Annotated in this window: 48 protein-coding genes (2 of these 48 cut by a window edge); 27 read left to right on the forward strand and 21 right to left on the reverse strand. The window is 46.0% G+C overall.

Going from position 1 to position 57,671, the window contains the following annotated elements:
* A protein-coding gene (locus ATB78_RS01840) for an alpha-amylase family glycosyl hydrolase (protein WP_061007660.1) crosses the window boundary here: on the forward strand, positions 1–2,298 show its 3' portion. Its footprint begins 360 nt before the window's first position; only the last 2,298 of its 2,658 coding nucleotides appear in the window; its start codon lies off the left edge, out of view; its stop codon occupies positions 2,296–2,298.
* Between the two features lie 122 nt (positions 2,299–2,420).
* Here the strand turns inward: ATB78_RS01840 and ATB78_RS01845 are convergent, their stop codons facing one another.
* Complete coding sequence (locus tag ATB78_RS01845) at positions 2,421–3,587, reverse strand: D-alanyl-D-alanine carboxypeptidase family protein (RefSeq protein ID WP_009706471.1); 1,167 nt, start codon at positions 3,585–3,587, stop codon at positions 2,421–2,423.
* Between the two features lie 263 nt (positions 3,588–3,850).
* Between ATB78_RS01845 and ATB78_RS01850 the strand changes: the two genes are divergently transcribed.
* Positions 3,851–5,146 carry an alpha/beta fold hydrolase gene (locus tag ATB78_RS01850; protein WP_049534943.1) on the forward strand — a complete coding sequence of 432 codons (1,296 nt, stop codon included), beginning with the start codon at positions 3,851–3,853 and terminating at the stop codon, positions 5,144–5,146.
* Positions 5,147–5,246: 100 nt separating this feature from the next.
* Here the strand turns inward: ATB78_RS01850 and ATB78_RS01855 are convergent, their stop codons facing one another.
* Positions 5,247–5,735, reverse strand: a complete 489-nt coding sequence (locus ATB78_RS01855; protein ID WP_005441955.1) for a GNAT family N-acetyltransferase — start codon at positions 5,733–5,735, stop codon at positions 5,247–5,249.
* Positions 5,736–6,085: 350 nt separating this feature from the next.
* On the opposite strand from ATB78_RS01855, the gene ATB78_RS01860 reads away from it, so the two are divergent.
* A complete protein-coding gene (locus ATB78_RS01860; RefSeq protein WP_061007661.1) occupies positions 6,086–7,066 on the forward strand; it encodes a rhodanese-related sulfurtransferase in 981 nt (326 codons plus the stop codon).
* Between the two features lie 78 nt (positions 7,067–7,144).
* On the opposite strand, the gene ATB78_RS01865 is transcribed toward ATB78_RS01860, so the two are convergent.
* The 3 genes from ATB78_RS01865 to ATB78_RS01875 all read right to left on the reverse strand — a co-directional run bounded on the left by ATB78_RS01865 (position 7,145) and on the right by ATB78_RS01875 (position 10,095).
* On the reverse strand, positions 7,145–8,314 hold the full coding sequence (locus ATB78_RS01865) for a DUF1501 domain-containing protein (protein WP_061007662.1): 1,170 nt from the start codon (positions 8,312–8,314) through the stop codon (positions 7,145–7,147).
* Between the two features lie 8 nt (positions 8,315–8,322).
* The gene (locus ATB78_RS01870) at positions 8,323–9,711 is read right to left on the reverse strand and encodes a DUF1800 domain-containing protein (RefSeq protein WP_061007663.1); all 1,389 of its coding nucleotides are present in this window, start codon (positions 9,709–9,711) and stop codon (positions 8,323–8,325) included.
* 78 nt (positions 9,712–9,789) lie between these two features.
* Positions 9,790–10,095 (reverse strand): DUF6482 family protein, encoded by a 306-nt coding sequence (locus tag ATB78_RS01875; RefSeq protein WP_009706480.1) that lies wholly within the window; start codon positions 10,093–10,095, stop codon positions 9,790–9,792.
* A gap of 111 nt (positions 10,096–10,206) precedes the next feature.
* On the opposite strand from ATB78_RS01875, the gene ATB78_RS01880 reads away from it, so the two are divergent.
* The 3 genes from ATB78_RS01880 to ATB78_RS01890 all read left to right on the forward strand — a co-directional run bounded on the left by ATB78_RS01880 (position 10,207) and on the right by ATB78_RS01890 (position 13,000).
* A complete protein-coding gene (locus tag ATB78_RS01880; protein ID WP_061007664.1) occupies positions 10,207–11,688 on the forward strand; it encodes a deoxyribodipyrimidine photo-lyase in 1,482 nt (493 codons plus the stop codon).
* Positions 11,689–11,768: 80 nt separating this feature from the next.
* Complete coding sequence (locus tag ATB78_RS01885) at positions 11,769–12,269, forward strand: fasciclin domain-containing protein (protein ID WP_061007665.1); 501 nt, start codon at positions 11,769–11,771, stop codon at positions 12,267–12,269.
* 41 nt (positions 12,270–12,310) lie between these two features.
* On the forward strand, positions 12,311–13,000 hold the full coding sequence (locus ATB78_RS01890; RefSeq protein WP_038881353.1) for a flavin reductase: 690 nt from the start codon (positions 12,311–12,313) through the stop codon (positions 12,998–13,000).
* 17 nt (positions 13,001–13,017) lie between these two features.
* Here the strand turns inward: ATB78_RS01890 and ATB78_RS01895 are convergent, their stop codons facing one another.
* Together ATB78_RS01895 and ATB78_RS01900 are read right to left on the reverse strand one after the other, a co-directional pair.
* Positions 13,018–13,890, reverse strand: coding sequence for a patatin family protein (locus ATB78_RS01895; RefSeq protein WP_061007666.1), 873 nt, complete (start codon positions 13,888–13,890; stop codon positions 13,018–13,020).
* 182 nt (positions 13,891–14,072) lie between these two features.
* Positions 14,073–14,714, reverse strand: coding sequence for a MarC family protein (locus ATB78_RS01900; protein ID WP_005437917.1), 642 nt, complete (start codon positions 14,712–14,714; stop codon positions 14,073–14,075).
* 212 nt (positions 14,715–14,926) lie between these two features.
* Here ATB78_RS01900 and nfsA point away from each other — a divergent pair, with 212 nt between their 5' ends.
* The 4 genes from nfsA to ATB78_RS01920 all read left to right on the forward strand — a co-directional run bounded on the left by nfsA (position 14,927) and on the right by ATB78_RS01920 (position 20,034).
* The gene (gene nfsA / locus ATB78_RS01905; protein ID WP_061007667.1) at positions 14,927–15,649 is read left to right on the forward strand and encodes an oxygen-insensitive NADPH nitroreductase; all 723 of its coding nucleotides are present in this window, start codon (positions 14,927–14,929) and stop codon (positions 15,647–15,649) included.
* 569 nt (positions 15,650–16,218) lie between these two features.
* Positions 16,219–17,340, forward strand: a complete 1,122-nt coding sequence (locus tag ATB78_RS01910; protein WP_061007668.1) for a polysaccharide export protein — start codon at positions 16,219–16,221, stop codon at positions 17,338–17,340.
* A gap of 72 nt (positions 17,341–17,412) precedes the next feature.
* Positions 17,413–17,853 carry a phosphotyrosine protein phosphatase gene (locus ATB78_RS01915; protein ID WP_061007669.1) on the forward strand — a complete coding sequence of 147 codons (441 nt, stop codon included), beginning with the start codon at positions 17,413–17,415 and terminating at the stop codon, positions 17,851–17,853.
* Between the two features lie 30 nt (positions 17,854–17,883).
* Positions 17,884–20,034, forward strand: coding sequence for a polysaccharide biosynthesis tyrosine autokinase (locus ATB78_RS01920; RefSeq protein WP_061007670.1), 2,151 nt, complete (start codon positions 17,884–17,886; stop codon positions 20,032–20,034).
* 115 nt (positions 20,035–20,149) lie between these two features.
* Here the strand turns inward: ATB78_RS01920 and ATB78_RS01925 are convergent, their stop codons facing one another.
* Together ATB78_RS01925 and ATB78_RS01930 are read right to left on the reverse strand one after the other, a co-directional pair.
* Entirely contained in the window at positions 20,150–20,521 is a 372-nt protein-coding gene (locus ATB78_RS01925; RefSeq protein WP_061007671.1) for a hypothetical protein, read from the reverse strand.
* Positions 20,522–20,525: 4 nt separating this feature from the next.
* The gene (locus ATB78_RS01930) at positions 20,526–20,834 is read right to left on the reverse strand and encodes a monooxygenase (protein ID WP_061007672.1); all 309 of its coding nucleotides are present in this window, start codon (positions 20,832–20,834) and stop codon (positions 20,526–20,528) included.
* 110 nt (positions 20,835–20,944) lie between these two features.
* On the opposite strand from ATB78_RS01930, the gene ATB78_RS01935 reads away from it, so the two are divergent.
* The 3 genes from ATB78_RS01935 to ATB78_RS01945 all read left to right on the forward strand — a co-directional run bounded on the left by ATB78_RS01935 (position 20,945) and on the right by ATB78_RS01945 (position 24,711).
* Positions 20,945–21,835 carry a LysR family transcriptional regulator gene (locus tag ATB78_RS01935; RefSeq protein WP_061007673.1) on the forward strand — a complete coding sequence of 297 codons (891 nt, stop codon included), beginning with the start codon at positions 20,945–20,947 and terminating at the stop codon, positions 21,833–21,835.
* Between the two features lie 138 nt (positions 21,836–21,973).
* Positions 21,974–23,173 (forward strand): MFS transporter, encoded by a 1,200-nt coding sequence (locus tag ATB78_RS01940; protein WP_061007674.1) that lies wholly within the window; start codon positions 21,974–21,976, stop codon positions 23,171–23,173.
* A gap of 266 nt (positions 23,174–23,439) precedes the next feature.
* Positions 23,440–24,711: a DUF1835 domain-containing protein gene (locus tag ATB78_RS01945; RefSeq protein ID WP_061007675.1), complete on the forward strand. Its 1,272-nt coding sequence runs from the start codon at positions 23,440–23,442 to the stop codon at positions 24,709–24,711.
* Between the two features lie 36 nt (positions 24,712–24,747).
* Here the strand turns inward: ATB78_RS01945 and ATB78_RS01950 are convergent, their stop codons facing one another.
* Positions 24,748–25,344 (reverse strand): TetR/AcrR family transcriptional regulator, encoded by a 597-nt coding sequence (locus ATB78_RS01950; RefSeq protein WP_045383693.1) that lies wholly within the window; start codon positions 25,342–25,344, stop codon positions 24,748–24,750.
* Between the two features lie 281 nt (positions 25,345–25,625).
* Between ATB78_RS01950 and ATB78_RS01955 the strand changes: the two genes are divergently transcribed.
* The 4 genes from ATB78_RS01955 (at position 25,626) to ATB78_RS01970 (ending at position 30,268) form a co-directional block, all read left to right on the forward strand.
* On the forward strand, positions 25,626–26,432 hold the full coding sequence (locus ATB78_RS01955; protein WP_061007676.1) for a hypothetical protein: 807 nt from the start codon (positions 25,626–25,628) through the stop codon (positions 26,430–26,432).
* Positions 26,433–26,444: 12 nt separating this feature from the next.
* Positions 26,445–27,569: a BamA/TamA family outer membrane protein gene (locus tag ATB78_RS01960; RefSeq protein WP_061007677.1), complete on the forward strand. Its 1,125-nt coding sequence runs from the start codon at positions 26,445–26,447 to the stop codon at positions 27,567–27,569.
* 9 nt (positions 27,570–27,578) lie between these two features.
* The gene (locus ATB78_RS01965; RefSeq protein ID WP_061007678.1) at positions 27,579–28,643 is read left to right on the forward strand and encodes a DUF4056 domain-containing protein; all 1,065 of its coding nucleotides are present in this window, start codon (positions 27,579–27,581) and stop codon (positions 28,641–28,643) included.
* Between the two features lie 320 nt (positions 28,644–28,963).
* A complete protein-coding gene (locus ATB78_RS01970) occupies positions 28,964–30,268 on the forward strand; it encodes a dicarboxylate/amino acid:cation symporter (protein WP_061007679.1) in 1,305 nt (434 codons plus the stop codon).
* Positions 30,269–30,363: 95 nt separating this feature from the next.
* Here ATB78_RS01970 and ATB78_RS01975 read toward each other — a convergent pair whose 3' ends face one another.
* From ATB78_RS01975 to ATB78_RS01990, 4 genes are all read right to left on the reverse strand, one after another.
* Positions 30,364–30,738: a YkvA family protein gene (locus ATB78_RS01975; protein ID WP_009698021.1), complete on the reverse strand. Its 375-nt coding sequence runs from the start codon at positions 30,736–30,738 to the stop codon at positions 30,364–30,366.
* A 190-nt stretch (positions 30,739–30,928) separates the two neighbouring features.
* A complete protein-coding gene (locus tag ATB78_RS01980; RefSeq protein WP_050908961.1) occupies positions 30,929–32,053 on the reverse strand; it encodes a M20 family metallopeptidase in 1,125 nt (374 codons plus the stop codon).
* A 9-nt stretch (positions 32,054–32,062) separates the two neighbouring features.
* Complete coding sequence (locus ATB78_RS01985) at positions 32,063–32,530, reverse strand: YjiG family protein (protein ID WP_005374849.1); 468 nt, start codon at positions 32,528–32,530, stop codon at positions 32,063–32,065.
* On the reverse strand, positions 32,530–33,270 hold the full coding sequence (locus ATB78_RS01990; protein ID WP_005437881.1) for a nucleoside recognition domain-containing protein: 741 nt from the start codon (positions 33,268–33,270) through the stop codon (positions 32,530–32,532). The genes ATB78_RS01985 and ATB78_RS01990 overlap by 1 nt, the downstream gene beginning before the upstream one ends.
* Positions 33,271–33,692: 422 nt before the next feature.
* On the opposite strand from ATB78_RS01990, the gene ATB78_RS01995 reads away from it, so the two are divergent.
* The gene (locus tag ATB78_RS01995) at positions 33,693–34,016 is read left to right on the forward strand and encodes a hypothetical protein (RefSeq protein WP_061007680.1); all 324 of its coding nucleotides are present in this window, start codon (positions 33,693–33,695) and stop codon (positions 34,014–34,016) included.
* A 91-nt stretch (positions 34,017–34,107) separates the two neighbouring features.
* The gene (locus ATB78_RS02000) at positions 34,108–34,824 is read left to right on the forward strand and encodes a DsbA family protein (protein WP_020195400.1); all 717 of its coding nucleotides are present in this window, start codon (positions 34,108–34,110) and stop codon (positions 34,822–34,824) included.
* Positions 34,825–34,931: 107 nt separating this feature from the next.
* Here the strand turns inward: ATB78_RS02000 and ATB78_RS02005 are convergent, their stop codons facing one another.
* The 5 genes from ATB78_RS02005 to ATB78_RS02025 form a co-directional block, all read right to left on the reverse strand.
* Entirely contained in the window at positions 34,932–36,992 is a 2,061-nt protein-coding gene (locus ATB78_RS02005) for an alpha-amylase (protein ID WP_061007681.1), read from the reverse strand.
* A 180-nt stretch (positions 36,993–37,172) separates the two neighbouring features.
* A complete protein-coding gene (gene mtgA / locus ATB78_RS02010) occupies positions 37,173–37,847 on the reverse strand; it encodes a monofunctional biosynthetic peptidoglycan transglycosylase (protein ID WP_061007682.1) in 675 nt (224 codons plus the stop codon).
* A gap of 166 nt (positions 37,848–38,013) precedes the next feature.
* Positions 38,014–40,242 (reverse strand): 1,4-alpha-glucan branching protein GlgB, encoded by a 2,229-nt coding sequence (gene glgB / locus ATB78_RS02015; protein ID WP_061007683.1) that lies wholly within the window; start codon positions 40,240–40,242, stop codon positions 38,014–38,016.
* Positions 40,243–40,468: 226 nt separating this feature from the next.
* On the reverse strand, positions 40,469–42,649 hold the full coding sequence (gene malQ, locus ATB78_RS02020; protein WP_039988031.1) for a 4-alpha-glucanotransferase: 2,181 nt from the start codon (positions 42,647–42,649) through the stop codon (positions 40,469–40,471).
* 117 nt (positions 42,650–42,766) lie between these two features.
* Positions 42,767–45,220, reverse strand: coding sequence for a glycogen/starch/alpha-glucan phosphorylase (locus ATB78_RS02025; protein WP_061007684.1), 2,454 nt, complete (start codon positions 45,218–45,220; stop codon positions 42,767–42,769).
* A 568-nt stretch (positions 45,221–45,788) separates the two neighbouring features.
* Here ATB78_RS02025 and malT point away from each other — a divergent pair.
* From malT to ATB78_RS02060, 8 genes are all read left to right on the forward strand, one after another.
* Positions 45,789–48,497, forward strand: a complete 2,709-nt coding sequence (malT, locus tag ATB78_RS02030; protein ID WP_009706506.1) for an HTH-type transcriptional regulator MalT — start codon at positions 45,789–45,791, stop codon at positions 48,495–48,497.
* A gap of 650 nt (positions 48,498–49,147) precedes the next feature.
* Positions 49,148–50,065 (forward strand): DUF368 domain-containing protein, encoded by a 918-nt coding sequence (locus ATB78_RS02035; protein ID WP_005437870.1) that lies wholly within the window; start codon positions 49,148–49,150, stop codon positions 50,063–50,065.
* A 184-nt stretch (positions 50,066–50,249) separates the two neighbouring features.
* Positions 50,250–50,675, forward strand: coding sequence for a hypothetical protein (locus ATB78_RS02040; RefSeq protein ID WP_005437869.1), 426 nt, complete (start codon positions 50,250–50,252; stop codon positions 50,673–50,675).
* A 9-nt stretch (positions 50,676–50,684) separates the two neighbouring features.
* Positions 50,685–51,296 carry an SCO family protein gene (locus tag ATB78_RS02045; protein WP_009706507.1) on the forward strand — a complete coding sequence of 204 codons (612 nt, stop codon included), beginning with the start codon at positions 50,685–50,687 and terminating at the stop codon, positions 51,294–51,296.
* On the forward strand, positions 51,286–51,753 hold the full coding sequence (locus tag ATB78_RS02050; RefSeq protein WP_061007685.1) for a copper chaperone PCu(A)C: 468 nt from the start codon (positions 51,286–51,288) through the stop codon (positions 51,751–51,753). The genes ATB78_RS02045 and ATB78_RS02050 overlap by 11 nt, the downstream gene beginning before the upstream one ends.
* A gap of 178 nt (positions 51,754–51,931) precedes the next feature.
* Positions 51,932–52,234, forward strand: a complete 303-nt coding sequence (locus ATB78_RS02055) for a PTS glucose/sucrose transporter subunit IIB (RefSeq protein WP_009706509.1) — start codon at positions 51,932–51,934, stop codon at positions 52,232–52,234.
* Positions 52,235–52,397: 163 nt separating this feature from the next.
* Positions 52,398–52,754: a hypothetical protein gene (locus tag ATB78_RS30040; protein WP_240537355.1), complete on the forward strand. Its 357-nt coding sequence runs from the start codon at positions 52,398–52,400 to the stop codon at positions 52,752–52,754.
* A 42-nt stretch (positions 52,755–52,796) separates the two neighbouring features.
* Positions 52,797–53,576 (forward strand): tyrosine-type recombinase/integrase, encoded by a 780-nt coding sequence (locus ATB78_RS02060; RefSeq protein ID WP_240537356.1) that lies wholly within the window; start codon positions 52,797–52,799, stop codon positions 53,574–53,576.
* 134 nt (positions 53,577–53,710) lie between these two features.
* On the opposite strand, the gene ATB78_RS02065 is transcribed toward ATB78_RS02060, so the two are convergent.
* Together ATB78_RS02065 and ATB78_RS02070 are read right to left on the reverse strand one after the other, a co-directional pair.
* The gene (locus ATB78_RS02065; RefSeq protein ID WP_061007686.1) at positions 53,711–54,487 is read right to left on the reverse strand and encodes a SprT family zinc-dependent metalloprotease; all 777 of its coding nucleotides are present in this window, start codon (positions 54,485–54,487) and stop codon (positions 53,711–53,713) included.
* Positions 54,488–54,489: 2 nt separating this feature from the next.
* Positions 54,490–57,671 carry the 3' portion of an HsdR family type I site-specific deoxyribonuclease gene (locus ATB78_RS02070; protein ID WP_061007687.1) on the reverse strand. 124 nt of this gene lie beyond the right edge of the window, so 3,182 of the gene's 3,306 nt are visible here — the last part of the coding sequence; its start codon lies off the right edge, out of view; its stop codon occupies positions 54,490–54,492.

The following is a 57,671-nucleotide window of genomic DNA, read 5'->3' on the forward strand; positions in this document are numbered from 1 at the left end:
TACGGCGGCTACCACGGCTACTGGGCGCGTGACTTCCAAAAAGTGGATGAGCACTTTGGTGACATGGAAAGCTACCAAGCGTTAGCGCGAGAAGTGCACGCTCGTAACATGTTCTTGATTCAAGACATCGTGACCAACCACGTAGGTAACTTCTTCACTTACGATGACCCATACAATTACGATCCTAGCCTACCTTGCCAAGGTTTCCGTTTGATCGAAAATGCGCTGCCAGCAGGGCAAGAACTGCCTTACCCACTCAACATGAATGAGTGTAAAGAAGATGGCACAGGCATTTACCACTGGACGCCAAGCATCACCGACCACAACGACCCAGTACAAGAAAAAACCTGGCAACTGTCGGATCTGGATGACCTGAATACATCCGATCCTGAAGTACGCGCTTATCTAAAAGAGAGCTACCGTAAATGGATTCGCGAAGTGGGCGTTGACGGTTTCCGTATCGATACTGTGAAGTTTGTTGAGCACGATTTCTGGAACGACTTCCTGCACGCCGATGATGGTGTGATGACTCAAGCGGTTGATACTGGTCGCGATAACTTCCTGACCTTTGGTGAAGTCTTCGAAACATCTACGCCTTACAACACAGAAGGCGAAGAGAAGATGCTGACTTACATCGGCGAAAGCGGCTCGCCGGAGCAGTTAACCTCGGTGTTGAACTTCCCATTGCAAGCCACCATGACTCGCGTATTTGCAGCAGGACAACCGACCGATTACCTACGCTTCCGTCTTGAGAAAATGATGGAGATGTTCCCGAATCCATACATCATGCCAAACTTCATTGATAACCACGATATGCCACGTTTTCTATCACAAGGCAGCGTCAACGATATGAAGCAAGCGCTGATTACCATGATGGCGGTACCGGGCATCCCTGTGATTTACCAAGGTACAGAACAGGCGATGTCAGCGGCGCGCGATGCGATGTTTGCTGGCGGCTACCGTGAAGACGGCGACTACGTAGACTCATTCGATCAAAACAGCGAGATGTACTTGTTCATCCAAGAGCTTGCTAAGTTGCGTACCGAGAACAAAGTCATGACACGCGGCGAAATGAAAGTGATTGGCAGCGATAAAGCCGGCGCTGGTGTGTTCGCCTTTACCCGAACGTTGGATAACGACGAAGTCTTGGTGGTAATGAATACATCAAACTCCCCGATGTTAATGAACCAACTCGATGTAGAGCAAGCGGGCGGAACCGTCTTCCAGCAACAAATCATATCGAACTGGGCAGACGCTCCGGAGCAGTTAATCGCAGATGAAAACGGTCACGTAACCCTTGAGCTACCAGCCAAATCTGCTGTGATTTACTCGAAAACTAACGACACCCAATCGGTAGATACACCAGACCTCAACATCCAACTGGCACAGGATTGGGAAGGACAAACCATTACTGATGACATCGTGATTGCTGGTACTGCTAACGCAAACGAGAAATTAAACCTTGTCGTGGCCGTTAATCTACAAACCGCTCAAGCCATTACCGTAAGTGCTGACGGTCAATTTAGCGTGACTTTATCTACCCGTCACTTTGCGATTGGCGAACAGCAACACCGCTTCGCGATTTACTCCACTGTGAAAAAAGCAGGCATTGAAGATGTGAACTTTGTGTCGGACTTAAGCTGGTCGAACACGCCAAACGACACGATTGATGACGCAGGTGATGCACAAGATGGTATGGGCGGTCCTAACGGTAACTACTCGCTACCAACGGATCCAACGTTCGACAAAGACAACAGCCAACTCGCAATCAACAAAGCAGAGGTATTTACCGTCGGCAGCAACGTGCGCTTGACCTTCACCATGGACAAGATCACCGATACTTGGCTGCCGCCAAACGGTTTTGACCACGTTGGTTTCACCATCTTCATTGATTTACCGGAAGAAGCAGCAACCAACCTAACGGAACTGCCTAAGGTCAACGCTTCTATGCCAAGCGGAACATGGAGTCGCAATGCTGTGGTCTTCGGCTGGCAAAGCTCGATTTACAACACCCAAGGCGCAAACGCGACAACATGGGGCGAAGCCGTAACACCAGCACCAATGGTCACGGTAGACAAAGCCAACAACACCATTTCGATGGACTTTGCGAGTGACGCACTAGGTCGACCTGATTCACTGGATGGCATTCGATTCTATGTGACAACTTGGGACTTGGATGGATTGTCTGCCACTTACCGTCCACTTGAACAAGACAAAGGTCCTTGGAACTTCTCTGGCGGCGCTTCGGATGAGAGCAAGATTTGGGATGACTTACCAATCATCACCTTGTCTGAATAATCACTGAAACCGCAATAAATGCGAAAGTCGTCTCAGCTATAAAAAGCAAAAAGCAGCTCACCTTCGAGCTGCTTTTCTTTTTCTGAAACTCTTAACTCACTATCGCAAATATTGTCCTTGCGCTAGTTAAACAACGACTTCACCCACAGCACTAAACTGTCCCATAACTTCCCAATCCACGAGCCCTCTTCCACCGCTTGGTTACTTACCAACGGATAGCTCGCCACGGTTTTATCGTCACTCTTCCACACGACTTTACCAACCACATCCCCTTTTGCGATGGGTGCAATCAGCGGCTCATTCACGACCACACTCTTGTCTAAACCAGCGGTTAAAGAGCGAGGCAGCGTCAGGTACGCATCCTGGGCAAAACCCAAATCAATCTCACTGACATCGCCTTTCCACACTTTTGCACTCGCCTGAACTTCACCCTGTTTTGCCACTTGTTTGGTGTCATAAAAGCGGAAGCCATAGCTGAGTAGATTCTTAGACTGACTAATGCGTGACTGTTTGCTTGGTGTCCCCATCACTACCGAGATAAGTCGCATCTTTCCTTGCTTAGCAGAACTGACCAAACTGTACCCTGCATTGCTGGTGTAGCCCGTTTTACCGCCATCGACATCCATCGATTTGTCCCACAACAGTTTATTACGGTTGTATTGGGTGATCTTGTTCCACTTAAATACCTTCTCACTATAAAGCGCATAGACTTCGGGCACATCATTGATGATGGATTGCATCAGCGTCGCCATATCATTAGGAGAAGTTTGAATACCCTCGCTATCCAGACCATGCGAGTTAACGAAGTAGGTATCGTTCAAGCTGAGCTTATCCGCCCAACCATTCATCAAGGCGACAAACGCCCCTTCACTACCAGCAACATGTTCAGCAAGCGCCACACAAGCATCATTACCAGATTGAACGATCACACCACGCATTAGGTTGGCAACGGTGATTTCATCTTTGGGTTGGATAAACATTTTTGAGGAGTCTGGGAATTTGGCTGACCACGCGTTCTCACTCACCGTCACTTTATCATCCCATTGAAGCCGCCCGGATTTGATTTCTTGCCCAACGACGTAAGCGGTCATCAGCTTAGTTAAACTGGCAGGGGCTAATCCGGCACGTGCGTTTTGCTCCGCAATGATGGCACCGGACTGAAAGTCCATTAACACATAGCCTTTTGCCTGTAACTGAGGCGGATTCGGCGTTACAACTGCCAATGCAGGGGCACTGATGGTCTGTAGTAATAAACAAGCGAGCGTGATTCGGGTTAGTGACGTGTTCATCAAGCATCCTCCATGGTCAATGACCGCCAAATGTCTCGTTTCATAAAAACGGCAAGACACGGCAAGACAGTGATGTCTAAACTGCACTTATCAGATCATAGTTCACTCAGTGCATACCAACACGGAAAGATCGAAGAGTTTCTGTTTTGAGTGCCATTCCTTGCCTTTCAGGCTTCAAAAATCGAGTTCTTACAACAAATCTATTGTTTCTAATAAGGAATTCGATATCGTAAAGCGACTATAAACAAGGACAGACCATAACAATGAACGCTCAATCATTTATCGACGCAGGACTGCATTACACACCCCACTCATTTACCGTGCCGCTGGACTACCAAGATCTAAGCAAAGGCACGATCAACGTCTTCGCTCGCTCCGTTTGTTTAGTCGGCGATGAAGACTCAGACAAACCGTGGTTAGTGTATTTTCAAGGCGGTCCGGGCTTCCCTTCTCCTCGTCCAAACGGAAACAACGGTTGGATCAAGCGCGCTCTGAGTGAGTATCGTGTACTGCTGCTCGACCAACGCGGCACTGGTAACAGCAGCGTGATTAATCACCAGACGCTTGCGCACCTCACACCGGAGCAACAAGCAGACTACTTAAGCCACTTCCGCGCAGACAACATTGTTCGCGACGCGGAATTTATCCGTGAACAGTTTGGCGTTGAGAAGTGGGCGACTTTAGGTCAGAGCTTTGGTGGTTTCTGCTCACTAACTTACCTATCGCTGTTCCCGAGCAGCTTGCTGCAAAGCTACATTACGGGTGGTGTGCCTTCGGTTTCTCGCCATGCGGATGATGTGTATCACGCAACCTTTAAGCGCACCATGGAGAAAAACCAAGCCTTCTTCCAGCAATTCCCACAAGCGCAGCAGTTATGCCAGAACATTGCTAATCACTTGTTGGAGCACGAAGAGTTTCTGCCAAATGGTCAGCGCTTTACTGTCGAACAGTTCCAACAAATTGGGATTAACTTTGGTGTCAGTGACACCTTCTTGCCAACTTACTACTGGCTAGAAAGTGCCTTGATTGAAGTGAACGGTAAGCCTCAGCTTCGTTATGAATTCCTCAACGACATGCTGGCGCAGCAAAACTTCCAGACCAATCCAATTTACGCGATTCTGCACGAATCAATTTACTGCCAAGGGTTTGCTTCTCAATGGAGCGCTCACAGAGTGCGCCAAGAGCATGATGCGTTCAATTACGAACAAGGTAAGCCGTTTTACTTCACTGGCGAAATGGTCTTCCCTTGGATGTTCGACCAATACGTGAATCTAAAGCCACTCAAAGAAGCGGCGGAATTATTGGCAGAGAAAGCCGATTGGACGCCGTTATACGATGCCCAGCAACTGGCAAACAATAAGGTGCCTGTGAGCTGCGCCGTCTATGCTGACGATATGTTTGTGGAAATGGACATTAGCCGTGAAACGCTAGCTACAATGCCAAACTCAAAAGCGTGGATCACCAACGAATATGAGCACAACGGTCTCCGCGCAGATGGTGAGCGTATTCTCGACAAGTTAATTGCGATGGGTAAACAAACCGCAGCAACGTTAAAATGAGCAGCTAACGCTCAGAATTCGCTAAAAACCTAGATAGAAAAACGCCTCTTTATCACGAAATAGAGAGGCATTTTTGATTCGATTCACGTTTAAGTTAGCGCTAGTCTTTGACTCGTTTAGTCATCATTTTGGTGATCACGCGGTAACCCATCTTATGGTAGAAATCTTCGCCTTCGTGATTAAATGACGCCACGGTTAAACCGAGCTCTTCAATGTCTTGGCTGCATAAATCGCTCTCGATTTTATCCATCAAAGACAAACCAATACCTAAGTTTCGATGACTTTCAGACACCACCAACTCATTGATATATCCAACGCGTCTTTCCGGAGAGAGAATCGAGTTGACCTCTCGCACAGTGCCAGAGATAAAGCCAACCACCTGTCGGTTAGAACAAGCAATAAAAGCCGTGATGCTGCCATCAAAATATTTATCGAAGATGTTGCGATCTTCCCTTAACTGCGCCATTTCTTCCGGAGAACGGTAGAAATCTGGCTCAGCATTATAATGAGAGGTGTCGAGTTCGACCAAGAGCGTTTTCAACAGTGGGACGTCTTCTTCTCTTAGTCTTCTGATATGAAACTGTTGCATGTTGAATTCCTTTGCCAACCGACCTGTATCAAACACAGATCTTTGCTTCAACTGATTATCGGATAAGAAGTTTTAGGAATGTGAAGCGAATCAACAGTACAAATTTCGACCATTTATGTCGAGTACGTTTTCAACAGTTTTACGAGTTTTTACTGATAATTTGAACATCCACAAAATTTTTAGGGTATTCAGAACCACTAGACCTCAATAACACGGCGTTTAATGCATTGAGATAATATCCGCATAGTTTGTCCGTATTTCCGACTAAATTACTCAGGTATACTCCGAGCCGCTAAAATTGTTAGGTATCGAGCCGTCGAACCATCGACCCTTTAAAGTAAGGAATAATCATGAGTCAGTATGTTGTCTGCGCCCTGTATAAGTTTGTGGAACTGAAAAACTACCAAGAGTTACGCGAGCCATTGCTTGCCCTAATGGAAGCCCACGGTGTACATGGAACGTTGCTACTGGCGAGTGAAGGTATTAACGGTACGGTTGCAGCGAAACGCGAAGGTATTGATACACTGCTTGCATGGCTAAATGCCGAGCCTCGCCTTACGGGTATTGTTTACAAAGAGTCGTACTCAGACACTCAGCCGTTTAACCGCACCAAAGTAAAGCTAAAGAAAGAGATCGTGACACTGGGCGTTGAAGGTATCGATCCTCGTCATGTGGTTGGAACTTACGTGAAGCCGCAAGATTGGAACGATCTGATTACTGATCCAGAAGTATTTGTGGTTGATACTCGTAATGACTATGAAATCGAGATCGGAACATTTAAAGGTGCAGTTAACCCAAATACGGACACGTTCCGCGAATTTCCTGACTATGTAAAACAAAACATGGATCCAGAGAAACACAAAAAAGTCGCAATGTTCTGTACGGGTGGTATTCGCTGTGAAAAGTCGACTGCTTACATGAAAGAGCAGGGTTTTGATGAGGTGTACCACCTAGAAGGCGGTATTCTGAAATACCTTGAAGAAGTACCAGAAGAAGAAAGCTTGTGGGAAGGTGACTGCTACGTATTCGACGGTCGCGTTGCGGTGAACCACCAGCTAGAAAAAGCGGACTACGACTTGTGTAACGCTTGCCGACTGCCAATCACAGAAGAAGACAAACAATCAGAGCAGTTTGAGCAAGGCGTAAGCTGCCCGAAATGTTTTGGTAAGCACAGTGACGAACAGGTAGCGCGCTTCCGCGAGCGTGAGAAGCAAGTGTCGTTAGCAGCGGTTCGTGGCGAACAACACGTCGGTGGTGAAAGCGCCAAACAACGCGAGCAGCGACGCGCAGAAAAACTGGCGAAGAAAGACGCACAGCGCAAACAAGCGTAAGATTCAAACACATTAAATACAAACGCCCCGTTTCTGGCTTGGAGACGGGGCGTTTTTGTTATCGTTGGAAGGTAAAAACTAAGATGATCGGATAAGGCCTGCGTAAGCTTTATCTGAGCCGCTGTCAGGAAATACACTTTCTAGCGCACTCGATTCGATGCTCATGTGTTGCTGTAGAACGGCTTTGATCACCGCCCTCATATCATTAGCAGGGGCTAAGTCTCTCCCTTCATAAAGCTCAGCTTGAGCAAGCCCCGGAAATTCTCCCAACACCTTGCCTCCTTCGATGGCTCCACCAGCAATAAACATGACGTTTGCTGTTCCATGATCGGTGCCTTTGGTTCCGTTTTCCGCTGCGGTGCGTCCAAATTCACTTGCCGCCATCACGACGGTTTTCGACCAGTTATCCCCTAACGCTTTCTTTAGGTTGGCAAGACCGTTATCCAATTTACGTAATTGATTGGCAAGCCTTCCTGTTTCTGCCCCCTGCCCTGCATGAGTATCCCATCCACCCAGTTCCAATACCGCGATATTTGGACCTCCTTCAGCAGAGAGAAAAGTTCCCGCTTGAGAAGCCAATACAGGAAACTGCTTACCGGGACGATTTCTATTCGACATCATTTCGATCTTCAGCGCTTCTTCAAAATTACTCGCAAGCTTCTCATCACTTTGAAACAAGGCCTCTAGCAGCTCCACTTGGCTGTCTCTCGCTTGCAAATTGTTTGGATACCAACTGCTGACTGCCTTCTCTCCTTGAACAATCAAAGGTAACCCTGAATCAATTGCCAAACCTTTCGACTTCGCATCCAGTTGCAGTAATCGGTTTAACCACCCATCACGATGTAACGGATTGTCTGTACCGTTTTCTAACACCTTTTGCCCATCAAAATGAGAGCGCTCACGATACGCGGTGGCACAAGCGTGAACCATTGCCATCTGCTTATTTTGATACCACTCGAAGCTGGTTTTCATCGCCGGATGCAAACCATAAAACTCATCGAGTTTATTCAGTTTTTCTGTTGCTAAACCAATCGTCGGACGGAGAGCTAAATACTGCTTATCAGCATAAGGAACCACAACGTTTAATCCATCCATCGCACCACGCAGCGTAATCCAAACAAAGATATTTGGAGAGCTAGATTGAGCAAAGACTGCATTAGGCAACAAGCTTGTTGCGCCCACGGCTAAAGCGGATTTCAAGAATTGTCGACGAGTCGATGTTAAGTTCGTTTGTTTATCTATTGTCATCACTCACCTCATCGATACTGAAATTGCGGGCTAAGCCAAAGTAGAGAAAGCTTCATCTCTGCCGATAGGGCTTTGTTCATCACCAATTTTGTGTGTTCGTCCAACGCATCGCCGTAGAGCTGTTGGCTAACTTGCTCAACAAAAGCTTGTGGTTTCACACCTTGGGACTTGGCACTTTTCACCGCCAGCCGAGCGATTCGATTCGCTAACTGCCACCGCTGAGTTAACGCAGAAGGACTGTTGTAATCTGCGTCTTTATCTGGCCAACCAGCAGGAGAACCCGCCATAAAAGGAGGCTGACCTAAGCTTCTTTGCGCACCGAGTAATTTATTCCCCGACTTGCTCATTTGCATGTCATTCGATTCAGGAAAACGGACACCAGCACTGCGCAAAACCGCGAATAACCACTCTTGAGAAGTGCGAAAACGCACCGCCTCTGCCGATTGGCTCAAAGCGCTTTGAATCAACAATCGATAAACCGGGAGCAAATCCCCTTTACCTTTTAGGTAAGCTTGGCTGAGCGGTTCAACCAGGGCTTCACCGGAAGGGCCTAAGAAATGCTGCACTAACTTACGTGCAATATGTTTTGCGGTATCAGGATGAAGCGCAAGATCTCTCAAACACGCTCGGCCTTGTTCAATACCTTGTTGAGAATAGCGCTTGCCAAGCAGAGTTATCGAGCCTGGTTCATGGGTTCTTGAATTAAATTGGAAACCAACTTTTGGTGCTTTGAATCCAACACTCCAGCCAGTAATGGCTTTTGACAGTTCAATCACGTCTTGTTGTGTATATTGGCTATCAACACCAAGCGTGTGCAGCTCCATGATTTCTCGCGCGAGATTTTCATTGAGCCCTTTACCCTGTTTCAGCCCTTGTTTGGAGTTCGGTCCTACCGACAAGTTGTTATCCAGAAACATCAGCATGGTTGGGTGCTGACTCACCGCTAAGAGCATCTCAACAAAGTTGCCATTCCAGTGCTCTCTAATCACTTCATTTTCGACGCTTGCCACTATCGGACGCACCTTTCGGGTGTCTGCCGATATAGCAAAATGGTTGCTCCAAAATTGAATCAAGCGTTCCTGAAATCCATACGGAGTGTGCAACGTCTGTTGGTTGCGAGCCTCGACTTGTCGCAAATATTGCTCACGAAAGAACGCACCGATTTGCTTTTGCACTTCACGTTTTTTGGTAGGGGATTGTTTGAGCTCTCGTTTGGTGTCATTGAGCTTTCTCAGTTCCAACAACACTTCGTTTGTACTCGGCAACTTGGTCACTGCCTCATGCCAATAAGTCTTACTGCTTAGTTGCTTTTCTAAACTTGGCGAACTGTGTTGATAAAGGGGCCCAAAGCCGAACCGCTGCTCAGAGATAATGTCTTGAGTTGGGTAATACTGCATAGCCGTTTCCGTGTGATGCTTTATGTCAGTCTAGCAAGCATCACATGGCGTCGAGTTCAATTTTTGGTTATTTCTCAGTCAGTAAAGCTGGTTATCACGCAGAGGCACCTCTAATTCATTAGTACCATCTTTGGATGACTGTCCAACCATTTCGTCATAGGCACTTTGTTGGCGAAGCACCTGCTGTTTCGCTTTCAAGTGACGACATTGCTTTTGCAACTCCAGTATCGAATGCGCTCTCAAAAACTTGCCTTTATCATCGGTAACAAAGTGTTCCTCTCCATCGACTAAGACGGAGACTTGATACAAAGCGAGATCGAGAGAGTGGATAACGAGCTTGTCGATGTAGAAGAATTTTTCCAATTTACTGAGTGGCATAGACATAAAGCACCTCCTTGCTCCGTGCCTTTACGTCAACATCAATAAAATCGATCACTGAGTGAGAAATACGCCCCGCAAACACGTAAAAATCGAAAAAAACAAGCGAGGGGCACAATGCAAACAATCAACTTAGTGTGGCTAAAACGCGATTTACGCCTGACCGATCATACGCCTTTACAACGCGCTTTATCTTCAGAACATCCAACTGTGCTGCTTTATATTGTTGAACCCATGTTACTGGATGACCCACATTACTCTGCTCGTCACTGGCGTTTTATTTGGCAATCACTCCAAGATATGAACGAAACACTCTCGGCTCGTGGCCATCAAGTGTCCGTAATGTCAGGTAGCGCAATAGATTTCCTCAGCGCGATTCAGAATCAGTTCAACATCAACGCTATTTTCTCCCATCAAGAAATCGGATTGGATTGTACGTTTGAACGAGATAAACAAGTATCAGAATGGCTTCAATCACAAGGGGTTCCGTGGCGCGAATTTGAACATGGCGCCGTCATTCGAGGAGCGAAAGACCGACTCGGCTGGGATAAGCATTGGGATACGGTTATGCGAGCCGAGATTGAAGATATCGACCTTGAAAGTGCTTCTCTTATTACCCTCGATGTTGACGCACTTGGTTGCTCGTTTGCGCCCCCTCCTTCTTGGTTAGAAAAAATAAAAGGCATGCAAACGGGCGGAAGTTCGCTCGCTTGGCAAACCATGGAAGACTTTTTTCAACGTCGGGGACGCGATTATTACCGAAGTATTTCTAGCCCGACAGCATCTCGAACCGCATGTACTCGCCTCTCTCCCTATCTCGCATGGGGCAATATATCGCTTCGAGAAGTTTACCAATACCTGCTGAAACATTGGCAAGTGGCAGGGTTTCGTCGCAGCTTAATTGCGCTATCTTCGAGACTGCATTGGCATTGTCACTTTATGCAGAAGTTTGAATCCGAATGCGAAATGGAGTTTCGTTGTGTTAATAAGGCTTATGAACCTTTATTACATCAAGCAAACGTCAGAGATGCGGCACTCTTGGACGCTTGGAAGTCAGGCACAACCGGGATACCGCTCATCGATGCTTGCATGCGTTGTCTTCATCACACCGGATACATCAACTTTCGCATGCGCGCGATGTTGGTGAGTTTTTTAACGCATCATATGAACATGGATTGGCGCGATGGCGTGACCCACTTAGCTCAGTTGTTCCTCGACTTTGAACCGGGAATCCATTACCCACAATTTCAGATGCAAGCAGGCGTGACTGGCACCAATACGATTCGCATCTACAATCCGACGAAACAAGCACAAGAGCACGATGCTGGCGGTGAGTTCATTCATAAATGGATTCCAGAACTTGCAATGGTTCCCACGCCCTTGTTGTTTGAGCCATGGAAAATGACCGCAATGGAAACCGTCATGTACCAACTGGATCCCGATTCCCGATATCTCGCGCCCGTCGTAAATGTAGAGGCAAGCGCAAAAGCAGCAAGAGAGCGATTGTGGGCATGGCGCAAACGCACAGAAGTGAAAGTAGAAGGAGCGAGAATTTTGGCACAACACGTTCGGCCCTCGATCAAAAAGAAAGCCAGTTGATCGCCTAGAGAGAAGCGTGCGTACAAACTGGGACTTTTATCAGGGAGAGAGCGGTCCCCAAACAACTAAAGGAATGCACTATGCTGAAACGTATTTTGGTTACGACCACGGTTTTGTTTGCCACCTTTTCATTTTTACTGCCAGCAAAAGCTCACGAACACGGAATGATGAAAGAAGACATCGTTGACGTGGCTGTTGCAAATGGCTCTTTCAATACTCTGGTAGCAGCAGTCAAATCCGCAGGCTTAGTGGATACACTGAAAGGTGAAGGCCCATTTACGGTGTTTGCACCGACTGACGAAGCATTTGCTAAGCTTCCAGATGGCACGGTGGACATGTTGCTGATGCCAGATAACAAAGACAAGTTGATCGCGATTCTTACTTACCATGTGGTTCCGGGGAAAGTGATGGCCGCAGACGTAGTGAAAATGGATAAAGCGACGACAGTCCAAGGGCAAGACGTGATGATTAAAACCATGGGCGATAAAGTGATGATCAATAACGCTACCGTAATTGCCACCGACGTCAAAGCAAAGAATGGCGTGATTCATGTCATTGATGAAGTCATCATGCCGAAATAAAACTAACAAGGAGGGCGGGCTCACCCACCCCTTTCAAGGATATGGAAAACATCAAACTTTCGAAGCACGACATTCAAGCGATGGAGCAACGCCAACGCACCCGATTGATAAACTCTCTAGCGGGATACAAAAGCGCTAACCTCATCGGCACAAGGGACAGGCAGGGACAAGAGAACCTTGCTGTGGTGAGCTCGGTGGTTCATTTGGGCTCGCATCCACCTCTCTTTGGCTTTATCGTTCGTCCACGCAAAAGTCGCCGTCACACGCTAGAAAACATCCTCGATACCAAGCATTTCACCATCAACGCTATCGGCGTCGACTTTGTGCAAAAAGCCCATCAAACCTCCGCGCGCTACCCAAAGCATATCTCAGAGTTTGAAGCCGTAGGCCTGACACCTTATTACGATGATGCGTTTCCTGCGCCTTTTGTCCTTGAAAGTAACCTCAAGATGGGCCTAGCTTTGAGAGAGCACATCAAGATTGAGAGCAATCAAACAGAGATGCTGATCGGTGAAGTGTTAATGGTGCACGCACCGGAAAGAGCGATCATGCCAGACGGTTATCTCGATTTGGAACTGCTCGACTTGGTGACCATTTCGGGGCTCGACAGCTACCACGTAACACAACGACTGCATCGACTAAGTTATGCCAAACCTGACTCTCGTTTGTTCCCCTTAACAAGAGAAGGAGAACCTTCATCTTGGGGAGCGCTTGAAGTCGATTTGGACTAACTCCTCATACTCAAGAACTAAATACAAAAATGGCAGTTTTCTATGTCTAAGCCGTGTTCACCAGCTCGGTTGGTAAGGTGTGCGCGCCCAGCTTCCAACCCCATTTCATAGCCCTCGAGTAAGACAGATTGACGCATAGACAATCGCTGAACGTTGAATTCATCTGGCGGAGCAACCACTCGAACACGCGTTCCTTTGGGAGGATTGCGAATAAACTCAAGCGACTCATTGTAGTTCTCTGAGCGATGAAGCATAGCCTCTGCCATTTGTGGATGTTCAGCAAACAACTTCTTCATTAACCAAGGAGTTTTCACTGGCTTTTTCTCATAAGCCAAAGGATGTGAAAGAACAACCGTGATATCACGAGCACCACGTCGATAGGCTTCTCGTACAGGAATGGAATCTGCTACACCACCATCGGTATAACAACCACCGGAGAAACACGGAGTATGTTTGTAAGCGATAGGCAAAGCGGTTGTTGCTTCCATCGCATTATGGAAGTTATGACGATTCACTCGGTAGTAATCCGCTTTACCTGTATTGATGTTTGTCGTTGCCGCTAAGAAAGGGATGCCTTCAAACAGTTTCGCTTCATCGACTGGGTACAAACGATTTGACTCTTCAAATAACCATTTCACGTCGATCAAATCTCCACCTTTCAAAAAGCGGGTAGGATCGAAAAAGCGTTTGCTGGTTGCTAATTTAGTGATGACGTTGATGCTACGGTGCGGGTAATCAGTTAGATAACCGATCAAATTTGAAGCCCCGGCTGATACGCCAATCGCAAAATCAAATGGTTTGTAGTCTTGCTCTAAGAATGCATCTAATACGCCACTGGCAAAGACGCCACGCATTGCGCCACCTTCGACTACGATTGCTTTTGTTGCCATGTTTCCCCCCAATAAAGACGTTAAAAAGATTACTGAAATTCGTGCTACAGCAACAATCGGTTATTCTTATTATTGAGATAGGCGAAGTCTATGTGTTTCTTGCACTTTAAGTGGAAACTTAGGATCAAAAAATCCACATCAACCAAAGCGTTGATGTGGATTTGCAGTCGTTCAATCAGAGATTACGCAAAGACGGTTTTATACGCTTCGGCAGCACCTTCAATAAACATCTGTGTGCCAATCACCGCAAGAATCAATCCCATCATTTTGGTGATCACATTCAGTGCGCTTGGCCCAACCGCTTTCACTAACTTGTCACCAAACAAAAACAGGACATAAGTCATCACGCAAAGGACTGCGAATGAAGCAATGGTAATGATGGTTTCGGTGATTCCCCCCGTTGTTGCAAAGTTCATCGCCGTCGCAAGTGTTCCTGGCCCCGCCAAGATCGGCATGGCTAATGGTGAAACGGCAATGCTCAACGCGGCTTGTTCTTGCTCCGGTGAATAAGCCTTTTCCTTGGTCTTCTTGTGTGTCGATTCCCCTTGCAACATGTGGAAACCAATAAGGAACACTAAGATACCGCCAGTAATGCGCAGTGCGTAAAGGGTAATACCAAATAGGTCGAAGATGACTTTGCCAGCAATGGCGAATACAGCAACGATAACAAAGGCGATAAACACAGAACGAAACGCAATTGAGCGCACGGTTTGCTTGTCTTCATCCGCGGTCAGGCTTAAGAAGATAGGGATATTAGCGATTGGGTTCATGATGGCAAAAAAGCCCATGAATACAGTGACGGTATGAAGTATCAGTTCTTTCATGTTTTCTACATTTGGTAAGTTATTGATTATTAAAAATCATTATATACCCAACTTTATAAATAACGTCACTTTATGTTCACTGTACTTTCCAAGCGCCTCACCTTTTGCTCATCGCCACAGTTTGAAGCGCATGCTAGTTTACGCTCAATATAAATAGCGTTATGGTGAAGATTCAGCCAATACTAAGAACAAACTAAGGAAGTTGATTGATCATGAACAGTACGATTGAAACCATTCTCGGTCATCGCTCTATTCGTAAGTTCACCTCTGAGCCTATTTCAAGTGAACAACTACAAACGATTCTCCAATCTGGACTAGCCGCCTCTTCTTCTAGCATGCTGCAAGTGGTCTCTATCATTCGAGTGGCAGATGCAGAAAAGCGCAAACTGCTAGCACAATACGCTGGCAATCAGGCTTACGTTGAAAGTGCTGCAGAATTTTTGGTGTTTTGCATTGATTACCAGCGTCACACAACCATCAACCCAGACGTTCAAGCCGACTTTACTGAGCTGACTCTAATTGGTGCTGTGGATTCCGGCATCATGGCACAAAACTGCTTGTTAGCTGCCGAGTCTATGGGGTTAGGTGGCGTATACATTGGTGGTTTAAGAAACAGTGCTGCGCAAGTCGATGAGCTACTCGGTTTACCTAAAAACGCCGCTATCCTGTTTGGTATGTGTTTGGGTCACCCTGATCAAGATCCAGAAGTAAAACCACGCTTACCCGTTAACGTTATTGTCCACGAAAACCAATACCAAGCGCTGAATGTAGACGATGTACAAGCTTACGATCAAACCATGCAAGAGTACTACGCGAGCCGCACAAGCAATCAAAAACAGAGCGCATGGTCACAAGAAACAGCCGGAAAGCTATCTGGTGAGTCTCGCCCGCACATCCTGCCTTATCTTAATAGTAAGGGATTAGCTAAGCGATAATGAGAAAGTTCGTTTAATCAGCCAAAGATCAAAAAAGGCCTCGAATGAGGCCTTTTTCACAAGAAACCATTCATGTCATTTTCCACACATGGCATTAGCATCAAAGTCTGACCATTTTCGGTTTTATTTTTGTCAAAGCCATAACAAACCCATATTGACTGAGAAGGAAAAACAAGATCCAAATCACAATATAAGACAAAATAAATAAATTTTATCTTTAGATATACCGCATTTATAACTAATTGAATTTTACGAAAAATACGCTTTATGTGAGCCGATACCAAAAATTAGAGCCAATTAATAAAGTTCCTCATCATATAAACCCCACCCAGACCTCATAAACATAAAAAATAGCTATATATCACTAGCATTTTATCAATTTATCGTCTATTGCCCCGACAAACGAAATTCTTTAGAGTGCGCTCGCCGGATGCAACCCGTTTCCTATTGAGTATTTTATAAATTAAAATAAATAATAAAGCTTAATGAGTAATAGCGTGTTGTTATTCCCTAGAAAACATTGTTGCCTCAGCAACATGCTCTTTTACGTCAGATGAATGAAAAAACGAATGAACGTCAACCATACAACGCTAGGCAGTTTACTCCTTTCCTCTGTGCTTCTTGCTGGATGTACAGTACCGGGCAGTCACTTATCCACGAGTGGTAAGCACATCATTGAAGATGGCAGCACCAATACAGCTGCAGATTTCAATGTATTTCCACTGACTCTTGATAAAGTCTCACAGTTAAAAAGCTCGGATATCGAAACTAAAGCGAACCCAACGCTTGACCATCAACTCGCGGCTTACGAGTATGAAGTTGGTCCTGGCGACATTCTGAATATCACTATTTGGGACCACCCTGAACTTACTATTCCTGCTGGTTCTTATCGTAGCTCTGCAGAGGCCGGTAACTGGGTACATGCAGATGGCACCATTTTCTATCCCTACATCGGAATCGTTGAAGTCGCAGGAAAAAACGTTCGCCAAATTCGAACAGATATCTCTAAAAAATTGGCTAAATACATCGAGAGTCCTCAAGTCGATGTCAGTGTTGCCGCATTTCGTTCAAAAAAATCTTACGTCACTGGCGAAGTAAACAAGCCGGGGCAACAACCGATCACCAATATCCCACTCACGATTCTTGATGCAGTTAACCGCGCTGGCGGTCTAGCAGAAGATGCGGATTGGCGTAACGTAACACTGACACGCCAAGGCAAAGTCGAAAACATTTCTCTCTATGCACTAATGCAAGAGGGTGACCTTACTGAAAACCGATTGCTTCAACCTGGTGACATTGTGCATGTACCAAGAAATGATACTCAAAAAGTGTTCGTTATGGGTGAAGTCAACGATCCGAAGCTACTAAAAATGGATCGCGCAGGCATGAGTTTGACCGAAGCTTTGAGCAATGTTGGTGGTATCAACCAACTTTCTGCGGATGCAACCGGCGTTTTTGTCATCAGAAAATCTCAAGACCATCAAGCAATGGGCGACATTTACCAACTTGATGTCTCCGACGCAGCAGCGTTAGTGATTGGTACTGAATTCGACCTAGAGCCTTATGACATTGTTTATGTCACTGCGGCACCAGTCAGTCGTTGGAACCGTGTTACTGCACAACTAGTACCGACGATTTCAGGCTTCAACGAGCTTACAGAAGGTGTCCTTCGTGTAAGAAATTGGCCGTAGTTCAAGTATTCTTGACAGGGCTTATCCCGAACAGATAAGCCTTGTCGAAAAATTATTGATAGGGAATTAATCATGTTTTCAAACATTCTTGTTGTGTGTGTAGGTAACATTTGCCGTTCTCCGACTGGAGAACGGGTACTTCAACAACTTCTTCCTAGTAAAACCATTTCTTCAGCAGGTATTGCCGTTGAGAAAAGCCGCCTGACTGGGAAACCGGCGGATGAGACAGCAAAGCTGATTGCCTCAGAAAAAGGCTTTTCTCTCGAGAACCACCAAGCACAGCAACTGACTGCGCAACTGTGTTCAAAACAAGATCTTATCTTGGTAATGGAGCAAGGGCACATCGATGCATTGACTGAGATCGTTCCAGAAGCAAGAGGCAAAACTATGTTGTTTGGGCATTGGATGAACTCTGTCGACATTCCAGATCCATACAGACAAAGTAGAGAAGCGTTTGATCATGCATATTCTCTGATTGAGCAATCCGCTCAGGCTTGGGCAAAAAAACTATAACTTCAGATTATTTGGCGAAATAGAAAAACAATGGCTAACCAAACTATAAGTTCATCTGCACCAACCGATGACGAAATCGATCTCGGTAAACTGTTTGGCACATTAATAGATGCGAAATGGTTTATCATTGGCATTACGCTTGTCTTTGCTACCATGGGTATTGCCGTAGCATTGCTATCGACTCCAATTTATAAAGCGGATGCGTTGATTCAAATTGAACAGAAAAGCTCTGGTGGCATTTCTGCAATGGTCGGGGACATGGGTGACCTATTTGCAGCAGAATCTTCAGCAACCACAGAGATTGAAATCATTAAGTCTCGTATGATCTTGGGCGATACCGTTGACAAGTTTAATTTAACAACGATTGCCGCTCCGGAATATCTTCCTTTTGTCGGCAAAGGACTCGCTCGAATCAATGACACTCAGAATTACATTTCAGTATCAAGTTTCGTCATCCCTCGAACCGCACAAGGTTTCAAACATCACCTTGTGGTAACTGATGCCGAGAAAGGTACTTTTGATCTGATGATTGAAGATCAAGTGGTGCTTTCTGGCGTTGTTGGTCAGACGATTGAAATGAATGGCTACCAAATCAAAGTTCGTGAGTTGGTTGCGCAAAACGAAGACAGTTTTTCAATCAGTAAAATTAGCAAGCTTGACGCGATCAACAGGCTCGCTTCACAACTATCAATTTCTGAACGAGGAACAAGTACGGGGATTGTTTCACTTGGCATTGAGGGCGAATACCCTGAGCGTAATCAACAAATCTTGAATGACGTCGTACAAAACTATTTCCTACAGAATGTGAGAAGAAACTCAGCAGAAGCTGAGCAAAGTTTAAACTTCCTCAAAGACCACTTACCTGAAGTCAAAGACAAACTAAATGGCTCAGAAGATGTACTGAATCGCTTTAGGCAAGAAAACGAATCAATAGACTTAAACCTTGAAGCACAATCAACACTCAAAGTGATGGTCGCTCTTGAAGCGCAGTTGAACGAACTGACATTCAAAGAAAGTGAAATCAGCCAGAAGTTTACGCAGGATCACCCTGCATACAAATCGCTACTGGATAAACGTCAGACGTTACTGCAAGAAAAAGAGCGTTTGAACCGACAAGTTCAGAAGCTGCCAAAAACACAGCGTGAAGTCTTACGTATGACGCGTGATGTCGAAGTGAACCAACAAATTTACATCCAGCTTCTAAACAAAGTTCAAGAACTGAACATTATTAAAGCTGGTACCGTTGGTAATGTACGTATTATCGACAGTGCACAGTCTTACGCTATTCCAGTGAAGCCTAAAAAGCCTCTTATTGTTGTTCTAGCAACACTATTAGGCGGAATGGTGGCTGTTGCTTTCGTTCTGGTTAAAACTGCTTTCCACCGCGGTGTCACCTCCCCAGATGAGATTGAGCAAACGGGAATTTCAGTTTACGCAAGTGTTCCTAAGTCTGTACAACAACTGGAAGTCGCTAACAAGCTTAAGCGCAAGGATAACAAGGACCTACTGTTACTGGCAGAAGAAAACCCAGCGGACCTTTCGATTGAAGCATTGCGTGGACTTCGTACTAGCCTTCACTTTGCGATGATGGAAGCGAAAAACAACGTACTGATGATATCTGGTCCAGCGCCTTCAATTGGTAAAACATTCGTATCGACAAACTTTGCAGCTGTAGCGGCGAAGACAGGTCAAAAGGTTCTGTTGGTCGATGCGGACATGCGTAAAGGTTACTTACAGCAATGTTTTGGTCTGACGGCTGATAACGGTCTTTCTGATTTCTTAAGCGGCAAGATTGGTCAAGAGATGGTGAGCAAACAGACTAAAGTTGAAAACTTGGACGTTATTACTCGTGGTCAAGTACCACCAAACCCTTCCGAGCTTTTGATGCATCCACGATTTGTTGAGCTTGTAGAAAAAGCGTCGCAAGAATATGACCTAGTGATCATCGATACACCGCCAGTCTTAGCAGTGACAGACCCAAGTATCGTTGGTGCGATTTCAGGAACCACTCTGATGGTTGCTCGATTTGACCAAACGACATCGAAAGAGCTAGAAGTCGCTCGTAGCCGATTTGAACAATCGGGTGTCGAAGTGAAAGGCGTCATTCTAAATGCAATAGAGAAGAAAGCCGCAAGCTCATACGGTTATGGTTATTACAACTACGCCTACAAGAGCGAGTAATAGCGTTACGCTCAAACAATTTAAACATACTTGTGTATAGCCATTAAATAGAAACACAAAGCCCCGCCATTATCGCGGGGCTTTTTTATTTGTGCAGCAGTAACCGTTTTTATTCTTATTGCTTCTTCCATTGCATAAAAGTGAGCACACTCAATAGTAAGAAGAAAGCAGGGTCACTCCAACCAAAGCCAACAAACACGCCTATAATACCAGCATAAGTGGTGATCACCACGCCTAAGAGGTTCGTGACCAGCAAAGCTTTGAACAGTTGTTTCGCCGTGTTGCCAGATTCAACATCACGCAGCATCAAACTGACCGCAGCAATCCCACCTAAAAAGATCGACGTATGCTGCGATAAAAACAGCGCATATTGGTCGTTAATTTGTACGCCATACATCGGCCACATCATGGTTGGCACAAAAAATAGCGCAAAAGCGAATACCGTATAAATGACCCCATGAACGGTTAGAAAGGTGCGGTTAGTCATAACATTACTCTCCGATTGGACCTTGGTTGATAGTGCTCAGTGGTGCGTTGATATCAAATATCTGCCCTCTTACTTCTTCAACACCCATCTGTTTCAAACGAGCAGTGTGCATTTCGAGATAAGCTTGCGCCATTGCTTCATCTTCAAAAAGATAGATGCCGCCGCCAAGTTTGTCTTTCTCGCTTTCCGTCCAGATTTTCCAAATCATGCCTGGCTCTTGGTTAATTGACTGAGCTAGGTCTACCAGTGCATTCGACATCTCTTCACCAAATGGGCCATGAAATTCAAAATCAACTTGCAGTAATTTCGCCATGTTGAGTCTCCTCTTCTTTTTTGACTCGCTTTCGATGAGAAGATTATTACCTTTATAAAACTGACAAAAAAGTTCATAATCCTGCCATTACCTGTCGAAAAAACTGACCAATGAGACTCAAAACAACCCTAGAGCAGTGGCAAACATTACAAGCGATTGAACAAGCTGGAAGTATTCAGTCAGCCGCAGTGACGCTCAATAAAAGCCACACTACGCTGATCTATTCAATGAAAAAGCTCGAGGACCAACTGGGCATCAAACTGATAGAAGTGAAGGGCCGAAAGGCTGGGTTAACCGAACACGGCAAGACCATGTTGCGACGCGCACAATCTATGCTCGAACAAGCCCATGAACTGGAAATGATCAGTGAACAGCTAAGTAATGGCGTGGAATCGCAAATTACCGTAGCGATCGATCATCTGTGCGATCCAAGCTGGCTCTATGCACCACTTAGTGAATTTTTGGCACAAAACAGCACTACCTCCGTTCAAGTCGTGGAAACTTCGCTAAGTAAAACCACCGATATGGTGGTCAATGAGTTAGCAGACATCGCCATTATCAACCTTCCGGTCACCAACCACCCAGCCGAAGCATTTGGCACTACAACCATGGTGCCCGTTATTGCAGTTGAGCACCCATTGGCAAAGAAAGAACACGTTTCATTGGCTGATTTTTCGACCACCAGCCAAATTGTGGTTCGAGATCTTGGTGAATCAGACAAGGCAAAACGAGACGTAGGCTGGTTGCGCGCGCGTCAAAGAATCACGGTGGATAATTTCGACCACGCCTTTAGAGCGGTAGAGCAAGGCGTTGGCTTCTGCCGACTCCCTAAACATCTCGTCGAATACCGCCACAGTGTAGGCATCAAGGTATTAGACCTTGAACACTCAAACCAATATCAAGTCGCACTGCACCTCACGCTACCAAAAGGCGCGAGGAGCGGAGCAGCCACACTCACTCTTTATCAAGCACTGCTGGATAGTGCAAAAGACCGCATTTAACTGGCCATACGACTGTTGTTAAAACCACAAAAGTCATTTGTGTTAAGTGCTATTTTTCGCAAAGGCTGATTTCCTCATACTCTCCCTCACTGATAGCGCACCAGAGACGTGCGCTTGAACAAAATGAGAGAGTAAATTATGCCAATCGCATTATTAGCATTAACCCTTAGCGCCTTTGCGATAGGGACAACTGAGTTTGTTATCGTTGGATTGATTCCAACCATGGCAGCAGACCTCAACGTTTCTTTACCTTCTGCAGGTTTGCTGGTGAGTTTGTACGCATTAGGCGTGGCTATTGGCGCGCCAGTGTTAACTGCACTTACGAGCAAGATGAATCGCAAGCATGTGCTTCTCGCTGTGATGGGCTTGTTCGTTGTCGGTAACCTGTTAGCTTGGCAAGCTCCGGGTTACAACACTCTAATTGCCGCACGTATTTTAACGGGCTTGGCTCACGGTGTGTTCTTCTCTATCGGCTCGACCATCGCCACTGGTTTGGTGTCCAAAGAAAAAGCCGCCAGTGCCATTGCAATTATGTTCACTGGTCTAACGGTCGCGCTAGTAACAGGCGTGCCTCTAGGTACTTATATCGGGCAACATTTTGGTTGGGAAACCACATTCTTAATTGTGGCCATTCTTGGTTTGATTGCCTTAGTCGGTAGCGCTTTACTTGTTCCGAACAACTTAAAGCAAGACGTAACGGCTTCTTTAAAAGATCAGCTAAAAGTACTCATCCAACCTCGCTTGCTATTAGTTTATGCCATTACTGCGCTAGGTTACGGCGGCACCTTTACCGCGTTCACTTATCTTGCGCCAATTTTGGAGCAGGTATCGGGCTTTGATGCGAGTGCGGTTGGTTTGATCATGCTGGTGTATGGTGTCTCTGTCGCGGTGGGTAACATCCAAGGCGGCAAAATGGCAGACAAATTTGGCCCCGTAAAAGCACTGACGATCATCTTTGCTGGCTTAGCCGCAATCTTGTTTGTGCTCAACTTTACCGCATACAACCCAATTGCTGCTGTGATTACTATTTTGGTTTGGGGTGCTTTTGCTTTCGGTAACGTACCAGGACTACAGGTTTACGTAGTAAAACTGGCAGAAAAATACGCACCTAATGCCGTTGATGTTGCTTCTGGTTTGAACATCGCTGCCTTTAACGTAGGTATTGCGCTCGGTTCATGGAGTGGCGGTTTGATCGTAGAAAGAGCAGGCTTAATGAATACGCCATGGGTCGGTGGCGTAGTCGTCATCTCTGCACTTCTATTGACTCGCTTAAGCGGCGCGTTAGATCAGCGCGAAAACAAGCAAGTTCAGCAATCAGTCTGCGCTGAGCTTTCATAAACAGTCTTTAAAGCCCTAACATGAACGTTGGGGCATTTTTATGTGAGATCAAAAGCAGTTTTGCTTGTTTATATGATTCTAAGTTGCGAACCCCATTTCGATTACATACCATTGAAACAGCTCAAGCCTAAAGCACCCAACACTCGCGGAAAGAACTCGGTTCATGGCAACTCAACTTCCCTGCTTTCGTTAGCAGGAACAATCTGTTTTTACCTTCTTTTTAACTTCTAATAAGGCGAGTGTGGAAGAGATAAGAAAGGTGAAAAATGCAATCTCACAATAGCTTCTCTATTAACCTTAACCAGCAAAAGTCTGTCGCGAAAAAGCGCTTAAAAGCAATCCGCCACAATGACACCAGAGCGCTTGAACAGGTTAAGCAATTTCATTCCCAACCCGAAACCCTCACGCCAGAGTCTATCCAGCTTGCAGGTGTTCAACACGCCCTAGCTAGAGAGCTTGGCTTACCCAGTTGGAACAAGTTAAAAGCTCACGTGGAAGAGCTAGAAAGTCACAAGCTCGCCATCAACAACCAAGCAAACCCACTTGATGCCGAACTAACAACACTGCATGTCCGCTGTGGGCACGATATACAACAGCAACTAAAGACATGCGGGTTCGAAGGTGACTTTTTACCTATGATTGATCCATTATGCATTGGTCCCATTCCGAGCAATGAAAAAGGATTTGTAGCGATTCGAGCACAATACATTGTAGACACATTACTGCCAGTGATGGGGAGAAAAGACTCGGTACAAGAAGTAGCGCAGTTTGAGCAAGGCAATATCCATACCCTGCTCGACCAGCAATGTGAACGCATCGTTTTTTGGGTTGAACATGATGCCTACGATCAATTCATGCTACTTCGAGGGCTCTCTCTGCTAGAGGAAACCGAAGGTAAGATCATTGAGATCATCCAATTCAATCAGTTTCCGGGAACTGAGCGGTTTATTGGCTTTGGGCAACTCCCTGCTGAAGCGATTCGCTCATGCTGGCAACATAGAAAGCCAGTGACAGCGAAGCTTTTTAGCCAAGCCAAACGCTGCTGGCAAGCCTTGCAAGCTCCAACACCACAGCCAATCGTTAATCTGTTAGAACAACATGAGTTAGATTGCTTGCCGAACATCAAAGCAGTGATGAAACGACATCTTCAAGAACTGCCACAGTCAGAATCAGGATTGAGCTTCACACAACATTTGGCTTTGCAGATATTGAACGAGCAAAATGAACCAATCAAAGTGAAAGATTGGTTTCATAAGTACCAACAACAAGAACCAATCCCCACTCTTGGTGATGTCATGTTCTATGCATTACTGCTACCACTCGCGCAAGCAGAAAACCCACTGTTTACTGTTGATTCATTGGATAAGAATTGGTGGGAACAACAAGTGAATATCAGCGAGAACGGCCGTGAATGCCTTAATGGACACTCAATTTTCTTACAAGATTACTGGGTAGGCGGAATCCATAATCAAGTGAATAACGGCTGGACATGGAACCACACCCAGCTCTCATCTTTACATCACTTAATCACGACTTAGGTACGTAATCACTACTTCGATAATAAAGCGGATAAGCTAGCAACGGTAGCCATCGAAAAACAGCGTGAGAATATCCTCGACGATTTTCTTGCGCTGCTCGGCACTTGGCACTGCTTGATTGGCAACCAGTTGCGGCCATAAACAGTTCCCTTTTAATAAGCACATCAACATACAGCTCATCATTGCTGGGTCGAGCCCTTTGACCTTGTTATCCGCAATAGCCTCTGTAAACCAGTTCTCCAACAACTCGTCTTGACGTTGAAGTTGATGCAAGTAGTTCTCTGCCAGTTCTGGTGTGCGCATAAATTCACTGATCACCATTTTGGCCAATGGCAAGCCGAAGTCCTCATACATGGAGTCCAGTTTTGCATGCAGATAAGTTCTAAGCTGGGTTTCGACATCAATGTCTGATGTGTACTTAAGCTGTAAACGCGCACGCTGAGTTTCGAGCACAGTTTGAATAGACTCGATAAACAACACGTCTTTGCTTTCAAAATGGCGATACAAGGTGCGCTTTGACGTCCCTGCTCGCTCACATACTCTGTCCATATTGGCACAACTGAAGCCGTGCTCAATAAACTCCTGTTGAGCCGCTTCAATCAGCGCTAAGCGTTTTTTTTCTGACAGTTTCATCGCTCTAGATTCACCAACCTCATGTAAGTGGACGCAGAGTATAGCGCACAATAATCAAAAGTATACTTTGAAGTTTACTTTTTTGATTTTAGGAGTAAGATGCGCTCGCCGAAGTTAAGATCCTAAGAAAAATATCAAAATAGAATCACTCTTAACTCACGCTGTGGCGCTTTGTCTGTCAGACAAAGCTGTGATTTTTCCGTGACACAAACTCCAGAGTCGATGCCCTTATTTCAAGGCCCCTGGTGTTGTTGTGATCGTCACGTTTAATGAAGTAACTTATGAAATTACGCTCCTTGCTCGTTGCCGTTTCCTGCCTACTTACTGGTGCGGCAAACGCTGATTCGATTTCTCTGCCAATCTGGAAAGATAAAGCAGAAGCACTCGGTTATGACTTACCAAAACCCTTTGGCGTCAACCTGAGCTATATGAGTATGGAACAAGGCATTAACGTCGACTCCATTTCTCTGAGTGGACTACATGGCTTAGAAAAACTATTAAAGATGGAAGCCAGCGGGGGTAAACAAGCCAGCGATGTTATGACACTTCGTGGTGACGTTTGGTTGTTCCCATTCTTAAATGTTTATGGCTTGGTGGGGACGCTAAATGGCTATTCAGAAACCAACGTAAAAGTCAGCTTGCTTGGCAAGCAGTTGGGCGAATTCCCTTTCCGTCTCGATCTCGATGGTTACACCTATGGGGGTGGTTTTGTCCTAGCGGGCGGTTATGATCAACTGTTTGCTCTTGTTGATGCCAGCTACACCCAAACGAATTTGAATGTTATCGATGGCGCTATCGATGCGATAGTCGTGTCTCCACGAGTCGGTTACGACTTCCATAAAAATGGCGTCCCTTTGCGTTTCTGGGTCGGTGCGATGTACCAAAACGTTGAGCAAGAATTATCCGGAACACTAAAACAAGCTGGCATTAACCTGTCTGGTCGCTTTGACGTTAAGCAGCGCTTGGAATCTGAGTGGAACACCCTTGCCGGCATGCAATACCAGATTAATGACGACTGGTACTTATTGGGCGAAGCTGGCTTTGGCGACCGTCAAAGTATCTTCTTCTCTCTCGATCGCCGTTTCTAAGGTAAAGAGAAGATGAAAGCTTCTTATCCCCTAGTAATTGCAGCACTGTTTTGCACACCACACGTTTTTGCTATGCAGCAAGACGAAAGCAGTTTGGTGGATGACATCCTAACCAAACTAGGCTCTAGCGAAACCGTGGATGAGTCGAAATTGATCGACTGGGGCATCTTACCGGGACCATTCGTCAATCCAGAGCAAGGATTTGGCATCGGCGTTGCCGCGGTGGGCTTGTATACCCCTTATGACTGGCAGAAAGGCGATCCGTACTCAACCGTCACCGTCACATCTTACGGTTCAACTTCCGGCTCTTACGGCTTGGGGTTAAACAACCGCACCTATTTGAAGGGTGACAAAGTACGTCTACTTGGTGAAGCGTGGATCAGCCACACTCCCGGATACTATTGGGGTATCGGCAGTCAAGCAGCCGAGAATGATAGTAATAAAGTGCAATACGAAGGCCAACGGTTACAACTGAGCCCAAAAGTCGCCGTAGAAATTGCGCCAAATACTTACGCCAAACTCGGCTGGCAGTGGCAATCATTCAACAAAGTAGACGGTGTAGACGGCGATATTCTTCCTTCAGAAGTTACCAATGCCACCAGCAGCGGTGTGCTACTTGGGATGGAGTACGATACACGTGATTTCGAGCCAAACCCAATGCGAGGGCAGTTTCTCGATATTGAATGGATTGCCAACCGCGATTCACTCGGCAGCGATGAAGACTACGACAACCTTGTGGCCAACTATCGTCTCTATCAACAATGGTCAAACAGTACCATCATCGCGATGGAAGTTTACTCGCAATCGATTTTTGGTGATGCCCCTTGGTTTGATTACGCCCAGTTAGGTGATGACCAACGTATGCGTGGCTACTACCAAGGACAATATCGCGACAAACATCAACTCTCCACACAAATAGAAATCCGCCACACCATTGCTGGTCGTCATGGTGTTGTGGGTTGGTTGGGTGCAGGCAATATCGCGCCTACTTATCACGACTTATTCGCAAGCAGTTGGCTACCAACTGTCGGGGTTGGTTATCGATTTGCCTTTAAGGCTCGTATTAACGTGCGCGTCGATTTAGGGGTAGGTAAAGACAGCACCGGTTTTTATTTCCAAATTAATGAAGCATTCTAGGAGTAGGGTTTGAAGAAAGCAGCACTATTACTACTGAGCCTTTGTAGTGGGTTTGTCCAAGCACAAGAATTGAAAGCACCGGTTGGCGTCAGGCCATGCTGTGCGTTCGGTGTAGACCTCAAAGCGCAACTAGGAAGCGTACCTGTTCCTTTCTTCTCCCTTGAGAATGTCTTGTCCAGCAACGAAGTGGGTACTCACCACTATAACGATGGCAGTGAATCGGTACCAGGCAGTCTGCTTGGATTAAATGAAGAAGCGAATGGGATAATCTTTACTGAGATTGGTGGGTTTATTGATACGGCACACGTTCGTGACACAGCCGATTACACCTACTATTTGTTTACTCTCAACCAACATTACCTCGGCCGCGCGGCGCATCTAGATTTACCAGAAGAACTTCGTATTCGCCGTATTCGTTGGTATGAACAAAAAGAAAAGCTCAGTGAAGAAGAGAAGCTCGACCGCAGTGCTCAGGCCGCAGCGCTAACGGCATTTCGTCTTGCTCAATGGCACGAGATCGCGCAGTGGTTCGGTATGGTATCGGTGAGTGGCTTTAAAGAACTAGCGTCCGCCTTCTCATCCGAAGACCTCTACTCCAACATGCTTGGTGCTAACTTAGCCAAGCAAGTCCTGTTGGATAATCCCGAACTCGATCAAAAGGGCTTTTCTCAAGCCATGGACACCGCTTTTAAACAAGCCTTAAAAGAGCTAAAAGCGCAACCGAAAGCCGTCGCTAAACAGAAAATTCAGCAGCTTGATGGCGATTGGTGGGACAGTTCAAGACGCCTACCGGATAAGTGGGTAGTGCGATTCCGCGATTATCATATGGCATTGAGTTTGACGCCAAACTACCCAGGCGCAAACCATGAACTTTCATTGTCTAACACCTTTGATGATCAACAAGCAATCGACCAATGGATGAGTGTCGAGTTTAGAGCAAGCGACAATGAAAAAGCTTTTTCTGCATTACCTAAGTCATTGACCTCAAAATCAATTTGGACACCCGCAGATTATCAGCAGATTTCAGATTTTGCTCGTGCCATCGACGAACAGACTCGCCCACCGCTGAAGTAACTTCGCAATCAGCAAATGAATAAAAGATGCCTAGTTATGCACTTGGCGTCTTTTATCTCATCGTTATGCATCCAGTTTTCTACCATTTGAGAATGTAAGAATTCATTTCTATCGGTTGTAAATTCGATAAATTTGTTAATCAGCAAACTTTTCAACCAGTCAAATCGTTACGGTTTGGTTAATATTCTATTTTTTAAAGTGACTAACTTCACATCTATCGACCATTCAGAGGATTATTCTTTCGTATTTTCGCACTCCGCTGCTAATCTGCACGCCGCCTTGAAGTGAACTCAAGGTGCATAACTATAAGGAGTGTTCTCATGAATACCAAGAAACCGATGTCGCTCACCAGCCGCGTAATTTTGGGTATGGTAGCGGGTATCTTGACAGGATTTGCAATTCGCACACTTTTTGCCGACAACGGATTTGTCGACGCATACATTGTTAATGGATTATTCGAAGTTGGTGGACAGATCTTCGTTGCCAGCTTAAAAATGCTTGTTGTACCGCTAGTATTTGTTTCGCTAGTTTGTGGTACCAGCTCTCTAAAAGACCTATCTACATTGGGTCGCATGGGTGGTAAAACCCTTGCTTTCTACGTAGCAACAACCGCTATCGCAATCACACTTGCTCTAACCATGGGTACGCTATTCCAGCCGGGTGCTGGTGCAGACCTAACCGCAGCAAGTTCATTCAAATCAGCAGAAGCGCCATCTTTGGGTCAAGTGATCATTGATATGTTCCCGACTAACCCAATCAGCGCAATGGCAGAAGGTAAAACCCTGCAAGTTATCGTGTTCGCCGTCCTATTCGGTATCGCGATCAGTGCAGCAGGTAAGCCAGGCGAGCGTATCGCAGCATTCTTCTCTGATCTGAATGAAGTAATCATGAAATTGGTTGCGATTCTGATGAACCTTGCGCCTTACGGTGTGTTATTCCTAATGGCGAAGCTGTTTACAGGCCTTGGTCTAAGCGCAATCTTCAACCTTGCTGAATACTTCGTTGTACTAGCTGGTACGCTATTGCTGCACGGTCTTGTGACTTACAGCCTGATGCTAAAAGGCTTCACTGGTCTAAACCCAATTACGTTCCTACGTAAGATGGAAGACGCAATCATGTTTGCTTTCTCTACAGCATCATCGAACGCGACCATTCCAGTGACAATGGAAACGGCTAAGCACCGCATGGGTGTTGAGAACCGCGTATCATCCTTCACAGTACCTCTAGGTGCAACCGTGAACATGGACGGTACTGCGATCATGCAAGGTGTGGCGACAGCGTTCATCGCACAGGCATTCAACATCGACCTAACTATGGGTGACTACCTAATGGTTATCATGACGGCAACATTGGCGTCTATCGGTACCGCAGGTGTTCCTGGTGTTGGTCTAGTAATGCTAGCAATGGTATTGAACCAAGTAGGTCTGCCGCTAGAAGGCATTGCACTTATCATGGGTGTTGACCGTCTACTTGATATGATTCGTACCGCAGTTAACATCACCGGTGACAGCGCAGTGACTATCATTGTTGCTAAATCGGAAGGCGCACTGGATGAAACTCGCTTCAACGATCCAAAAGCTGGGGTCGCAGAAGAAGAAGTGCATCTGAAACGCGCGGAAGCTTAAACCCTTCCAAACTCAATTATCCTGTCTAAATGAAAGCCCCGATGGAAACATCGGGGCTTTTGTTTTATCTGGAATCTAAAGAATAGGTAATAACCCTACTCCGTCATCGAACTCAGTTTTTCTCTCGCTTGCTCTTCATGCTCATCGGTGATGGCATTGCCGACCGAGTTCGCCGCTAGAGTCAATGCTGCCATGTCATCGGTAAAGCCGACACCTGCTAACACGTCTGGCACCATATCTGTTGGTAGGACGAAGTAAGCCAACGCACCACCTAAGATTGCCTTGTGGCGAACAGAGGTGTTGGAATCTGCCATCGCGAGCCATGATTTAATGCCCATAACAGCAATCTCTTCGCCTGCTTTCTTGACAGAATTTTTCATTTTACGCCAGAAGGTTTTCTCATCTGGCGCTTGCATCGTTTGGTCTAAGACGTCATCGGACGCCGAATTTACAGACATGCTTGTGGTCATCGTGCCTCCTAAATTTATGACTGTGGCAATGATATTAAGACGATGAACCTGAACGTAGGATTAATAGCGAGTAATGATAATGAAGAAAGGAAACAAAATGGCTAGATAAAAAAATCCCCAAACCGAAGTCCGGGGATTATTGCCTTGGAAACCAACAGCTTTGAGAGCCAAAGTTTAGAAGCAGAATGCCTTATTGAGCAATCTTCTCCAGTACACGCATCAGCATTTTGATTCGCGGTTCGATCGACTCGAGCAACAAGTACTCTTGATCGCTGTGGAAGCCCGCACCGATAGGTCCTAGACCATCCAAAGTTGGAACGCCAAGAATCGCCGTATTGTTTGCATCAGAGCCGCCACCGACTTCTTTCCAGTTGATGTCGATCGCCAGTTCACTTGCCGCTTCTTCAACTAATGTCATTAAGCTTTCTGTTTGTGGGCTTGGCACCATAGAAGGCTTATACGCTTCACGAACCAACTCAATGCTCACGCCATCAACAAATGGTGTTTCCAGCATGCCGTTTAGCTTGCTATCGACATCATCGTATTCTTCGTTGCTCCAGAAACGCACATCCACGATCGCTTCAGCGTGCTCAGGGACGATGTTCGCTCCGTTGCCACCAGAAACAATACCGACGTTCAGAGTAGTACCAGATTCAAAGTTGGTCATTGCATTGACAGCCAGAATCCAATTCGCCATCTCAGTGATTGCGCTCCGACCGTTCTCTGGCTCGTTACCTGCGTGAGCAGCAACGCCATTAAAGGTCATTTTGTAGCGAGCCATGCCTTTACGCGCTTTCACTAAACCGCCGTCTGCACGAGCCGCTTCTGCAACCAGTACATTCTTAGCGTTTTTCGCTACTGATTGAATCCAATCCACAGAGTCCAGAGAACCCGTTTCTTCATCTGGGTTCATGCAGATAGCGATAGACAGCTTATCCAACACCGCTTGGTCTAGATTGCGCATCGCGTATACGATGTTCAGCAAGCCAGATTTCATGTCCGAGACGCCCGGACCGTAGGCTTTCTCTGCATCTTGAGACATTGGACGAAGCTCAGCAGTACCCACAGGGAACACGGTATCCATATGACCAATCAGCATCACATCGATTTGCTCAGCTTCCGGCTTATTTCGAACTTCGAGACCGATGCCCGCTCTACCACAGTCGATGCGTTTTACGCTCCAACCTGACATCGCTTGGTACTTCTCTTCAAATTGAGAAGCGATAAACTCGATACCATCAGTAGTGTAAGTACCACAATCCACATTGATTAGCGGACGTAGCTCTTCTAGATATTCATTTAGAGAGAATTGCATGACTCACTCCTAGACAAACAGATTCATCACCAGCATTGCGCCAAACGCGTTCAATACTGAGATTGCAATCATAACTGGGATGTAACGACCTTCAGTACCAATTGGACCCATAATACGACCCATGTACTGAACTTGAGAGCCCATTAGGTAGATAGCAGGCGCAAGAATCGCAATATGCGTACCGTTCAGGATGCCTTGGTCAAACAGCGTAATCACTACACCAACCGCGCCGCCCATCGACATCCAAGCACCGATCAGTACCGCTGCTGCTTCACCTGGAAGGCCAAACACCGCCATGATTGGAGAAAACACCGTACCCATCAGATCCAACGCGCCAGTGATTTGCAGCGCTTTGATGATAACGAACGCCATCAATACGTTAGGAACCGTAGAGGTAGTAGCAATCACCCAACCTTTCTTAGCACCTTCGACGAAGATATCCGTCACCATTGGTTTTTTCGCTTTAACGTCACCCATTATGCCGTCTCCTCTTTTAGGTTCTCTGATTTGTTTTGGTCTTGTTTGTCTTCTTTACCTTCCGTCATGTTTAGGTAGATACGGAACAGGTTCGCGCCGATGATCTTAAATGCAAACATCACAACAACCGCTAAACCAATAGAAGAAGTTACCGCTAGAGAGCCGTCAGCCATCGTCAGCGTGAACAATACCGCACCTGATGAGAAGAAGTTCACGATGGTCGCACCTGCAGTGAACTGGAACATGGTAAATACGTCCGTTTCACGCTTAGTTAGGTGACCTTCATCTTTTAGCTGACGCGTCATTGCTGCACCTGCATCGGTACTTTGTAGAGAAGCAATCAGAGCCAGACCAGAGTTACCAGGGATGCCCATTAGAGGACGTAGAAGAGGAGTAAGAAGCTTACGAGCGGCTTCAAGTGCACCGTAGTGCTCAAGTACGTTGATCATACCTAATGCGAACATAACGGTTGGAATCAAAGTAAGTGCAAAAATGAAACCGTCACGAGCACCGCTACCGCCAGTACCGCGGAAAGAGGTAGTCGCAGCTTGTACCGCGCCATCCGCACCTTCCGTTACGCCGTAAGCCACTTTACCGAAAGAGCCATTAAGCGTTGTAAAGTCAAATACACCGTACCATTCGTTGGATTGCATCAGACCAGAAAAGAACACAACCGCAAACGCGAGTGCAATGTAACACCCGATCGTCACCTTGCGTTCAGCATGAACAGGGCTTGTCATAAATTCACCTATGTATGTGGAACAGAACGCATAGATGATCCCTTGAACGACGTGCTAGAGAGATGATCAAAATCAATCCATTTACCGAACAATCATGTCACTCAATTATGAAGTTTTATTTTATGATTTGAATCACATTTAAAAGATAATAAATATTTATGACCAAGATAAGGTAGATTTATCTAACTACCAGCGAATCCCATCCATTAACAAAACAAACCAAAGTTATGAACAAATTTGTTATTAGCCACACCTTCGACGTGCTTCATGGTTTGTTGCTTATTTGAGATTTCTTGACCAAAAATTAACAAAAGTTCCGTGTAATTTATTTTAGGGTGGTTCGGTCATTACTTAGAGACTTACTCAGGGTTTGCCTTTTGCTTCGATCACAATCCAACATCGCTCGATGGACACTCGCCCTTGTGGCTTGGGTTATCGTGATCTGTTTAAGTAAAAATGCAGGCTTCTACCAATCTTGCCCTCTGATTGGCGTGCAAGTGACACCTGAACACGCTACTGCGCAGCAACAAAAGAGCGAGAAAGGGCTGGCAAAACAGTGTGAACTGTCTGAAAAGCTGATTCAGGTTTCACAAAACCATCTCGACAGCTTCATTGTGCCCTTATTCCTATTTGCGTTCGTCTTGCTATCTATCACTAGCACCGAGCGTAATGCTTTCCGCCATCATACCGAGCCGATACCCGACAAATATCGGGTGCACCTCAAGCTATGTGTGTTTAGAGAATAAAACCCGATTGCTATTCATCCCCAAATCAATTGTTTTATTTTTAATCACTTCGCGACAAAAACCGCGAAGAAAGAGAGTTTTAGGAAATATCATGAAATTCACACGCACATTATTAACTGTGGCTATCGCGCTGGTACCTCTATTTTCACACGCAGCAGAAAAAACATCAGAAGAGAAGTTGCAAGAAATTACTCAACTGCTGAAAGAAAACCCGCAGATCCTCGATTCACTGCATCAAAACCTGCAAGACTACGTCGCTTATCAAAAGACGTTTAACGCGACTTTGGATGAAGCGCGCGCCTATCTTAACGATGGCAAGCACTCTTACTTCGGTGCAGAGAACCCAGAACTGACGATCATCAACGTGACCGATTACAGCTGTCCTTTCTGTAAGCGTCTTGAAGGTGAGCTAGTGAAGGTAGAGAAAGAATACCCGCAGGTAAAAGTGCTGAACATGACGGTATCGTTCAAAGAACAGTACGAGAAGAACGGTTACAACTCGGCAAGTTACGCATTGAACGTATGGCAGAACCAACATGACAAGTACAAAGAAGTGCACGACTTGTTGGTGAAGAAGCCGGGTCCACATGATGCAAGTTCACTACAAAAAATCGCTAAGAAGACCGGCACAGAAGCACAGCTTGTCGACGACAAAGAGACCAAAGCATTGTTGGATAAAAACTACGAGTACTTCACTCGCTTAGGTCTACGAGGCACACCAGCGATCATCATTAATGACCAAGTCATTCCGGGTTATGTACCTTTCGAAGAGCTTGAGAAAGTCATCGACCAAGAGCTAAAGAAATAACTATCGAAATAGATATTGGAATAGATAAGTAACCATCAAAAACAACAAAGCCCTTCCCTGAGAACTCAAGGAAGGGCTTTTTATTTATCGAAATAAAGAACGTTTGGTTACTTGTCGCGCCCCACAAAGGCCACAACGACTTTGTCACTACCAAGCGAACGAGAGAACACGTACGCGCCTTCTTGTTCAATCACGTGGTGTTGACCTGCACCAATCGCTGGATGCGCTTTACGGAACTGACCAAGGGTTTGCCAGTGTTTGAGCAACGCTTGCTTCTCATCTGATAGCTTCCATACCATGTCAGAGCGTGTTCCTTGGTGGAAATCGTCCGCGTAAGGGCCAATGTTACGACCCACTTCATCACCATAGTAAACCTGAACAGCACCAGGGCTTAGAAGCAGTGCATTCGCTGCGTTACGCTGCATACCGTAATCTTTGAAGCGCGAGAAGAATAACTCCGTATCGTGAGAGGACATGTAGCTCACAGGGTTAAAGTCTTTCTCATTGGCGATAGTATCTGCATAGCTTTGGTAAGTATCTGCCATTTGGCTGAAACACGCCGCGCCTTTGTCTAACTTCTTCTGCATGTCGAAGTTAATCAACGCGTCAAAGCCATCGTCAAAGTAAGGGCTGCGATAAGCGGTATGTCCCCATACTTCCCCCATCATCCAGAATGGCTGACCTGACTTACCATTCTCTTTACGCCACTGCTCAAGACTGCTTGAAGCCTCTTCTTTCAAGCGTTTCCACACATCGCCTTCAACGTGCTTCACCGTATCGACACGGTAGCCATCAATGCCAAAGCGTTTCACCCAATCAGTTTGCCATTCAATCAAGTAATCCGAGACGGTGTAATTGTCACGCGCCTCTACGCGAGTACCAGGGTTATCCAATAGCCACTGCGCTGGCTTCACAGCTTTGTCTGATTCGGTGATAAAGTCAGGCAAACCCGCCAATGACATAGTGATATCACTGCTGCCCGGAGCCGGGTATCCCGGTAGACCTGTTCTTACCCAGTCACCGCCCCACCATTTCGCCCAGTTTGGACTCTGGTAATCAATATTCTGGTGGTAGCTATGCCAATTTTCACCCGCTTTTGGTTGCCAGTCGCCCCACTTCTTCGGTAAATCAGCGTTTGGTTTTAACACCTCAATACCGTCAAATTGCAAATCGGCTAACGTTGAGTAACCGGTGTGGTTGATTACTGCGTCCATCAATACTTTAAGGCCACGTTTGTGTGCCTCTTCCACCAGCTTTTTAAGATCAGCTTCGTTACCGAAGTTCTCATCAATCTTGGTAAAGTCACGCGTCCAGTAACCGTGATAAGCGTAGAATGGGAATGAGCCGCTATCGCCGCCGCCCACAAAACCGTGTACTTGCTCAACGATTGGCGATAACCAAATCGCATCGGTACCTAGGCTTTTGATGTAATCCAGTTTCTCAATCACGCCTTTTAGGTCACCGCCGTGGAAAGTGCCTATCTCTTCTTTGCCGTCTTTCTTGCGCCCATAGCTGTTGTCATTGCTCGTATCGGCGTTGTTGAAACGATCGACCATCACGAAGTAAATGTTGGCATTGCGGTAATCAAACGGTACTGCTTCTTTGGTTTTCTTCACTGGCTCGAGTAGCACCAACCCGCCTGAATCTTTGCTTGGCGTCAGCGATACTTGCTGATCTTTGACTTCGACTATTTGCCCAGAGTAAGCATCACGCAACTTGGTGCCATCTGGGAAACTGTCACCTAACGCAATCGTGACTTCGCCGCCTTGGTAAACCTCACATTGCACTTGTGGGATTGGGCGTTTGAATTCTGTCTTTGCGGCTTTCTTAGGTTCACGCTTGAAGCGTAGAGTTTTCGCTTCCGCATCAAAAGCAAAAGAGTAATCGCCAGTGAAGCGGATTTTTAACGGCAGTTCTGTTGGTTTTCCACAGTTAAGCGCGATAGGTTTGTTGAATTTGACCTTCTGGCCATCAGGCGCGACACAGTCGCCTTCAACACCCGTGATTTTGAGCGTATAGCCATCTTTGGTTAAGGGCACAACCAAAGGCTGCTCTGCACTTAAAGGAAAGTCACGGCTGTTGGTCGTGGTAGAAATGGTGATGTTTGGCTCGGCGATGGCACTTGCCGATGCAAGCAATAAGGTAGTCGTAATCAGATTCAGTTTCATCGTTCAGTCCATTGGTTGCGCATAGGCGCAGTATTCGTGTTGTAGTTTTATTCACACTAATAGTAAATGGATGAAAAACTGAGCACATCATTCTGAAAGGCTACGCCCTAAAGCTTGTGACGCTTCACATTTTGCTTTTATTGGGGCGTAGTTCTATTTATGAGCAGGATAAAAGGGAGTTTAAAGCTGAACGCTACCAAGGTTGCGCATTTGTCTCATCGCCCAATTGACGCGGCTGATGGTGTAAGAAGTCTGAGGGTAGACTTTGATGCGATATGGGTTTGGTAACACCACCGCAAGCCTTGCTGCTTGGCGTGTCGAAAGTTGTTTAGCTGGAATACCAAAGTAGTTTTGTGCAGCGGCTTCCGCCCCATAAATACCCGGCCCAAACTCCACCACATTCAAATACACTTCGAGAATGCGTTCTTTACTCCACATTGCTTCCATCAGCAGAGCAAAATAAAGCTCATACGCTTTGCGCACATAAGAGTGTGAAGGAAACAGAAACACGTTCTTTGCAGTTTGCTGAGTAATCGTGCTCGCACCGCGAGAAGGACCGTTTTCGCCAGACTCTGAGATCACTTTAAACAAGGAATCAAAATCCACTCCGTAATGGGTCGGGAACTTTTGATCTTCTGTCGCAATCACGGCCAATTGAATGTGCTTAGAAATGTCACTCAAAGGCGCCCATTCATTTTGGCTCTCTTCAGGGAATCCCTCAGGAGGAGAAATCATGCGGCTGATCTTCCATCCCCAAATTGGTGGATCGACGTATTTCACTATGCCAACGAGCATCACTGGTAAAAGCAAAAGCACCAATAAGATATTGAACAGAAGGGATTTAATCTTTCTCAAAGTCCGACCTAGCTTGATTTCATAAAACAATATGATGCAAGTATAGAGTATGCAGTCTGTTTATCGTTAGTGAAAACTTGGTCAAAAAAAGCCCGATTTACATTGTAAAGCAGGCTTGGGATTGATTATGTGTTTTAACTAGTTAAGTATGTTTTGCGAACTCAACTTACTTTGCCAGTTTGTAGAATACGGTTGATAGTGGCGGTAAACGCAGCTCAAGAGACTGAGGCAGCGATTCGCTTTCTACTTCTTCTGTTTCTACGCTGGCTAGCACTTCAAAATCGCTGCCATCGTATTTCACATCATCAGTATTCAACAGAAGCTCGTATTTACCTTCCATTGGAACACCTAAACGGAAACGCTCATGCGGCACTGGTGTGAAGTTACTGATAACTAATACGCGCTCGCCGTTTTGGCTAATACGTTCATGTGCCAGGATGCTCGAATCGGCTTCATCTTGCAGACGCCATTCAAAGCCTGCAGGGATGCAATCTTGATCGTGCATCGCCGCTTCGTTGCGGTACAAGTGGTTTAAGTCACGAATCAGTGCTTGCACACCTTGGTGACGACCAAACTCCAGTAAGAACCATTGTAGCTGGTCATCGTGGTTCCATTCTGCGGTCTGACCAAGTTCTGCGCCCATGAAGTTTAGCTTCTTGCCCGGTTGACCGTACATGTAACCGAAGTAAGCACGCAAGTTCGCCGTTTGTTGCCACTCATCACCCGGCATCTTGTTATGGATAGAGCCTTTGCCGTAGACCACTTCATCATGAGAAAGCGACAATACGTAGTTTTCGCTATGTGCGTAAACAAGCGGGAACGTGATGGTATTGTGATGGTATTTGCGGTGAATAGGATCTTCTTGGATGTAAGAAAGACTATCGTGCATCCAACCCATATTCCACTTAAAGCCGAAGCCTAAACCGCCCATAAAGGTAGGTGCAGATACACCCGGGAATGCGGTCGATTCTTCTGCAATGGTCATTGCGTTAGGGAAGTGTTTGTACACTTCTTCGTTCATCCACTTCAGTGTTGCGATCGCATCATAGTTCTCGTTGCCACCATCTGCGTTCGGGATCCACTGATCGTGGCTGCGTGAGTAATCTAGGTAAAGCATCGACGCAACAGCATCAACGCGGATACCATCAATATGGAATTGCTCGAACCAGTACAGCGCGTTAGACACTAGGAAACGGCGCACATGCTCACGACCTAGATCGTAGATGTAAGAGTTCCAATCTTGGTGCCAACCACGGCGAGGATCTGGATCGTGGAACAGTGGTGTGCCATCAAAATTCGCTAAGCCATGATCATCCGATGGGAAGTGCGCTGGTACCCAATCCAGTACCACGCCCAAGCCAGCTTGGTGACACGCATCAACGAAGAACTTGAAATCATCCGGAGAGCCGTAACGACTCGTCGGCGCAAACAGGCCAACAGGTTGGTAACCCCAAGAGCCAAAGAACGGATGTTCAGAAACTGGCATCAGCTCAACGTGGGTGTAGCCCATGTCTACAAGGTAAGGTACTAACTCAGCGGCCAGTTCACGGTAGTTAAGGAAGTCGCCCTCTTCGTTGCGTTTCCAAGAACCCGCGTGCAGCTCGTAGAAAGACAGCGCTTCATCACGCTTTTGTGTCACTGGGCGGTTTTGCCATTTCGCGTCTTGCCATTGGTAACGGTTGTGATCGTATGTGATCGATGCAAATGACGGGTATTGCTCAGAGTAGAAGCCCCAAGGGTCTTGTTTATGAGGAAGCCCTTCCCCATTCGGACCTTTGAGTTCAAATTTGTATTGTACGCCCTCTTCCAAACCAGGAATGAATAGGCCCCAGATACCGTAATCTAGGCGCTGCATTGGATGGCGACGACCATCCCACTGGTTAAAGCTACCCACTAGGCTGATAGCAGATGCATGAGGGGCATAAACAAGGAAACGAACGCCTGAGATGTTTTCGCCACCGCGCTCGATAGTCACAAATTGTGAACCCATGTAGCGGTACATGTCTTTTGGTGTGTGTAGGTGTTCGTATTCTTGGTAGATGTTGTGGTATTGGTAAGGGTCGTCAATGAGCTGTTCTACACCATTCCAGTCTACTGCAAGTTGGTAATGTGTTAGATGCAAGTCGCGCTTGTCTTTTAAGATGAAGCCGCTTTCATCTTCACGCTCTAGCTCAATTCGAGGTTCGCCGCTGATAACCAATTCAACTTTGTCTGCACCCGGCATCCAAACACGTAACGATCCTTCGCCGTCAGCAATGAATGGACCAAGTGACGCAAACGGGTCTGAGTAAGCCGCCTCAGCTAATAATTCGTAGGCGCGTTCGTATTTTTTCTTTACCTTGGTTTTCAAATCTTTCTCCCTAGCACCGATATTCTCCTTATGGTTTTTGAACATCGGATTTCCTCAGCCAAACGTTGTGAATTCACACAATTATAAAAGACCCAATCCTATTCAAACATTGAATAAAACGGCGTCAAAAAACAAAAATGCCCGCTATTGTTGCGGGCATAATAACGGTACTTCATCCTAACGGATTGTGCCGATTTAATGAGTGACCTAGGCTGTACTTTCGTACCTTGGCGCAATTAAATTCGCGAATTCCTACATCACTCATTCCACCTTATTTGCTCGCTTTCGCGCGCACTTCAGTGAGGCGCTTAGAAATACGGTTTACGTCTTCGCGGCTGAAGATTTCATCTAGGTTCATCGACAGTTTACGACGCCAGTTTGGATACTCATCTACCGTGCCAGGAATGTTGACCGGTTGGTCCATTTCTAGCCAGTCTTCAAGCTGAACACTCAGTAGTGCAGAGTCACCCGCAGCAACGTGCAATTGAAGTGCTTCGCTTAGGTGGCAATCCATTGGAACATACTGTGCGTCATGGCCGATGCCTTCTGGTAGGTAACCGTGCCAACGAACGCTGTCTAGGATGCCTTGCTTACACTTCAGGCGGTCATCAAACAGACCTTCTAGTTGTTGCTCGTCTGGGTACAGACCAATCTCACGCCCCATCTTCAAGTCATCACAGTGCCAGAAACCACGTAATGTTGGCATATCGTGCGTACACAATGCCGCCATAGACTGCTCAGCGTAGTGCTTCGGAGAAATAAAGCCGCCGTCGTCTTTCGATGTTTCGAAGAAGAACACTTTGTATGAGTGAACACCTGCTTCACGTAGGATATCCACGATTTCATCAGGTACAGTACCCAAGTCTTCACCGATTACAGAACACTGATGACGATGAGATTCTAGCGCTAGGATTGCTAGCATGTCTTCAACTGGGTAGTACAGGTAAGCACCTTCTGTCGCTTTCTCGCCTTTTGGAATCCACCATAAACGAAGTAGACCAAGAACGTGGTCAATACGAAGTGCACCACAGTGTTTCATGTTTGCACGTAGTAACTTGATGTACGCGTCGTAACCGGTCGCTTCCAACACTTGTGGGTTTAGCGGTGGTAGACCCCAGTTTTGGCCTAGTGGGCCAAGCACATCTGGTGGCGCACCGATGCTTGCATCCAATACTAGCGCACCGTCATCAGCCCAAGTCTCGCTGCCTGAATCTGCTACACCTACAGCAAGGTCGCGGTACAGACCAACTGTCATGCCTTTTTCTTCAGCTAGCGCTTGCGCTTCTTTGATTTGATCGTCTGCAATCCACTGTAGGTACATGTACAGGTGAACACGATCTGCGTTGTCTTTGATGTATTTCTGAGTTGCTGCTGCATCGAACGTGCGGAACTTCTCAGGGAATACAGGCCAACCCCAAACGCTTGAATCTTCAGCATGTAGCTCACCGTGTAGCGCATCAAATGCTGCTTGGTGAAGTAGGCTCTCGCCGCCAATTTCTACGAACTCTAGGAACGCACGAGCACGGTCTGTGTTTTTGTCTAGATGACGCGCTTTAAACTCGCTAAATAGCAGCGGAAGAATGCTCATCTTAAGCTCAGACACTTCGGTGTAGTTCACCCAGTGTGATTCACGTGCTTTTTGTAGACGTTGTTGGAATTCAGCGCTACCAACACGTTGCTGTGCTTCTGCACTTAGTGCGAACTCAGGCACAGAGCTTACGTCGATGTACATGATGTTCAACCAACGACGAGAAGACGGGCTGTATGGGCTCGCACCTTCTGGGTTCGCTGGGAACAATGAATGAATCGGGTTCAAACCAATGAAGTCACCGCCACGAGATGCGATGTCACTCACCAACTGCTTCAGGTCACCGAAGTCACCGATACCCCAGTTGTGCTGAGTACGCAGTGTGTAAAGCTGAATGCTTGGGCCCCATAGCTTTTTGTGTTGGTTTAGGTCTTCTTGTTTGAAACACGCTTTAGGTGTGATGATCAGCGACATTTCGTAAGGGGTCTTGCGACGCTTACGGCTGATGATCAGTTTGTGGTAACCCCATGCCAAGTTCTTTGGCAATGCAAACACTAGAGGGCCACCCTCAGCTCGTTCATCACGAACAATTTGCGACTGAAGATAGCCTTCAAGTACCTCTCCTTGTTCTGTTTCTAAACGCCAGCTAAATTCGCTCTCGCGAGCACTCGTACCTAGGTTTAGTTCCACTTCGACTGGTTCGCCGTCGCGTAAAACAAGAACAGGGGCTAGTACGTCTTTCTTATGTTTTTTCTCAGCAGAAGCCAATAGCTTCTCATCGCTGCTAGTATCGTAGCCAAGTGAAGTGAGCAAGCGGCGCAGTGTTTCTTCAGAAACTTTTGCCTCGTCTCCCCACGCGCTGACGTAGCTATCAGCTAATCGCGCCATGTCTGCGACTTTCTTTAGTGCTGTTTGTTCTTTCATCGCTTTCTCCGAAGGTAATACCAACACCTTCCATGTAGGGTTTTATTGTTATCAATAACTAATCTTTGAAAATGACCAAAGGTAGCGCTCGGCTACCTTGGTCTTAACTGGGTTCTATTAGCGTTTCACCGCTTCAAGTTTCCAGATGTTGTTCACGTAGTCGCGGATAGAGCGGTCTGATGTGAACTTACCAACTAGGGCAGTGTTAAGAATCGCTTTCTTAGCCCAGCCTGCTTGGTCTTTGTATTGTTTGCCCATTTCTTCATGCGCTTTCACATAAGATGCGAAGTCAGCAAGACATAGGTATGGGTCACCGCCATCTAGTAGGCTATCGAATGTAGCGCGTAGTAGGCCTGGTTGACCTGGCGTAAACTCTTCACCAGTTAGTAGGTCTAGAGACGCTTTCAGTAGGTGATCTGCGTTGTAGTAGTCGTAAGGGTTGTAGCCAGCAGCTTTAACCGCTTTCACGCCTTCAACATCAAGACCGAAGATGTAGATGTTCTCGTCGCCCACTTCTTCACGAATCTCAACGTTAGCACCATCCATCGTACCGATAGTTAGGGCACCGTTAAGAGCCATCTTCATGTTACCTGTACCAGATGCTTCTTTACCCGCTAGCGAGATTTGTTGTGAAACGTCTGCCGCAGGGATGATGATCTCAGCCATACTCACGCGGTAGTCAGGGATGAATACCACTTTCAGTTTGTTACCGATGCGAGGGTCGTTGTTGATCTTCTCTGCAACCTTGTTCACTGCGAACATAATCTCTTTCGCTAGGTGGTAGCCCGGTGCTGCTTTTGCTGCGAAGAAACATACGCGTGGCTCACACTCGAAACCAGGTTCGTTCAGAATGCGGTGGTATAGAGACAGAATGTGTAGCAGATCTAGGTGCTGACGCTTGTACTCGTGTAGACGCTTGATTTGAACGTCGAAGATAGCGTTAGTATCTAGCTCGATACCCATGTTATCTAGAACCCAATCAGCAAGACGCTGTTTGTTTTCTTTCTTAACAGCCATGAATTCTTTTTGGAATTTCGCGTCTGTTGCGTATTTAGCGATGCCTTCTAGCTGCTCTAGTTTCGCAGGCCATTCTGGACCTACTTTCTCAGTGATTAGCTTAGATAGACCTGGGTTACAGAACTTCAACCAACGACGAGGAGTGATACCGTTCGTTACGTTGTGTAGACGAGTTGGGTACATCTCGTGGAACTCTGGGAATAGGTCTTTCTTAACCAATTCAGAGTGAAGTGCTGCTACGCCGTTCACTGCGTAAGAACCGATTACACATAGGTTAGCCATGCGAACCATGCGGTTGAAACCTTCTTGGATGATAGAAAGCTTCGCTTGCTTCTCACCGTCACCAGGCCACATCTTACGAACTTCTTGTAGGAAGCGGTGGTTGATTTCAAAAATGATTTCCATGTGACGTGGAAGTAGACGCTGGATTAGCGACTCTGGCCATGTCTCTAGTGCTTCTGGAAGTAGCGTGTGGTTAGTGTACGCGAATGTCTGAGAACTGATTTCCCATGCCGCTTCCCAAGTAAGACCTTTTTCGTCCACTAGGATGCGCATTAGCTCAGGGATAGCAATTGTTGGGTGCGTATCGTTAAGCTGAATAGTCTCTTGCTTAGGTAGATCCGCTAGCGAGTATCCTGCTGCTTCGTGGCGACGTAGGATGTCACGTACAGATGCTGCTGAGTGGAAGTACTGTTGCATTAGACGCAGTGTTTTACCTTTCTCGTGGTTATCGTTCGGGTAAAGCACTTTAGTGATGTTGCCTGCGTCGATCAGCGCGTGCTGAGCTTCGAAGTAATCACCGTTGTTAAAGCTTTCTAGTGAGAATGGTGCAATTGCCTGACATTCCCAAAGACGTAGAGGGTAAACCGTGTCTGATTCGTAACCTACGATAGGTAGATCCCAAGGCATTGCTTTTACAGACATACCAGGAACCCATTTACGAACTTCTTTACCGCTCTCATTTACCACTTCAACGTGACCGTAGAAGCCGATTTCTTGTGCAAGCTCAGGGCGAGCGATTTCCCAAGGGTAACCTTCTACACCACGCCATGCGTCTGGTGCTTCTTGTTGACGGCCGTCTTTGAACGACTGCTTAAATAGACCGTATTCGTAATGCAGGCCGTAACCTACAGTTGGGAATTCTTGAGCCGCACATGAATCCATGAAACATGCCGCTAGACGACCTAGACCACCGTTACCCAATGACGGGTCGCGTTCTTCTTCTAGAAGGTCTGTTAGGTTGTGACCTAGCTCAGCCATTGCTTCCGTGATCTCTTCGTAAAGACCCATGCTGATTAGGTTGTTACCAGTCAAACGACCGATAAGGAATTCTAGTGAAAGGTAGTTAACGCTTTTCGCTTCTTGGATGCGAGCGTCCGCTTCAGTAGCAAGCAAATCACAAGTCGTAAATTCAGCCAGTGCGCGACCCATTGCTAGGTACCATGCGCGGCTATCTGCATTTTCAATCGTGTGAGCGTAAGTTACAGATAGATGTTTCTTCACGCTTTCTTGGAACGACTTCTTGTCAAATTGTTTCTGTTGAGTAGGTTTCATTAAGAAATTCTCACGTCTTTTAGTAATTCATCTGCCATACATCGTGCATTTCCCTCTGTGAATAAACATCCTCCCATTTGTCCTCCCCACAAGGAGGAGGGGGTAGGGCGTAGAGGGCGTAAGCTTGCAAACTTAGTGATCTAAATCGCAACACAGCAGCCTATCGTCCGATTCTTAGTGATTCGGATCACAGCCACCTAATGGAAAGATTAAAATTTGTTCATGACGTTTTTTATTCACCCTTCTCACTCCATTGTAAAAACTGTCTTATCGATCACATTACTTCTTTTAACATTGATAATTTCTCCTTAATAGATGTGCAACTCTTTCTGCATGGGATCAATACCACTGGCTTTTAAGTGACCAAAATCACAAATAAAGGGCGTAGTTGATGGCATTTACATCAACTCTCGAGAATTAGGAAGTGGATCAAAGTAAGAGGCATTTCTGATGTCGTAACATCCACAACGACTCGCAAGCTTGTACACTTTTTATACAAACTAGAATTTAGTGGTGTGAGTCAATTTCTAGTTTCGCTAGCTTAAAAGATTTAAGGACAGAATTAATAATGTGGATTCCATCTAAACTTACTCGCCCTGGCCGATTGCATAATGCGATCGTCCGCCCGCGAGTATTGGACTTACTACAACAAGCGCCTTACTACAAACTGGTACTGTTTCGCTCGCCAGCTGGTTACGGGAAAACCACCATGGCAGCACAGTGGTTGTCAGATAAACCCAACGTAGGTTGGTACAGCATTGATGACAGTGATAACGACGGTTTTCGCTTCGTTAACTATTTGCTGCAAGCTTTAAACAAAGCCACCAACTACAACTGCTCCAACGCACAAAAATTGGCTGAGAAACGTCAGTTCTCTTCTTTACGCTCTTTATTCAGCGAAGTTTTCGCTGAGATGGCGGATTTTCAGCACGAGTGTTACGTCGTATTAGATGATTATCACCTGATCACCAACGACGAAATCCATGAATCGATGCGCTTCTTCTTAAAGCACATGCCAGACAACCTAACCGTTGTTGTCACAAGCCGTGCAGCTCCGCCGCTGGGGACGGCGAACCTGCGTGTACGTGATTTGATGATCGAAATTGGCAATGAAATGTTGGCATTCGATACTGAAGAAACCACGCGCTTCTTCAATCAACGCATTGCCGACGGCATCGATGAAGACATGGCAAACAACCTACGCACCTATGTGGAAGGTTGGCCATCAGCGCTGCAGCTTATTGCGCTGCAAGCTCAGCATCAAAACCGCACATTGGCGCAAACCGTAGAATCTGTTTCTCAATTCAATCACGCTCACCTTTGGGATTACTTGGTCGAGGAAGTCTTTGATCTCTTAGATAAAGAGACACGTCACTTCTTGATGCAGGTGTCGGTACTGGACCACTTCAACGATGAGTTAGTGTTTGCACTGACCCAGCGTGAAGACGCACTGGGCATGATTGAATCGCTCAACCGCTACGGCTTGTTCATCTACCCATTGGAAGGCGAGCAAAACTGGTTCCGTTTCCACAACTTGTTTGGCGAGTTCTTGTCGCATGAGCGTCAGGCGCGTATTCCTCAACAAGAAAAAGACCTTCACCGCAATGCCGCGGTTGCTTGGCTAAAGCAGAAAGCACCACATCAGGCGATCCACCACGCTCAAAAATCTAACGACACCGATTTGATCGTTGAAATTTTGAATGAGTTCGGTTGGAAGATGTTCAACCAAGGCGAGTTAACAACGCTAGAGTCTGCCATCAACCAACTTGATAAAGATCTGCTGTTCAGCCATCCAAAATTATCGATGCTGCGAGCTTGGCTAGCGCAGAGCCAACACCGTTACAACCAAGTTGGTAAGCTACTAGCAGAAGCAGAAGAAGAGCACAAAAAGCGTAATATCGAACTCGATACGGGCTACCAAGGTCAAGCCAATGCCCTACTCGCTCAGGTCGCGATCAACAGCAACCAACCAGAACATGCATTGGAACTTGCCGAGCTTGCGCTTAGCCAACTTGACCCAACCGTATACCGCAGCCGTATCGTAGCGACATCGGTCGTCGGTGAAGTTAACCACGTATTAGGTAAGCTCGATCGTGCATTGCCAATGATGCAACAAACCGAAAAGCTGGCTCGCCAATATCAGGTTTACCACCAAGCGTTGTGGGCAATCTTGCAGCAAAGCGAAATCATGATTGCGCAAGGTTACGTTCAAGCAGCATTTGAACTGCAAGATTCAGGCTTCCGTCTGATCGAAGACCAGCAGCTTCAGCACGTACCTCTTCATGAATTCTTGCTGCGTATTCGCGCTCAAGTTTTGTGGTGCTGGAACCGTTTGGATGAAGCAGAAGAATGCGCTTACAAAGGTTTGCAGATTCTGGAGAACCACTCGCCAAGCAAGCACTTACATAGCTACTCAATGTTGGCTCGTATTGCGATTGGTCGCGGTGAACTGGATAAAGCAGGCAAATTCATCGAACACATCCAGCATTTGATGAAACAATCGACTTACCACGTCGATTGGACAGCCAATGCCTCACTTTCTCTGATCTTGTTCTGGCAAGCACGTGGGAACACAGAAGCGATTCAAGAATGGTTGAATACCGCCGTTCGTCCTGAATCAGCGTGTAACCACTTCCAGCAACTACAGTGGCGTAACATTGCTCGTGCTCATATCAACCTTGGTCAATACGACGAAGCACGCCAAGCTTTGGACTTCCTACAAAGCGAAGCGCGACGTACGAACCTAGTGACAGACACAAACCGCAACTTAGTCGTAGAAGCGGTATTTGCTGCGCGTCAGAAAGATGAAGAGCAAGCCAAAGCATTGCTAAAAGAAGCACTAGTGATGACCAACCAAACCGGTATGGTTGGCAACTTCTTAATCGATGGTGCAACCATTGGCGGGTTGTTAGAAAAGCTAAGCCTTCGTCACGAACTGGGGGATTTGGAACGTCACCGTGCTCAGCAGTTAATGAAAGACATTTCATCTAACCAGCGTAGCCGTTCTATTCACTTCGATGAGGACTTTATCGAGAAGCTAGTCAATCACCCGAATGTTCCAGAGTTAGTTCGTACTAGCCCACTGACTCAACGTGAATGGCAAGTACTTGGTCTGATCTACTCTGGCTTTAGTAACGAGCAAATCGCGCAAGAGTTGGATGTGGCAGGCACAACGATTAAGACTCACATTCGTAACTTGTACCAGAAACTCAACATTGCCAACCGTAAGGAAGCAATCGTCACAGCAGAGAACTTGTTGCAGCTGATGGGTTACTGAGCAGGCTAAATAAATTAGTGCTAAATACGAGGGTTGGCGTTATGCGTCAGCCCTTTTTTATTGCTAATTAATCGTTGAAAAGTGCAAATTGCAAAGCACGTAGGAAACGTTGTACATATATTCCAGACAAAAAAATAGCCAACCGCAATTAAGGCGATTGGCTTATGTATGATGTGAACAATGTGTATTCACTAACAACGTCAGTTGGCTAGGTGACCCTCGGCTTAAGAAGGGTCGAAAAGAATTATGCATTAATCATGCCAATTTGAAAAGCATTATTTTTGGGCACAAGATCTCATATCAAATCTTGTTACAGCCTTAATTTTTGCATTATGCAAAGCCAGAATGCAAAACGCAGTTGCAAGACGCAATCTAGTCACATAAGTGATAAATAAATCATCAATTAGCCAGATTCACGAGATTTATTGTTTAATTAGGTTAATTTAGACAGTGTTGAGCGATTTATATTTCACTCTATTCACCCCAACAAATCTCGTTTATCGCCCTGTTTTTATTTGTAGGAAATCACTAAAGCTCTTCTGTTTCTCTGATAAGCAATCATTTCGATATCTTCCGAAACACTATTTCATACTTTTTTGACATCAATGTTTGTATACTCACTGCCATCAACATGACTTAGTACTTGAGAAATGAACTATCTAATCACCTACTTTAAAGGAATGGCCATGGGTGCAGCCGATGTTGTCCCTGGCGTATCAGGCGGCACCATTGCATTCATTACGGGCATTTACGACACGCTGCTAGAAAGCATTCGACGTATTAACCCATCACTTTTCTCGATTTGGAAAAAAGATGGCTTCAAAGCCGCATTTAACCATATTAACGGCTTCTTCCTGATTTCACTGTTTGCGGGCATTTTCACTAGTATCGCAACATTGGCAAAACTGATCAGTTGGCTATTAGAAACTCACCCGATTCCAATTTGGTCTTTCTTCTTCGGCCTGATTTTGGTGTCGGTCTATCACATCATTCGCCAAGTAGAGAAACGCGATGCGATTCGCTTTGTTGCCCTCTTGATTGGTATTGGCTTTGCCTACAGCATCACGGTACTCAAACCACTTCACATGGAGCCAACTGCAATCAACACCATTCTTGCAGGTGCGATTGCGATTTGTGCAATGATTCTACCGGGCATCTCAGGCAGCTTTATTTTGCTGTTGATCGGTATGTACGCTCCTGTGCTAGGCGCAGTGAAAGGGTTTCAAATTGATATCCTTGCCTTGTTCCTTGTTGGCTGTGTGGCTGGTCTATTGTCTTTCTCTCACCTGTTATCTTGGTTACTGCGCAAGTTCCGCGATTTAACGTTGATGTTCCTAACAGGCTTGATGATCGGTACGCTACCAAAGATCTGGCCTTGGAAAGAGACGCTAACATGGCGTACGAACTCAAAAGGCGAGCAAGTGCCATTGCTAGAGCAAAACCTGTCACCGTTTGAGTTTGAGCACATCACGTCTCAACCATCGCAACTGGTGTTAGCTGTGATCATGATGCTAGCAGCTATTGCTCTGGTACTTGGTTTAGAAAAGTTTGCGGATTCAAACAAGTAAATCAAAACCACAATTCCATCATTTAAGAAGCGGAGCCATTGGCTCCGCTTTTTTTATTTACGCTTTACAAACAATAGGTTTCAAATAGATGGGGATAGTGCACAATTTGTTGAAGTTACGAGTTTTCGTACATTCCATCTGTGCTAGGATGCACACAATGTTAAGTGATAAATACTGAATCTTAATGAAAGTGTTACAAATCGCAGGGATAGCCGTTGCACTGGTTGCTGGCTTTTACGCGCCTACCCTGATCAAAAACTTCTCTTCAGCACCCGAGCCTAAGTCGCTCGATGAATACTGTTTCCTCTCTACTGAACCTTGCATCCAACATGATGTTGCGATGACGCTTAGCGTCGATACTGCTCAACCTCTGATCCCCGCTCAGCTCGAAGTCGAATGGCAAGACAGCGAAGCGGATCAACTTGTATTAAGTTTGGTTGGTCGAGAAATGGAAATGGGCGAGCCAAAATTCATGCTGAAGAAAGTGGCGCCGGGTAAATTCGTGGGCGATGTGACATTGCCCGTTTGTACACAAGATTCGATGACGTGGGTTGGTGAGCTTTCCGACGGTAAAGACACCATCTACCCAGCCCTCAAAATGCAAAGATAAGGAATTGATATGAGCCGTAATTGGTCTCTCTTTCTCGTGGTTGCTTTTGTCCTCGGCTTTGGTACCAAAACGTATCTAGATGGACAAAAAGACGTAGAGAAAAAACAGCAAGTCGCGACCGAACAAAGCGTGTTGTTCGGTGAAGGTGATAAACCTGTCGATATCTTCGATACCAGCGATGATCGCATTCGCATTGTTTACTTTGGCTTTACGCGTTGCCCAGACGTGTGTCCGACCTCATTAGCCATGCTAGCAGGCGCACTCAATCAAATCGACGATGCGCAAAAAGCACAGTTGCGCCCGATGTTCATCTCGCTTGATCCAGAACGCGACGAAGCAGATGCATCCGCCAAGTACGCCCACTACTTCCACCCTATGATTGAAGGTCTGTCAGCGCCACTTGATGTGACCACCCCACTTGCTCACAAGTACGGTGTCATTTTCCGTAAAACGGAGCTAGAAGGCTCAGAGCTAAAATACACTCTCGACCACAGCTCTTACTTTTACTTCTTGAAGCCTGACGGCACACTCATCACTAAAGTGCCACACACCTTAACGCCTGCGCCAATTGTCGAGGCGATAACCAAACTGACTGCAGAAGGAAAAACCAATGAAAGCTAAGCATGCAATCAAAACGTTAGCCCTCTCCGCCCTACTTCTAAGCCCTTTGGCACAAGCAAACCTCAATGTAATGCCACACGAGCCGTATGCACGAGCCATGGCGCCAGGTGCTGTGACAAGCGCTGTGTTTGTTACCTTTGCTAACCGAAGCCAAGAAGACATCAATATCGTTGCAGCAGAAACCCCAGCGGCAGGCAAAGTCGAGCTGCACGATGTGATTAAAGAAGGCGATATGATGAAGATGCGTCAGGTAGACCACATCACGCTAGCGGCAAAAGAGACTACCGAGCTAAAACCGGGCAGCCTGCATATCATGCTATTCGACCTTAAAAAGCCGCTTAATGAAGGCGACGAAATCGAGGTGACAGTGACTTACGACAACGGCCAAAAGCAAAGCTTTACCGCACCAGTCAAAAAAGTCATGGCAGGAATGAAAAAGCACGAACATCATCATTAATGCTTCTTCACTTCATCGATTCAAAGCTCCTCCAACGTGAGGAGCTTTTTTATTCCCCTCTCTTTTCTCTAAGCAGTATTCGCCAAGCTATCAATGCATGATTTTGTGTCCTAAATCAGAGCGAAACAGCCGCAGCTGAGATATAAACAAGGCTTTGCTGCCAAACGAGTTTCTCGCGATGTTAAAAGCCCTTTCTCGCATCTTCAAAATGCTGACGCACGTAAATCCAAATCTGGAACAAGATGTCGACACCATCATTGACGCTATCGGTGGCATGGATAATTTGGTGGAAACCGGAGCTTGTGCGACAAGGCTACGCCTCACACTAAAAGACACTGCAATCGTGAATCAAAAAGCATTGAAAGCACACGGAGCACATGGCGTGGTGATCATCGATGAGCGACATATCCAAATCATCTACGGCGTAAAAGCCAATACCTATTCACAAGAGATGGAAGAACGTCGAATAAAACACATATAAAACGCAAAGGAGTTGTAAGAATCGAATCACAGCCGCTATACTCCGGCCGTTAACTCACCAACTAAGAGGAAATATGATGTTAAATATAGGACTAACTGTAACATATGATATATAGTGATTAATACCTAACTCATAACGATCACATATTGAAGGTGCACATTATATGATTTCAGTTAGTTCCACATCAGAATTTAAGATCAAGGGTTTGGTATATCCTAACTTCCCTCTGTTGCTTTGGTCTCACACAAATGAAGATATTGGTACTGAGTCAGGCGCTCTCTTTTGTGAAGGTCATCAGTTCTTAGAATTTTTGTTAATTAAAAATGGAAGAATTAATAGTAGAGAGTCATGGAAGACCTATGCGGCACACCTAGTAAGTTTCTTCACCTTCATTGAGGATAATGGGCTGGATTGGACTGATATTGCCGATGATGGCATTACTGAAATGATTCTAGCTGTCTACCGTGATGCCTGCCTTGATGACGGGATGAAGGCTAACTCTGTAAGTCAACACCTCTGAACCATTGTGCGCTTCTATCAATTTGCGGTTGGTCAAGGTTGGGTGTCAGAACTTCCTTACTCACTGGTTAGTATTAAAACAAGCAAAAACAAGAATCACTTTCTTGCACACACCAAGAATGATTCTGGCGAAGTTCAAAGCCCTGACATCATGCTAAACACGCCTAAAAAGCTTCCAAAATTCCTGTCAAAAGAAGAAGTGCAGGAACTTTTAAGTGCCATCAAAAACCCAGTAGTCAAACTCATGACAAGGCTCTGTCTACAGACAGGAATTCGAAAGAAAGAGTTACTCCTGTTTCCCTTGAACCTGATGCGTAAACCAGTAGAAGGTAGAGCCATCTACAGGGTTGAAATTAACCGAACCAAGGGTGAAAAAGAGCGTGTCATACACATTCCTCACCGCCTTATGAAAGACCTGTGGAATTACACTCAAACCACTCGCCACGAGCAAGTGATGTCACACGGTACAGATAAAAAAGGCAACCCTGTATTCCAGAGTGATTTGTTATTCCTCAACACAAATGACAATAAAGAATGGGCGCTAGGCTCTGGCTTCAATAAGGCTCTGAATGATTTAGGGTTAGATTTTAAGGTAAACCCTCACAAATTGCGTCATTCCTACGCATGTCACACGCTAAAGGGTTTGCAAGAGCGTAAGCAAGGCAAATTTGAACCGCTGATGTATCTACAGAGAAGGCTTGGGCATTCAAGCATCACTACCACTATGATATACCTCGAAATCGTGAATGACTTGATGGACGATTTGGCGCTGGAATATCAAGACCAAATCAATGAAATTTCTGTTCAAGAGTTATGCGCATAATAAACATGTCGTAAGCCAATATAGTTTCACCACAATGAGGGCACTCAAATTCTTCATTGGGTTCAATACACTCATCTTCGAGCCAATCCCAGCCAATTTGTTTTTCACAAGTAGGACATCTCATTCAGTCATCCTTATTCATTCAAATACAATTCCGCCATACCATCGAGCTTGCTTTTCACTTCTTTCCACTGAGGCATCACGCTGGTTAATAAGCGCCAGAAGCGTTCACTATGGTTGTATTCCGCGATGTGGCAAAGCTCATGTAAGATCACGTAATCAATGCACTCTTTAGGCGCTTTAATCAGATGAGGGTTGAGCATCAATGTGCCTTTGGCTGAACAGCTTCCCCATTGTTTTTGCATCGGCATAATGCGAAATGAAGGGATGCCCTCTACCCACGTAGCCTGCGGTAAAAGCTCAGCCAAACGTTCGTGGAAAACCCGTTCTGCACGAACGCCATACCAACCAGATACCAGTGCTTTGACGAGCTTTGGCTTATCTTCGTTAAAGCGGTTAAGCGTGACTAACAGCTTACCTCGTTCCATCTTCACGCTGGAAGTGGCATCTTGGTCTTCAACCACCTTTAACACATAGCGGCGGCCTAGATAGAATTGCATCTCACCACTCACGTAGTGCTTGGTTTGCACATATTCTAAATGAGATCGGAACTCGACCAGTGCATTCCAAATCCATTGAGCGCGTTGCATGACCGCCTCATGGATTGCTGATTTTTCAGCATCTTGAGGCGCAGTGACAGCGACTCGGCAATCTGGATGCACTCGGATGGTGATTTTCTTTTTCTTGTCTTCAGCAAATACCTTGCGGATCACCTCATAGGTAACAGCTTCATCACCATAGATGAAGCTGTATTCCTCTGTATTGCCTTCTTGATGATTAACCGAAGTCATGCTTAGTGACCTGACTTATTGTTACCAGACAGGCCAAGACGGGTGATCTGAATGACATCTGTGATAATGGCTTGCGCTTTGTCGATACCAACATCATTAAACAGCAGTGGCAGCAGTCCTAAACGGATCTGGTTTTCAATCTCTGATGGGTTAATTGAAAACTCGGCAACCGCCTTACGCACAATGCCATCAATGTCTAACGCATATTGAAAGCATTGCTCTTCGGTTAGAGGTAACGGCTCTCCCCCATTTTCTTTTAGCAACCCATGTTTTAAGAACAGACCATAGTAAGCTTGAACATGGCGTTTTATTTTAGGGTCAAGTTCTGCGAAGCGATCGGTCGGCATTCCAGCTACCTCTCGATCTTTAACCTGCTGCTCGAAATCTGCAAACAGAAGGTACTGTTTTACAGGGCTGTCAAACATCTCCTTGGTTTTCTCGATAGCTTGCTTTAACAAGTTTGAGAAATACTCTTGCGCATACGGATCATCCGCCAAATCTTGCTCAATCATCTTGGTTACACGACCTGTGATGACATCCTTTTTGTTATTGGCTTCATCATCGGTCATTTGCTCTGGTTTGGCATCTTTACCCATGTTGCCAACCAGATAAGCGCCTTCTGGCTCTTCAATCGACACACCTGCAATGTGCTTGTCTAACATGGCGCGAATATTTTCCGAATACTCGTCGTAGTCCACGGTTTCCTCTGCATCTGCACGTACTTGTTGACGCAGTTGGCTCATGGATTTCAACGTGTTTTTATAAAGCTGACGCTTATCATCAAAGCTCTTATCTTCAAAGTAAGTAGCCGATTGCAGAGCTACTTTTAAGCAGTTAGCAAACGCAGTCAGCGCATCATAAAAATCATTACGCAGCTTTAAGTTGGTATCTGTCAGTTGACCATCAATCGTATCAATTTTAGGTGCCAAAGCTTGACGCAGTGCTTGTCCATCTTGCTTGTTCTTCACACCAGAAAAAATTGCCCATAGGTCATCATACAAACCTGGCAACTTCTTGTATTCGGTGTCCATGCGGTTATACAAACCTTTGAGATCATCGATATCAAAGCCGCCTTGGGTACGCTCAGCTAAATCTTGGTATTTCTCAATAGTGGTATCCAATTCACGTAAGATGCCACGGTAATCAATCAAATAACCGAACTGCTTTTTGCTGTGTAGGCGGTTAACACGCGCAATGGCTTGAATAAGGTTGTGCTGCTTTAATGGCTTGTCGATATAGAGCACTGTGTTTTTAGGCTCATCAAAGCCTGTTAATAGCTTATCGACCACGATCATAATGTCGGGGCCTTCATCCTTTTCAAATTCTTGGATGATGTGCTTGGTGTAGGCTTTTTCATCGCTCCAGCCTTTCTGTGCGACGTTCTCTTTCCACCAATTTTGCACCAAATCGGTGCTTTCACTATCGACGCTATCGTGTCCCTCACGGGTATCAGGTGGCGACATCGCAACCACAGAAGTGACTTTACCGATTTGATCGAGCAGCTTCTTATAGCGGATTGCAGAGGCTTTAGAATCACATGCCAGTTGTCCTTTCAAACCTTGCTGCTTAAAGTTTTGAAAGTGATCAGAAATGTCGTGCGCAATTAGCTCTAAGCGCCCTTCGGTTTGGTAGATCTGACCTTTTTGCGCAAACTTGCGTTTTAAGTCTGCACGTTGCTTTTCCGATAGGGTATCGGTAATACGGTTAAACCATGTATCAATGGCTTTATCGTTGGTGCTCAGATCAGGAATACGCTCTTCGTACAACAGCGGCGTAACGGTGCCATCTTCGACGGCTTGCTGCATGGTGTATGAGTGAATGATCTTACCGAATTTGTTCTCGGTTTTATCGTCTTGCAGTAGAGGCGTACCTGTGAAACCGATATAAGCCGCTTTTGGCAAGGCTTGCTGCATTCGGATGTTGTTTTCACCGTTTTGGCTACGGTGTCCTTCATCCACTAATACGATAATGTCAGGGCTATCGTTGTAGCATTCAGGTAGGTTAATCGCCGTACCAAACTTGTTGATGATCGAGAAGATGATGCGCTCATTGCCTTTACCGATTTGCTCAGCAAGGCGTTTACCTGTGGTTGCCATTGCCTCTTTTTTGTCTTTATCTGACAGTGCGCCGCCAGAGGCAAAGGTGCGAGCAAGCTGATCTTCTAAATCCACACGGTCAGTCACAACCACAACGCGACATTTCGCTAACTCTTTTAGCCAAATCAGTGCTTTTGACAAAAACACCATCGTGAATGATTTGCCTGAACCTGTGGTATGCCAGATCACACCGCCGTTACGTGCTCCCTTCTCATCAAAAGAGGTGATGCGCTCCACTAAGGCTTTGATACCAAACACTTGCTGATAACGCGCAACAATCTTGCCTGCTTTTTTATCAAACAGGGTAAACAGGCGGGTTAGTTCTAGTAAACGGTCATGGCGCAGCAAGGATACTAACAAGCGATCTTGATCTGTCACCACCAAATCACCGCCTGCAATCAGTGATAGATATTCATCTTTGGTTGCTGGCGTACGATGGCTGAAAATCGCATTCAGTTGCGCGTCATTCAGTGGCGTGTTCTTAAGGCGTTCAAAGGTGCTTTCGGTGATTTCTTCTTCTTTCCATTTCGCCCAGAACTTCTCAGGTGTGCCGCATGCACCGTATAAACCATCATGACCATTGATGGATAACAACAGTTGGCTGTAAGCAAACAGATGAGGAATTTCATCTACTTTTTGGTTGCGGATGTTTTGCGAAATACCTTCGGTGATGGTGGGTTTGCCATTGATGCTGCTATCAGGGCGTTTTGCTTCTATTACCACCCAAGGCAAGCCATTAACGAAACAGACCACATCAGGAATGCGTTTACCTGTGCCACGGGCGTTATCGACTTCCATCTCTTCGGTGAAATGGAATTGGTTGTTTTCAGGCGTGTCCCAATCGATGATTTGAATGGTTGGGTTGGCTTTTTTACCCTCAACAAACTCAGTGACGCTAATGCCGTAGGTTAAGGCGTTATAGAGCTTTTCATTGGCGGCTTTAAGCCCTTCATTCATCGCAGGGTTAGCCAGCTCTTGTACGATTTTATCCATCGCAGCTTGCGATAAATGGCGTTCTTTACCCATGAATGAATAGGTTTTGAAGCTTAGTACCTTGCGTAACACCTGCGGCAAAATCACCGTGGTTT

Origin of the sequence: Vibrio sp. CUB2, from assembly GCF_001557945.1 — a bacterium.
GTDB classification, from domain to species: domain Bacteria; phylum Pseudomonadota; class Gammaproteobacteria; order Enterobacterales; family Vibrionaceae; genus Vibrio; species Vibrio owensii.

Excerpts from the sequence above, each read along its gene's own strand:
- ATB78_RS01845 (WP_009706471.1), bottom strand. The coding sequence starts at position 3,587 with ATGAACACGTCACTAACCCGAATCACGCTCGCTTGTTTATTACTACAG.
- ATB78_RS01850 (WP_049534943.1), top strand. The coding sequence starts at position 3,851 with ATGAACGCTCAATCATTTATCGACGCAGGACTGCATTACACACCCCAC.
- ATB78_RS01855 (WP_005441955.1), bottom strand. The coding sequence starts at position 5,735 with ATGCAACAGTTTCATATCAGAAGACTAAGAGAAGAAGACGTCCCACTG.
- ATB78_RS01860 (WP_061007661.1), top strand. The coding sequence starts at position 6,086 with ATGAGTCAGTATGTTGTCTGCGCCCTGTATAAGTTTGTGGAACTGAAA.
- ATB78_RS01865 (WP_061007662.1), bottom strand. The coding sequence starts at position 8,314 with ATGACAATAGATAAACAAACGAACTTAACATCGACTCGTCGACAATTC.
- ATB78_RS01870 (WP_061007663.1), bottom strand. The coding sequence starts at position 9,711 with ATGCAGTATTACCCAACTCAAGACATTATCTCTGAGCAGCGGTTCGGC.
- ATB78_RS01875 (WP_009706480.1), bottom strand. The coding sequence starts at position 10,095 with ATGTCTATGCCACTCAGTAAATTGGAAAAATTCTTCTACATCGACAAG.
- ATB78_RS01880 (WP_061007664.1), top strand. The coding sequence starts at position 10,207 with ATGCAAACAATCAACTTAGTGTGGCTAAAACGCGATTTACGCCTGACC.
- ATB78_RS01885 (WP_061007665.1), top strand. The coding sequence starts at position 11,769 with ATGCTGAAACGTATTTTGGTTACGACCACGGTTTTGTTTGCCACCTTT.
- ATB78_RS01890 (WP_038881353.1), top strand. The coding sequence starts at position 12,311 with ATGGAAAACATCAAACTTTCGAAGCACGACATTCAAGCGATGGAGCAA.
- ATB78_RS01895 (WP_061007666.1), bottom strand. The coding sequence starts at position 13,890 with ATGGCAACAAAAGCAATCGTAGTCGAAGGTGGCGCAATGCGTGGCGTC.
- ATB78_RS01900 (WP_005437917.1), bottom strand. The coding sequence starts at position 14,714 with ATGAAAGAACTGATACTTCATACCGTCACTGTATTCATGGGCTTTTTT.
- nfsA (WP_061007667.1), top strand. The coding sequence starts at position 14,927 with ATGAACAGTACGATTGAAACCATTCTCGGTCATCGCTCTATTCGTAAG.
- ATB78_RS01910 (WP_061007668.1), top strand. The coding sequence starts at position 16,219 with ATGAACGTCAACCATACAACGCTAGGCAGTTTACTCCTTTCCTCTGTG.
- ATB78_RS01915 (WP_061007669.1), top strand. The coding sequence starts at position 17,413 with ATGTTTTCAAACATTCTTGTTGTGTGTGTAGGTAACATTTGCCGTTCT.
- ATB78_RS01920 (WP_061007670.1), top strand. The coding sequence starts at position 17,884 with ATGGCTAACCAAACTATAAGTTCATCTGCACCAACCGATGACGAAATC.
- ATB78_RS01925 (WP_061007671.1), bottom strand. The coding sequence starts at position 20,521 with ATGACTAACCGCACCTTTCTAACCGTTCATGGGGTCATTTATACGGTA.
- ATB78_RS01930 (WP_061007672.1), bottom strand. The coding sequence starts at position 20,834 with ATGGCGAAATTACTGCAAGTTGATTTTGAATTTCATGGCCCATTTGGT.
- ATB78_RS01935 (WP_061007673.1), top strand. The coding sequence starts at position 20,945 with ATGAGACTCAAAACAACCCTAGAGCAGTGGCAAACATTACAAGCGATT.
- ATB78_RS01940 (WP_061007674.1), top strand. The coding sequence starts at position 21,974 with ATGCCAATCGCATTATTAGCATTAACCCTTAGCGCCTTTGCGATAGGG.
- ATB78_RS01945 (WP_061007675.1), top strand. The coding sequence starts at position 23,440 with ATGCAATCTCACAATAGCTTCTCTATTAACCTTAACCAGCAAAAGTCT.
- ATB78_RS01950 (WP_045383693.1), bottom strand. The coding sequence starts at position 25,344 with ATGAAACTGTCAGAAAAAAAACGCTTAGCGCTGATTGAAGCGGCTCAA.
- ATB78_RS01955 (WP_061007676.1), top strand. The coding sequence starts at position 25,626 with ATGAAATTACGCTCCTTGCTCGTTGCCGTTTCCTGCCTACTTACTGGT.
- ATB78_RS01960 (WP_061007677.1), top strand. The coding sequence starts at position 26,445 with ATGAAAGCTTCTTATCCCCTAGTAATTGCAGCACTGTTTTGCACACCA.
- ATB78_RS01970 (WP_061007679.1), top strand. The coding sequence starts at position 28,964 with ATGAATACCAAGAAACCGATGTCGCTCACCAGCCGCGTAATTTTGGGT.
- ATB78_RS01975 (WP_009698021.1), bottom strand. The coding sequence starts at position 30,738 with ATGACCACAAGCATGTCTGTAAATTCGGCGTCCGATGACGTCTTAGAC.
- ATB78_RS01980 (WP_050908961.1), bottom strand. The coding sequence starts at position 32,053 with ATGCAATTCTCTCTAAATGAATATCTAGAAGAGCTACGTCCGCTAATC.
- ATB78_RS01985 (WP_005374849.1), bottom strand. The coding sequence starts at position 32,530 with ATGGGTGACGTTAAAGCGAAAAAACCAATGGTGACGGATATCTTCGTC.
- ATB78_RS01990 (WP_005437881.1), bottom strand. The coding sequence starts at position 33,270 with ATGACAAGCCCTGTTCATGCTGAACGCAAGGTGACGATCGGGTGTTAC.
- ATB78_RS02000 (WP_020195400.1), top strand. The coding sequence starts at position 34,108 with ATGAAATTCACACGCACATTATTAACTGTGGCTATCGCGCTGGTACCT.
- ATB78_RS02005 (WP_061007681.1), bottom strand. The coding sequence starts at position 36,992 with ATGAAACTGAATCTGATTACGACTACCTTATTGCTTGCATCGGCAAGT.
- glgB (WP_061007683.1), bottom strand. The coding sequence starts at position 40,242 with ATGTTCAAAAACCATAAGGAGAATATCGGTGCTAGGGAGAAAGATTTG.
- malQ (WP_039988031.1), bottom strand. The coding sequence starts at position 42,649 with ATGAAAGAACAAACAGCACTAAAGAAAGTCGCAGACATGGCGCGATTA.
- ATB78_RS02025 (WP_061007684.1), bottom strand. The coding sequence starts at position 45,220 with ATGAAACCTACTCAACAGAAACAATTTGACAAGAAGTCGTTCCAAGAA.
- malT (WP_009706506.1), top strand. The coding sequence starts at position 45,789 with ATGTGGATTCCATCTAAACTTACTCGCCCTGGCCGATTGCATAATGCG.
- ATB78_RS02035 (WP_005437870.1), top strand. The coding sequence starts at position 49,148 with ATGAACTATCTAATCACCTACTTTAAAGGAATGGCCATGGGTGCAGCC.
- ATB78_RS02040 (WP_005437869.1), top strand. The coding sequence starts at position 50,250 with ATGAAAGTGTTACAAATCGCAGGGATAGCCGTTGCACTGGTTGCTGGC.
- ATB78_RS02045 (WP_009706507.1), top strand. The coding sequence starts at position 50,685 with ATGAGCCGTAATTGGTCTCTCTTTCTCGTGGTTGCTTTTGTCCTCGGC.
- ATB78_RS02050 (WP_061007685.1), top strand. The coding sequence starts at position 51,286 with ATGAAAGCTAAGCATGCAATCAAAACGTTAGCCCTCTCCGCCCTACTT.
- ATB78_RS02055 (WP_009706509.1), top strand. The coding sequence starts at position 51,932 with ATGTTAAAAGCCCTTTCTCGCATCTTCAAAATGCTGACGCACGTAAAT.
- ATB78_RS30040 (WP_240537355.1), top strand. The coding sequence starts at position 52,398 with ATGATTTCAGTTAGTTCCACATCAGAATTTAAGATCAAGGGTTTGGTA.
- ATB78_RS02065 (WP_061007686.1), bottom strand. The coding sequence starts at position 54,487 with ATGACTTCGGTTAATCATCAAGAAGGCAATACAGAGGAATACAGCTTC.